The sequence below is a fragment of the Streptomyces sp. NPDC043854 genome (genome assembly GCF_056436005.1).
In genome coordinates, this window is the sequence record NZ_JBWKDK010000018.1 from 1 (window position 1) to 57215 (window position 57215).

The window sequence follows — 57215 nt, forward strand, 5'->3', positions numbered from 1 at the left end:
GGGAAAAGAAAGACCACACGGACGAGGGCCACGCCAGGAGGAGCAGGAACAGGACCCGGGGCCGGGGTGCCGCCTTTGGCGCGGGCCGGGTCCTGCCCGCCCCCCAGGACGGCGCGCCGCCGGTCCAGGAAGGCGGCGGCCCCGTCGGTGACGGACGCGTGGAGCACGGCGATGCTGGTGGCGGCATCGCGCAGCACGGCCACCTGACCGGCCATGAACATCCCCTCGGCGTACTGCCGTTCCTCGTCGACCGCGGCCAGGGCACCGGTTGCGGTGCGCTCGACGCCCTTGCTCGCCAGCCGCAGCCGGCCGACGTTCAGGCGCTCCAGCCGCTCCCAGGCCTCGCGGTCGGGAACGCCCTTCGCGCGCAGGCCGGCCGCCAGGTTCCGGAAGCCCTCGCTGAACGGGCTCGGCACGCACCGCGTGGCGTGCCCGGGAGCCGTCCGCAGCAGCGCGGTGCCCTCGGCGGCCAGCACCTGCCGCTGGAACAGGGGCCGTACGGCGCCGTGGGCGACGGCCTCCCGGGTGAACAGGTAGGCGGTGCCCATCAGCACGCCGACCGCACACCCGCGGGCGGTGAGCGGCGCGGCCAGGGCCGCGACCATGGCGGCGGAGCGGGCGTCGTGCACACCGCCCGCGAAGAACACCTCGATGTCCGGCGCGGCGCCGGGATCCTCCGTCAGGTGGTCGAGCAGGACGCCGGTCTGCGCCTCCCACAGCGGGAAGCTGTTGCGCGGGCCGACGTGCCCCCCGCACTCGGCGCCTTCGAAGACGAACCGGCGCGCGCCCTCGCCGAGGTACTGGCGCAGCAGTCCGGGAGAGGGCACGTGCAGGAAGGTCCGGATGCCGTCGGCCTCCAGGGCCCGGGCCTGCGAGGGCCGGCCCCCGGCGATGACGGCGTGGCTGGGCCGGTGCGCGCGCACCGCTTCGAGCTGTGCGGCACGGGTCTCCTCCGGCGCGAAGCCGAGGATCCCCACCCCCCAGGGGCGGCCCTCGAGCGCTGCGGCGGCCTCGGCGAGCAGGGCGCCCGCCTGTTCACGGCCGGCGAGCGCCAGGGCGAGGAAGGGCAGGGCTCCGCCGTCGGACACCGCGCGGGCGAAGTCCGCCCCGTCGCTGACCCGGGTCATCGGGCCCTGGGCGACGGGCAACGGGGTGCCGAGGGCCCGGCTCATGGGCGACCCGGCGCGCAGGCTGCGGGTGGCGGTGTCGTCCTCGGCCGCGGCCCGGACCGCTTCGGTGACGGCGCGGACTGCGCCGGCGGCGTCCCGGTGGCGGTCGGCGAATCGAGCGGCGAGGAAGGCGTCCTGCCCGACCGGGAGCAGCCGGGTGTCCGGGTCGCGCCCGCCGAGCAGATCGGCGACCCGGTCCGGGTCGTCGGGCAGTTCCGCGGCCGGTGGGGTGCCGGGCCCGCGGCGGTGCAGGAAGCGGTGGCCGCCCAGCACCGTGGTCTCGGTGCCGTCCATCGACCGCAGGAGGGTCGCGACGGACGCGGGGAGCGCCGATTCCGCGAGGAGGGCCAGCTGGGTGTCGAGCACCACTCCCGCGGCGCCGCCGACGACGGCGGCTGCGGCCGTACCCGGCGCCATGCCCCCGCAGGCCCACACCGGCGGCCCGTCGGGGCCGGCGGCGTCGAGGAGCTGTTGCAGCAGCACGAAGGTACCCAGTTCGCCGATCCGGCCGCCGCATTCGCCGCCCCGGGCGATCAGGCCGTGCACGCCGTCGTCCAGGGCGGTCCGGGCCTGCGCCAGGCCGGTGGCCTCGGCCAGCACCCGCACGCCGGACGGCAGGTCGCCGGACCGCACGGTCGACCCGACACCGAGGAGCACGGTACGGGGCCCGCCGGGCCCGCCGAGCAGTCCGGCCACGTCCCGGGGGCGTAACCGGCACTGCGGCCCGATCCGCACCCCGTACCGGCCGGGGAGCCATCGCCGCAGGTCGCCGAGGGCTTCGCGGGCGGCCCGATCACCGGATCCGAGATCAAGGACGCCGAGTCCGCCGCCGCGGGCGACCGCGGCCGCGAGGCGTGCGTCGGGTTCGCCGAAGGGGGTCAGTCCGATGACTCGCTCTACCGACGTCATGATTCTCCGAATGTGCGATGGCGTTGCCCGGTGGGGGAATTTCGGCCATGGCAAAGGCCGCGGGAAGGCACAAGGTCGCGCGGGCCCGGAACGGGAATTCGGGCCTTCGGTGAACGAGGCGAAACTAGCGCCAAGTTACCGAAGGGTCAACGCTACGTCGCTGATCCGAACCCGACGGCTCCGAACCGGCACGGGAACCTCGATCCCCGGCCGGCAGAACGGGCACCCACCGGGATGCACCCCTCCGGACCTCGCGTTCCGCCGCTTCCACGGCCTCAGCACCGCCTGGGCACCGGCAGCAGCAAGGACCGCTTCCGCGGCAGCCACACGGGGGCGCAGCTGACGGAACGGCAACCCCGGCCGGAGTTCTTCGCGGGCCGGGCGGCCCGGCTTCACGTGCTGTTCAACGGCTGTTGCGGCGCCGCCGCCGTGCGCGCCGCCGGATTCCGTACGGGCGGGCACGGACGGCCCAGCCGGTCCACCTGGGCGCAATGCCGGTGTTGCGATGAGTACGGGCTTCGCCATCGGTCTACCCTGCAGACCCATCGTCCCGGAGGGAACGGCAGATGACCGATACGACGACCCTCGACCTCCGACCACAAGCCCGGATCGTGGCCCGACTCGCGGTGAGCGTCTCGGACGACCGGCTCGCCGACCCGACGCCCTGCCCCGAGTACGCGGTCAGCGACTTGCTGAGCCACCTCGCGGGCCTCGCCGTCGCCTTCCGCGACGCCGCCCGCAAGAACCTGGGGCCCACGACCGACACGGCACCCGACGCAGCCGCCGTGCCCGCCCTGCCCGCTCTCTGGCGCGAGGAACTCCCCCGGGTCCTCGCCGAACTGGCCGAAGCCTGGCGGGACCCGGCCGCCTGGACCGGCACGACCCAAGCGGGCGGCGTGCTCCTGCCCGGCGACATCGCGGGTGCCGTGGCGGTCGACGAACTGGTGATCCACGGCTGGGATCTCGCCCGGGCCACCGGCCAGGAGTACGCACCCGATCAGGCCGCGCTGCGCGCCTCGCATGCCTTCCTGCAGGCGGCGGCCGCCGAGGACGAAGGCCGCGGCGACATCTTCGGACCCGTCGTGCCCGTACCCGACGACGCCCCGCTGCTGGACCGGGCAGTCGGATTGAGCGGACGGGATCCGGGCTGGACGCCGCCGACGTCCCCGTAATGCCGCCGGGGCCGGACGGGTTCGACTGATGAACCGTCAACACCTGCCCCGGACGCCGCCCGCTTCGCTACCATCCCAGCTCCCAACGGTTGGAGGCCGCAATGAGCGAACGGTTGGTCCACACGGTCGAAGTGCCTCTCGAAGACGGTGACGGCGGGGAGACGATCCGTGTGCAGATCCGCGAGGTGGACGAGGCCCTCGTGCGGGTCGGCCGCGGCGGCCGGTCCATAGCACGGGCCGAGCGGTCGTTCGGGCAGATGCTGGACACCGTGCGGCCCGTGGCGGAGAGCTTCGTGGGACGGTTCCGGGGCCTGGCCAACGCCCCCGACGAGATCACCCTGGAGTTCGGGGTGTCGCTGTCCGCCGAGGCGGACGTGGTCATAGCCAGCACCGCGACCGCGGCCAACTTCTCCGTGAGCCTGACCTGGAACAGGCCTGACCCGCAGCCCGCCCCCGCCGACAATGCGCAGCAGTCCGGATCGCAGGGCTGACAGGCAGGTCTCACCGGGGTGACGGGGGTGCGGTGATGGACAGGAAGACGCAGACGCGAACGAGCACGAAGACGAGCACGAGCACGGGCACGGGCACGAACACGGGCACAGGGCCGCAGTCGCGCAGTGCCGACGAGGCTCTCGCCTCGGCCGTCGTACGGATCAGCGGGCAGGACGGCACCGTCTGCGGCGCCGGCGCCCTCGTCGCACCGGACCTGGTGCTGACCTGCGCCCATGTCGTGTCGGACGCCCTCGGGCGCCCCCGGCACGAGGTGGTGGCCCCCGGATCCCGGGTCACCGTCGACTTCCCGCTGGCCGGGCAGCCGGCCGCCGGTGCCGGCCGTAGCCGCCCGGCCGAGGTGGAGCAGTGGATCCCGATCCGGCCCGACCGTACGGGGGACGTCGCCCTGCTGCGGCTGCGCGGCGCCGTCCCGGGGACGCGCCCGCTGCCGATGGCCGACCCCGACCGGGTATGGGAGCACGGGGCACGGGCGGTCGGGTTCACCGGCGGCGAGCCGACCGTCCTGTGGTTCCGGGGCCGGTTCAGCGGGGCGACGGAGGAGGGGTGGTTACAGCTCTCCCGCGCTGACGGGCAGGACGCGTACGTCAGGAAGGGCTTCAGCGGAAGTCCCGTCTGGGACAACGAGCTGGGTGCGGTGGTCGGCCTCGTGGTCGCCGCACAGCCCGAGCAGGAGACGCAGCAGGTCTTCGTGCTGAGTACCGGAACGCTCGTACGCGAGGTGCCCGCGCTCGCCGGCGTCCTGCTGCCCGCCGCGCCCTTCCGGGGGCTGGCCGCGCTCCAGGAGGACGACGCGGACGTGTTCTTCGGGCGGGACGACGACGTCGGCGAGGCCGTCGCGGCGCTGCGCGGCCACCACCCCGCCGTCACCGTGTACGGCCCCTCGGGCTGCGGGAAGTCCTCCCTCGCCCTCGCCGGCGTGGTGCCGAGGATGCGTCGTGACGGCCACGAGGTGCTGGTCGCCGACTTCGGGGGCACCGCCTCCCCGCGGGCGGTCCTCGCGACGGAGCTGTTCGAGGCGGCGCGGTCGGGACGCCACGGTCCGGCGGCGCGGGCGGAGAGCGCCGACCAGGTGGAACAGTGGCTGGACGGCCTGGGCCTCACCGGCGCCCTGCACCGGGCGACGGGGCGGCAGGGGACGCCGCTGCTGGTCGTGCTCGACCAGGCCGAGGCACTGCTGAACCGCCCCGAGCCGGAGATCGCGCAGGCCGTGGCGCTGCTGTTCCCCGACCGGCAGCCCGCCGGCCTGCGGGTCCTGGTCACGCTGCGGGCCGACTTCATGGACGCTGCGCTGAGCCACCCGCGGCTGGGCCCCGCCCTGAAGCGGGGAGTGACGCTCCCGCTCACCCCCATGACGCGGGACCAGCTGCACGTCGTGATCACCGAACCGCTCGGGGCGGTTCCGGCCGTCGCGTACGACCCCGGGCTCGACCGGCGCATCCTCGACGACGCCGGCGGCGAGCCGGGCATCCTTCCGCTGCTGGGTTTCGTCCTGGCGCAGTTGTGGGAGCGCAGGGCCGCCGGACGGCTGCGGGCCGCGGCGTACGAGGAGCTCGGCGGCGTGTCCGGTGCGCTGCGCCGCCATGCCGAGGAGGCGTGGCGGGCCTGCGTCAGACCGGGGGAGGAGGCGCAGGCGCGGCTGCTGCTGACGGGACTGGTACGGGTGCTGCCCGGCGGCGAGGCCCCGCTGAGGCGGGTCCTGACCCGGGAGGAGGCCGGGGAGGAGCGTTGGCGGCTGGTGCAGGCGCTGGCCGATCGGCGCCTGCTGGTCCTGTACGGCGGCGACGGCCGCCCCGAGAGCGCGGAACTGTCCCACGAGGCGCTGATCACGGCCTGGCCGGCGCTCGCCGAGGAGGTCCGGGCCAGCGCGGACTTCCTGGCGGGCCGCGCGGAGGTGCAGCACGACCTGGAGCGGTGGCGGAAGGCGGACGGCCCGGCCGACCTGCTGCCCGGCCCCCTCCAGCTCGCGGTCGTCGAAGCACGGCTGCGCGGGCGGGAGGCGGACCTGACCGCGGAGCAGCGGGAGTTCCTGGCACAGGCCCGCCGCCGCAGGCGGGTGCGGCGGGCACGCGCGCGGACGGGCTGGGCCGCGGGGGCCCTGGCCCTCGCACTGGTCGCTGCGCTGGGCACGTTCCTCGTACAGGAATCCAACGAGAGTGGGCGGCGGGCGGCCGAGGGGCGGTCCCGGGCGCTCGCCGTCCAGGCGGACGAGCTGGTGAAGACCAACCCCGGCCAGGCCGCGCTGGCCGCGCTGGCGGCGTACGAGATCGCACCGACGCAGGAGGCCCGCAGTGCGCTGATGCGTCGGTACGACACGCTGCGGAGCAGCGCCTGGATGCTGACGGGGGCCGAGGGGGCGAACAAGGCGGCGTCGATGAGCGCGGACGGCTCGGTGACGCTCGTGACGTCCGGCACCGGCCGGGCCACCCTGTTCGTCCGCTCGGCCGCGGGCGGGGTACGGCAGGAGCCGCTCCGCCTCGCCGACAACGTCGTCTCCCCGGTGGTCAGCCGGGACGGGCGGCGCATCGCGTACGTCCACGACAGCGACGGGGCAGTGGTCTGGCACGACGTGACCCCCTCGGGGAAGGGCCTGGTCGGGCCGCCGCACCGGCTCGAGGGGGCGCTCGGCAACCGCTCCATGGGCCTGGCCCTGGGAAACATGAAGATCATGGATTTCTCGCCGGACGCCCGCCGCCTGGTCGGGGTGTCCGCAGCCGCCGCGGCCCGGCCCGTGCAGGTCTGGGACCTGGACACGGGACGGCCGCAGGCGCTGCCGGAGCGGGTCGCCGGGCTCAGCGAGGTGTGGTTCGGGCCGGACGGGAACACGCTGGTCGCCAGGCACAGCCCGTTGGCGGCGGACACGTCCGCGCTGGTGGCGGTCGACATCGCCGCCGGCACCGTGCGCGAACTGGCGGCCGGCCTCGATCACGCGGGCGAGGCGGTGTCCGGCGACGGCAGTGTGGCGGTGGTGTGCCGGAGGGACAGGCCCGATCCGGACCAGATCGGGACGGCCCGCTACGAGGCCGTCCGCGTGTCCGACGGGCAGGTGCTGCGCCGCTTCGACCACGGGAAGGACAGCTCGTGCGCCGCCGTGTCCGTGTCCGCGAAGGGCGAGCGCTTCGCGGTGCGCGACACGGCCGGTTCCTGGAACGTCGTTGACACTGCGGCATCGGCATCGGCATCGGCATCGGCATCGGCATCGGCATCGGCATCGGCGCCGACGTCGGCGCCGGCGGACGGAGTGGCGAAGTTCTTCGGCCCCGCGTCCTCCCTGAAGATCAACCGGCTTCCTCTCCTGGGCACGGCGGCCAAGCCCGTCGTCGTGACGAAGGAGGACAACGCCGTCACCGGATGGGCACTGACCAGGCACGACGGCGCCAGCACCTTCAGCCCGGCGGAACTGCTCGGCGACGGAAGCAGGATGGTGGTCCGCGTCGGCCGCAAGGCCGACAGCCTGCGCGTGATGGAGACGGAGGGCGAGGAGCGCACCCTCGCCGAAGTACAGACCCCTGCCGACGTGCCCCCGGACGCCACGCAGCCGATCCGTGTCAACGGCTCCGGAACCCTGGTGGCGGACGTGTCGAACCACAACCGGATCACGGTCCGCGCCGTGCCCTCGCTGAGCCGGGTCGCCGAGTTCACCACGGCGCAACCACCCGTCGGGCCGGGCGGCAAGCCCGCCCTGCTGCAGTTCCACTTCCTCGACGACGACCGGCTGGTCACGATCGCCGGCTCGCACCTGGAACAGTGGGACGCCCACGACGGACGCCGTCTCACACCGCCGATCGACCTGCGCGACCTGAAGCTCACCCCGCAGGACCACCCGACCTTCCACGCGGGCCGCCATCCCGAGCCGGGGCACATCGCAGTCACCGTCCACGGCGAACCCGACGTCCACGCCCTGGACTTGGCCACCGGCAAGGAGACGGAGAAGCTGCGCATCCGGCTCGGCGCCGACCTCGTCGTGGCCGTGTTCCTGCGGGACCCGCACTACGTGACCGTGATGAACGTCGGCGGCATGGTGGAACTGTGGGCGGTGCGCCCCGGGAAGCCGTCCAGGAGGGTGGTGGGCCCGCTCGGACCGCTGAACCCGAACCGGTGGGCGGCGGGCCTGACCCCGGGCGCCGGGTTCTTCGTGGCCAACAACAGCTCCGTGCAGTTCCTCCGGGCGGACGACCCCGGGTACCGGGAGACGTACCAGTTCGAGGAGGTACAGGGCTTCGTCGCGGCGACCCGCGACGGCAAGGCGCTGCTGAGGTCGCCCGTGGACGGCGGCCCGCTGACACTGTTCCGCCTCGATCCCGCCCTGTGGAAGCGCCACGTCTGCGCCGTCCTCGGCCGCGGGCTCACCGCCGACGAGCGCGGCGGCCTCCCCTCCGGACTGCCCACTGACCTCTGCCCCGAGCCCCGATAGCCGGCGGCTGCATGGGCGCCTCGGGACCTGCTCTTCGCTAGTGCATCGTGAAGTGGCGTACATGTGTTGGTTGTTCGAAGAGTGTGATCGTTCCGAGGTGCTGACGAGGAGATTTCCTTGAGAAATCTTGTCGAACACCGCTGACGGCTCGGGCGGCCTTGAATCGCCTCTGCGAATCGGTCAGGGTTTCGAACCAGCCCCCGAAGATCCTTCGGCTCCAACGGGGTTGCGCGACAACGCTTTGATGCCCCACACGTCAAACACGAGGAGACCCCTCACCATGTCAACCCACAGGCATGCCCGCGCACGTTCACGCGGCCTCCGCATTCTGGCAGTGGCCACGGGAGTCACCACCGCCGCCGGCCTCTGCATGCTGTTATCGCCCGTCGCCGGCGCGACCGCACCCGCCGAGGGCACGGTGTACGGGCTCGGCGCCCCCGGAGCGCTCGCCGGCAGCTACATCGTCATTCTCGACCGGAACGCGGACAAACAGGCCCTCGCCAAGAAGTACGGCGGCGAACTCAAGCGCAGCTACGCGTCCGCTGTCAACGGCTTCTCCGCGTCCGGGCTCTCGGAGACCGGAGCCAAGCGCCTCGCCGCCGACCCGGCGGTGGCCAAGGTCGTCCAGAACAAGAAGTTCTCCATCAACACCACCCAGGACAACCCGCCCTCCTGGGGCCTCGACCGGATCGATCAGACGGAGACTGCGGCGGACAAGAAGTACACCTACCCCGACGCGGGTGGGGAGGGCGTCACGGCGTACGTCATCGACACCGGCGTCCGGATCACCCACAAGGACTTCGGCGGCCGGGCCGAGCACGGCTTCGACGCCGTGGACAACGACCAGAGCGCCGACGACGGCAACGGGCACGGCACGCACGTCGCCGGGACCGTGGCCGGCCGGTCGCACGGGGTGGCGAAGGCTGCGAAGATCGTCGCCGTCCGTGTGCTCGACGACAACGGGTCGGGCAGCACCGAGCAGGTCGTGGCCGGGATCGACTGGGTGACGCAGCACCACAGCGGCCCCTCGGTGGCGAACATGAGCCTCGGCGGCGGTGCCGACGAGGCGCTCGACGAGGCCGTGCGCCGTTCGATAGCGGCGGGCGTCACCTTCGCGGTCGCTGCGGGCAACGAATCGAGCGACGCCGGACAGGGCTCGCCCTCCCGCGTCCGGGAGGCGATCACCGTCGCCTCGAGCACCGCCGCCGACGCCCAGTCGTCCTTCTCCAACTTCGGCTCCGTCGTGGACCTCTACGCACCGGGCTCGGACATCACCTCCACCTGGAACGACAGCGACACGGGCACGAAGACGATCTCCGGTACGTCCATGGCGGCCCCGCACGTCGCGGGGGCGGCCGCGCTCTACCTGGCCGGCCACAAGGACGCCACCCCCGCACAGGTCGCCGAGGCGCTCACGGCGGGCGCGACCCAGGGGAAGATCACCAACCCGAACAGCGGTACGCCGAACAAGCTGCTGAAGGTGTCCGACCGGTAGCCGGATCAGGCCCGGGGCGCGATCCGCCTGCGGCCCGATCCGCCCGCACAAGCACCGAGGCCGCCGCACCCGAGGGGGGATGCGGCGGCCTCGGCCCTGCCTTGTGCGCCGCCGTCACCGCCCACACCGGACTCGCGGCACCGCCCGTCGGCCGCGCGCCCTGCAGAACCAGGGGCTCTACGGGCGTTCGAAGAGCTGGAGGATGCCGCCGGCGGAGAAGCAGAGGGCGCCGGTGAGGGTGCCCCAATTGGCGATGCCGACGTTGACCGGGCTGCCGGTGGCCGGCCGGGTGAACGCGGCGAGCGCCGAAACCATGAAGAGGACGGACCCGAGCTGGTTCACCGCGACGATCCACCAGCCGAGGCTGCGCGGGAGGAGGCGGAGCCGTCCGTGGCAGACCTCGATCAGGGCGAGGTGCCCGGAAGCCAGGAACAGCAGGCAGCCCACCACGTCGGGTACCCAGATCAGCCGGTTGACCTGCTGGACGCTCAGCCCCTGCAGGAACGAGTCCAGCAGGTTCACGCCGAACACCAGCGTGCCCGTGAACAAGAGGAAGGCGCTCAGCCAGTCCAGCCGCATCGGCTCGTAGCTCCACCACCGCCAGGGGCGGGTGACCAGCACGTGGTCGCCGACCGCGTGGCGGGGCGCGTTGACCGCTTGCAGGAGCGAGGCGTAGCCGCCGGTGTTGAAGAAGAGGCCGCCCGTGAAGTAGATCGCGGCGCTTTCCATGGCGTCACCGGATCCGAACTGGACGATGCCGGCGCCGGCCGCGAAGAGGGACCCGCCGATGACGAACGCGGTCGCGGCGATGGTGTTGAGCCTGCGCAGGCGGCTGATCGCGACCTCGTCGGCACGGGAGTGCCGGTCGTGGTCGGCACCCGGTGCACGGACGGCGAGGGTTCCCCGCCGCCGGGCGAGCCGCGACTCCCAGACTGCTGTCCCGCCGCCGGGCAGTTGCCAGGTGACCCGGGTGGTGAAGGGGCCGCGGCCTTCGACGCGCTGTTCGGGTTGCGCCACGGGCCGAGCTTAAACCCCGGGCGGACTGCCTCGTGGGCGCAACGCCCTGCCTGCCGCAGGAGAACACCGCTCCGTTGCCTATATGCTTTAGGTAATCTCTTAAAGGAGATAGGCAAGGTCGGGGAAGAGGAATGCCATGGCAGGACGTGTCGGGCTCACAGCGGATCGGCTGGTGCGTGCCGGGGCGGAGCTGGCGGATGAGATCGGCTTCGAACGCGTAACGCTCTCGGAACTCGCCCGGAGGTTCGACGTCAAGGTCGCGAGCCTGTACTCGCACCTGCGCAACTCCCACGACCTGAAAACCCGGATCGCACTGTCCTGCCTTGAGGAACTCGCCGACCGGGCCGCCGACGCCCTCGCCGGACGGTCCGGCAAGGACGCCCTCGGGGCGTACGCGGACGTCTTCCGCGACTACGCCCGACAGCACCCCGGCCGCTACACCGCGACCCAGTTCCCGCTGGACACCGACACCGCTCTGGCGAGCGCCGGAGTACGCCACGCGCGGATGACGCGGGCCATCCTGCGGGGCTACGACCTCGCGGAACCGGAACAGACCCACGCCGTCCGCATGCTCGGCAGCGTCTTCCACGGCTACGTCAGCCTGGAGAAGGCCGGCGGCTTCAGCCACAGCTCCCCCGACAGCCAGGAGAGCTGGGACCGCATCATCGACGCCCTCGACTCCCTGCTGCGGGCCTGGCCCGCACCGTGAGCGCCCACCCGCAGCCCTCTCCCGCACCACGTCACAGGAGCCCGCACATGCCCACAGAACCCTCCGAGCCCCTCGCGTCACACTGGATCACCACCCCGCTCACCGATTCCCTGGTACGCGGCGCCATCGAGCTGGAGCGCACCCCGCGCGGACTGGTGCCGCACCGGCTGCCCGCCCGGGCCCGGGCCCAGTGCGCCGACGGACAGCTCGCCATGGCCGAGGCCCAGCCGTCCGGCGTACGGCTCGCCTTCCGCACCCGGGCCACCGCGATCCGGCTCGACACCGTGCCCACCAAGCGTGTCTACGTGGGCGCCCCTCCCCGGCCGGACGGCGTGTACGACCTGCTGGTCGACGGCCGGCTCACCGCGCAGGCCGGCGCCGACGGCGGCAACACCCTCGTCATCGACATGACGGACTGGAGCACCGAGCACCGCCCCGGCCCGCCGGCCGCCGTCCGCTTCACCGGCCTGCCGTCCGGAGCGAAGGACGTCGAGATATGGCTGCCGCACGACGAGACCACCGAACTCGTCGCGCTGCGCACCGACGCCCCCGTGGAGCCGCTGCCCCACCGCGGCCGCCCCGTCTGGCTGCACCACGGCAGTTCGATCAGCCACGGCTCCAATGCTGCGAGCCCCAGCACCACCTGGCCCGCCATCGCCGCATCGCTCGGCGGCGCGGAACTGCTCAACCTGGGGTTCGGCGGCAGCGCGCTGCTCGACCCGTTCACGGCCCGCACGATCCGCGACACCCCCGCCGACCTGATCAGCGTCAAGCTCGGGATCAACGTGGTCAACCTCGACCTGATGAGGCTGCGGGCCTTCGGCCCGGCGGTGCACGGCTTCCTCGACACGATCCGCGAAGGCCACCCGACGGCACCGCTGCTCGTCGTCTCGCCGATCCTGTGCCCCGTGCACGAGGACACCCCAGGCCCCGGCGCGGTCGATCCGGACTCCCTGGTCACCGGGCAGCTGAAGTTCCGGGCCACGGGGGACCCCCGTGAGGTTGCCGGCGGAAAACTGACCCTCACCGTCATCCGGGACGAGCTGGCCCGCATCGTCCGCGAGCGTTCCGCCGACGACCCGAACCTGTACCACCTCGACGGACGCGAGCTGTACGGACCGTCGGACGAGGCCGCCGTGCCGCTGCCCGACAACCTCCACCCGGACGCCGCGACCCACCGCCTCATGGGCGAACGCTTCGCGCAGCACGCCTTCACCGACGGCGGGCCGTTCGCGGAGTTCGCCGGTCCGCGACTCGGGAGCACCGACACGGATACCGCTTAGCAGGCATCGACAGGCGTCGGGCCTTCGGTTGCGGCCACAGCTCACCGGGAGGCGGTTGTCCCGCCGCGGGCGCGTTCCTTCGGGTGCGTCAGGAAGCGGTTTGGACGGCGGGGCGGCGGGCGTGGAAGAGTCCCCAGCGCAGCAGCCGGCGGCGTGTGATGTCCGTCCACAGGGGCAGGTTCGCCAGCAGGCCGTCCAGGTAGGCCTGGCTGATGACGCCTTGCAGCTCGGGGGTGCGGCGGTGCACCTCCTCGTCGAGGCGTGCGTAGTGGGTGGCCAGGTCCCCGGTGTGATCCTCGAAGCCGGCCGTCAGACCGAGTCCGGCCAGGCGCTCCAGGTAGAACGACGGCGTTGCCAGCGTCTGCACACCCAGACGGGACAGCGCCGGCTGCACGTCCTCCGCCGGGGTGGTCTCGGCTGCGGTGATGTCCGAGAAGAGCAGCGCTCCGCCGGGTTTCAGCACACGCACCGCCTCGTTCAGTGCGCCGTCCCGGTCCGTCACGTGGCACAGGACCTCCAGGGACCACACCACATCGAAGTGTTCCGCTTCGAAGGGCAGGTGGTTGAGGGAGCCGGTGACGACCTCGATCAGGCCGTCCAGCTTCCGTCGGGCATTGGCTGCCCGGTGCCGCCGGTTGTGTTCCTCGCTGAGGTCCAGGGCCACCACCCGGCAGCCGAACCGTTCGGCGAGCGCGCGGGCGGAGCCGCCGTAGCCCGAGCCGAGGTCGAGGACCGTGGCGTCCGGACCGAGCAGGTCTGCGATCCTGTCCGCTGCGTGCTGCACCGTGCGGTGCGAGGCGTCCGCGATCGCCTCCTGCGGGCGGGCGTACATGCCGACGTGGATGTCCTCACCGCCCCAGACGGCGTCGTAGAAGGCGTCGACGTCGCTGGTTTCGTAGTAGCGGAGGGTCCAGGCCTCATGCTCCGCTGCACTGCTGTCATCCTTGGCGTGATCAACCATGCTGGGTCATTTCCCCACATCGACGGGTTTGACTCATCCCGTCCGTGATCACCGGCTGCTGCCGGCGTCGGGGAGTTCCCGGCCCCGTTCGCAACACCCTTGCCACCGTTGTGCGAGGAGCGCCGGGGACGGTGCGGCGAACGCACCTTCCACGGCGCAGCCCCAACCAAACCGGATCCCGCCTGCTACCCGGCGCTGCTCTGGAACGAGGCTACTTGATCCTGTACAAGCAGCCCTTGGGGTTCCTTCCGCCGTCGTTGTCGGCGACCTGCTTGCCGTCGACCTTGATGACGCAGGGGGCCTGCTGCAGCATCCCGTCTGCGCCCTGGATCGAGCCGGGGACGACCGTCACCAGACGGCCCACCTTCTGTTCCGCGCCGATGAGCTTGATGGTCTCCGTCTTCGTCCACGGCAGGGCCTGCTCCTCGAAGCCGCTCGTGTCCGCGTTGTACATGATCTTCGTCTTGCCCTGGCCGGCGACTTCCAAAGTCACTTCGTGGGTGGCGCTGTCAGCGCCCGTCCTGGCCTCCGGTGCCTTGGCCGTGGGCGAAGGGCCCTGGGACGCCGCACCCTTGGCGCCGGCGCCGTCCGTCTTGCCGCCACCCTCTTTCCCGCTGTCGCTTCCGCAGCCGGTCAGCAGTGCCACCGCAGCGAGCAGTGCCAGCCCGGTAACCGTCTTGCGCATGTTCCCCGTTCTCCGTTTCTCGGCTTCTTTGTTCGCGCGTTCTCCTTGGAGAAGGAGAACGACGTCCAAGATCCAATCACGCCCTGTGCCGGTGACATGCAACCGGGGGGTATCGAAGGGGGGTCAAGCGGGCATCTCGGCTGGCGGGGAGGTGAGTTTGCGTACCGTCAGCAACGACGAGGAGGCATCTGCGGCGCGTCCGGCTGCAACCCAGGGGCGGGGGAGTGGCCGCCGCGGCACAGTACTTCGGCCCCGTGGCACCGAGTTGCGGGGCGCGGGCGGGCCGAGGCCTCGATCCCGCTTGCGGTCGGTCTTTCAGACGGGTGCGATCTCGGCGATCAAGCCCTCGACCCGGCTCCTGATCTCGTCCCGGATCGGCCGGACGGCGCCGACGCCTTGGCCGGCCGGGTCGTCGAGCTTCCAGTCGAGGTAGCGCTTGCCGGGGAAGACCGGGCAGGTGTCCCCGCAGCCCATGGTGATGACGACGTCCGAGGCCCGGACCGCCTCGGTGGTGAGGATCTTCGGGGACTCGGCGGAGATGTCGATGCCCACCTCGTCCATCGCCTGCACGACGGCGGGGTTGACGGTGTCGGCGGGGGCGGAGCCGGCGGAGCGGACCTCGACGCGGTCGCCGGCGAGGTGGGTGAGGAACGCGGCGGCCATCTGGGAGCGGCCGGCGTTGTGGACGCAGACGAACAGTACGGACGGGCGCGGGGCGGGAGCGCTCATGGGGGGATTCCTTCTTCGGGAGCGGGGTGGATCAGGCCGAAGCGAGTTGGGGCTCTTCGTGCGGGGCGACGGCCTCGTCTGCGGCGGGAGCAGGGCGGCCGTAGACCACTGCGATGGCACCGAGGCCGAGCACGGTTCCGAGCAGCTGGGCCGTGACGAAGGGGGCGAGGGAGGCGGGGGCGATGCCGGCGAAGGTGTCGGTGAAGGCGCGGCCGATGGTCACCGCCGGGTTCGCGAAGGACGTGGAGGAGGTGAACCAGTAGGCGGCCCCGATGTAGGAGGCCACCGCAGCCGGGGCGAGCGAGGTGCGTCCGATCCGGTTGAGGCCGAGGACCAGCAGGACCAACCCGGCTGTGGCGACGAGCTCGCCGAGCCAGAGGTGACCGGCGGACCGGTCGTGGGTGGAGAACTTCACCAGTGGCCTGGCGAACATCGCGTCGGCCAGGACCGCCCCGCCGATCGCGCCCGCGATCTGGGCGGGCAGGTACGCGGCGACGTCCCGCAGGGTGAGCCCGCCCTCGGTGCGGCGGCCGGTGAACCAGGCGGCGAGCGTCACCGCGGGGTTGAAGTGCGCACCGGAGACCGGGCCGAGCAGCAGGATCAGCACACCCAGGCCGAAGACGGTGGCGAGGGAGTTGGCGAGAAGCTGCACGCCGACGTCGCGCGACAGCTCGGTGGCCTGGATGCCGGAGCCGACCACCACCGCCACCAGCAGCCCGGTCCCGATGGCCTCGGCGGCGACCCGCCGGCCGAGGGAGGCGTTCACGCGCCTGCTCCGGCGGGCTGCGGGGCGGTCAGGAACGCGGCGAGCCGGTCCAGGACGCCGGGCAGCACCCAGTAGTAGACCCAGGTCCCGCGGCGCTCGCAGTCGATCAGCCCGGCCTGCCGCAGCAGCTTGAGGTGGTGGGAGATGGTCGGCTGCGACAGGTCGAAGGCCGGGGTCAGCTCGCACACGCAGACCTCGCCGCCCTCCCCGCGCGAGGCGATCAACGACATCAGCCGCAGCCGGACCGGGTCGCCCAGCGCCTTGAACACCTTCGCCAGCTCCGCCGCCTGGTCCTCGTCCAGCGGAGCGGTGGACAGGCCCGGACAGCAGGCAGGGTCCTGGCCGATCACCTCAAGCTCTTGTTTCGACATGCCTCTATGTTGACGTTTTTCGATTCAAGGCGCAAGCTTGAATCAATGAACATCGATACAAGCTGCTCCGGGCGCTGCCTTGCCCGTCATTTAGGAGTGAAGCCATGAGTGACCAGTCCACCGACCTGCGTGAAACCGTCCGCGAACGGTACGCAGCGGCCGCCATGAAGGCCACCGAGGGCGGCACAGCCTGCTGCGGGCCCGAGCCGGTCGAGGCCGACGAGAACTTCGGCTCCACCCTCTATGCCGCAGACGAACGCGACGTCCTGCCCGCCGAGGCGGTGGCCGCCTCCCTCGGCTGCGGGAACCCCACCGCCGTCGCCGAACTCCGTGACGGCGAGCGCGTCCTCGACCTCGGCTCCGGCGGCGGCATCGACGTCCTGCTCTCCGCCCGCCGCGTCGGCCCCACCGGCAGGGCCTACGGCCTCGACATGACCGACGAGATGCTCGCCCTCGCCCTCGCCAATGCGCAGAAGGCGGGCGCGGCCAACGTGGAGTTCCTCAAGGGCACCATCGAGGCCGTCCCGCTTCCCGCGAACACCATCGACGTCGTGATCTCCAACTGCGTGATCAACCTGTCCACCGACAAGCCTGCCGTCTTCGCCGAGACCTTCCGCGTCCTCAGGCCCGGCGGCCGCATCGGCGTCTCCGACGTCGTCGCCGACGAACCCCTCACCCCCGACCAGCGGGCCGAACGCGGCGACTACGTCGGCTGCATCGCCGGTGCCCTCTCCTTCGCCGAGTACCGGGCTGGCCTGGAAGCCGCCGGATTCACGAACATCGAGATCACTGCGACCCACCCGGTCGCCGACGGCATGCACGCCGCCATCGTCCGCGCGGTCAAGCCGACCGGTGCCACCCGGACCAGCGGCCCGGTCACGGCCGGCGCATGCTGCGGCGTACCCACGCCCGCCCCCACCGGTCAGAGCGGGAACGACGCGACGTGATCGTGCCCGCATACGGAGACGCTCTTGGCCGGCGCCCCGGTGGGCCTTGAGGGCACCCCAACTGTCCGGCCCCGTCGACCGGTTGGAAAAAGGCTCACCGATGTGTGATGCCACATGGTCAGCTGGACGGGACGGTGACGGCCCTGGCGTTCCATCCAGAGATACGTACGTGGGGGGCGCGGTCCGGATCGACCGTTCGATGGGTGGCCTCCAGAATTACCGATTCGCCCGGCCACAGGCTGATCTGATTGTCGGTCCAGCGGACGGGCAGCGTGGGAGTCTTCCCGTCCGCGGAGACCAGGTCGACGTCGGTGAGCAGAGCGGGGGTCTTCGTGGTGCCCGGGTGGCGGAGGGTCACGGTCGTCGTCGATGTGCCGGCCCCGGTCGCCTTCGTTGTGGCTGTCACGTGCAAGGTGACCTGCGGCATCGAGTTCAGTCCGGTCAGGTCGGCGTAGGAGGTGGTGGGGGTGTGGTACCAGTCGGTGGCGGCGTGGTCGAGGCCGTCGTCGCGGGTGGAGAGCCAGTAGACGTTGCGGCTCAGTTCCTTGCCGGTGGTGTCGGTGAGCAGCAGCCGGGCCAGGTACGTTCTCGACAGGCCGGGGACAGCGGCCGGGAGGGTCAGTGAGGTGGTGGTCACGCCGCGCGCCTCGACGTCGACACCGGTCACCGTGCGGTCGTACTTCTGGGTCCCGTCGGTGTTGAAGAGCGTAACCCGGGCCTTCAACCCTGAGGCGGCGGTCGTGCGGTTGTTGACGATGCTCACCGCGCGGTTGTCGTAGCCGTACTGGATGTGGAGGGGTTCGTTGGCCTTCTTCGCGCCGAAGTAGGCCCCGTTCTGGTCGAGATAGCGGTCGATGAGCTGCCAGTGGAGGGAGGTCCAGCCGCTGTTGAGCATCCAGTAGATGACGCCGGTCGCGGGGGCGGTGGCGTCCTTGGCGTTGCGGGAGTACGCCTCGAACTGTGCCCGGACGTTCTCGTACTGGGCTAGCTGGGCCTTGCGCACGTAGTCGCCGAGATCGGTCGGGGGTCCGTAGCGGCCGGCGAGCGCGGCGTTGTACAGCTTGAGCGTCGAGAACGCGGGTGAGGGGGAGCGGTGGTACTGGGGAGCGTCGGGTTGCTTCCAGAGGGTCTCCAGCTCGGCCGGGGTCAGCATCCGCCGCAGCGTGTCGAGGGTGGGGATGCTCGGGCCGGCGCTGGTCTCGGAGTTGAAGCCGGTGGCTCCTCCCTCGCGTTTGTCGTACCAGTAGCCGGGCGGCACCCAGTCGTACGGGCCGGTCATCCGCATCCCGGAGCGGCCGGTGACGGGTGTCGACTTCCCGGAGGCGGAAGGGATCACGGGCACGTCCCAGTCGGCGGCCCGCAGCGCCTGGAGGTACTCCGACTCGATCTCGGCGTTGGGCGCCGCGTCGCTGCCGATCAGGAACGAGATCACGCTGGGGTGGTGGCGCAGCCGGGCCGCCTCGGCGGCCATCGACGCCTGGGCGACCGCGTGGTCGGCCGCGTCCCACTTCTCCCCGGACTCCGAGCGGTTGACCTCCCCCTCCCACTTGTCGCAGCACTCCCAGCCGGCGAGCGTGAGGATTCCGTACCGGTCCGCGAGATCGAAGAACTCGTCGGGCTCGAGGTGCCCCTCCAGACGCAGTGTGTTCAGGCCCAGGTCACGCACGTAACGCATGCGGTCCTCGGCGTAGGCGGGGTCCCAGCGCATGAACTCGTCGGGGGACCAGCCCGCCCCCTTGATCAGCAGCGGGCGGCCGTTGATCCGGTACTGGCGCGCGCCGTCGGCATTGATCGGCGCCTGCACGTCGCGGATCCCGAAGGAGGTGTGTGCAGAGTCGGAGGCGACCCCGTCGACCGCCACGGTCAGGTCGAGGTCGTACAGGGGCTGCCCGCCCATCCCAGCGGGCCACCACACGCGTGGCGAAGGCACGTGGAGTCCGGGGTGGTCGGCGGGGGAGTAGACCACGGTCCGGCTCTCCCCGGGCGCCAGCGTCACCTGTCGGCTGAGGGCTGCGGGCCCGGCCGTGCCGGAGAGGACTGCCGTGACGGTGTTGGGCGAGTCGTTGCGCAGGCGGGCCTTGACAGTCAGGTCGGCGGAGGCCAGCGACGGCACGGCCAGGTCGGTGACGACGTGCGCGTCACGCAGGACCACCGGGCCGCTGCGGCGGACGACGACGTCGCGGACGATGCCCATGTTCCGGTCCGGTGGCGGCTGCAGCCAGTCGAGCCAGCCGATGGTGAGGTGCTTGCGCGGGTCGTTGGGCTGGATCCGGAAGGCGACCGTGTTGGTGCCCGGCCTGACCAGAGCAGTGATGTCCAGCTCGTGTCGGGTGTAGGTCCCGGCGACCGTGCTCGCCGTCGAGACCTGACGGCCGTTGACGAAGACGTCGGCGGCAGAGGTCACCCCGCTGAAGTCGAGATGGGTACGAGCTCCCGGGCCGTCGACCGAGAAGTCGGACCGGTACCACCACGGAACCGTGAAGTCGGCGGCGGGGATCTGCTTCTGGTTGGTGGAGTGGAACGGGTCGGGGTGGACGCCGGCCGCCAGCAGGGCGGCGAGGACGGTGGAGCGGGGGCCGGCCTGGTACCAGCCCGTCGTCGGATAGCCGGGGCTGGACACCTCGGCCGCCGGGTCCGTCACCAGGGCGGTCGACTGGATCATGAACCCGGGCAGAGCCGTCGCGGAGTCATGGCCGACGGTGGCCGCGGCGGCGGCCGACGGACCGATCGCCACCCGGCCGGTGGAGCCGACCGGGGCGAGGGCGGGGGCCAGGAAGGCGAGCAGGCCGAGGAGGGCCGAGACGACGCACCGGCCGGATACCCGAGCCCGGCGGTGTGACGGGCCACGGGCCGGGACGGACGGGAACGGGGAACCGGGGCGGCACGGCGACACCCGGTCCTGCTGTCGAGGCATGCCACTCAGCATGGTGCCGAAGCCCTGGCAGACGACGCTCCACATGCCGCACGTCGCCCGATCGCAGCAACCGGGGAACGTGGGGAGGAGTACTGCCGGGGTCCTCCCAGGCGTTGCGCGCAGCCTTCGATGCCCTGCACGTCCCTCACCGCGGGGACGGTGTCATGAGGAGCCGCCGTCCCGCACAGGTCTCACATCGGGCGCGTGCCGGGGCTCCTCACTTGAGGCCGCTGAGCATCACGCCGCGGATGTAGTACTTCTGCAGCAGCAGGAAGAGGATCAGGACCGGCAGGATGCTCAGGACCAGACCGGCCATGACGATCGGCATCGTGCGGGTCGGGTCCACGTAGTCCTGCAGGAGCTGGATGCCGACGGGCAGGGTCATCACGTCCGGGTTGGCAGTCGAGATGAGCAGCGCCCAGATGTACTCGTTCCACGCGTGGACGAAGGTCAGCAGACCGAGCGTCAGCACGACCGGCCTGGTCTGCGGCACGACGATCCGCCACCACACGGCGAACTCGCCGGCACCGTCGATGCGCGCGGCCTCCAGGACCTCGTCCGGGATCGAGACCATGAACTGGCGCATCAGGAAGATTCCGAAGCCGTTGACGAGGAACGGCATGGCGAGCGCCGCGATGCTGACGGTCATGCCCGCGCCCCCGCGTCCGAACAGGTCGTTGCCGCCCGCCAGCGGCCAGTGGACCAGGATCAGGAAGTGCGGGATGAAGAAGAGGAACGGGGGGAACATCATCGTCGACAGCACGAGTCGGAAGATCAAGTTCCGGCCGGGGAAGCGGAGTTTGGCGAGCGCGTAGCCGGCGAGTGACGACGTGAGCAGCACCGATCCGGTGATCACGGCGGTTGCGATGACGCTGTTGCGGAAGAGCACCGGCAGATCGAGCTGGTCGATCGCGGCCCGGTAGTTCGACAGGTCGAACGCCTTGGGCAGGAACCGGTACGGCAGCGTGCCGGCCTCGCCGGCCCCCTTGAACGAGGTCATCACCATGTCGAGGAACGGCACCACCGTGAGCACGGCCCCGGTCACGACCACCAGATACGACGACCATGGGAAACGGCGGCGGATCATGCGTCCTCCCCCTTGCGCCGGAAGATCCACAACTGCACCAGGGTGACCACGAGGACCACCACGAACAGGACGAAGGCGGCGGCGCTCGCAGGGCCCCACTGGCCGTACGAGAAGGCCTGCCGGTACATCTCCAGGGCAGCCACGTTGGTCGCGTCACCCGGCCCGCCCTTGGTCATCACGATGATCAGCGCGAACGACTGCAGACCGCTGATGAGCTGGGTGATGCACACGAGCAGCAGGGACGGCCGCAGCAGCGGCAGTGTGATCTTCCGGAAGACGGTGACCGGCCCGGCGCCGTCGAGCGCTGCGGCCTCGTAGTACGACCCGGGAATGGACTTCAGCCCCGCGGTCAGGACGAGGATCGCCGAGCCGACCGAGGCCCACGCCTGCACGACCACGACCGAGGGCAGCGCGGTGTCCGGGTCCTGGAGGAAGGCCACCGAGCCGAGCCCGAGGGCGTTGAGGACGCCGTTGACGAGGCCGCCCGGCTCGTACATGTACTTCCACACGTTGCCGACGGCGACGACGGTCGTCACGATCGGCAGGAAGTACAGGGTGCGCCACAGACCCTGGAACCGCAGGTGGTCGATGCAGGTGGCGACCACCACGGAGCCGGCGAGCGCGAGGACCACGGTGCCCAGGGCGAACAGGAGCGTGTTGGTGAGGATCGGCGCCAGGAACGTCGATCCGTCCGCGAAGAGGCCCGTGAAGTTGTCCGTGCCGACCGGTTGGATGTCGCCGAGGTCGAACCCGGCCCAGCGGGACATCGACAGCAGCAGCGCGAAGCCGAGCGGCAGGATCAGGAAGACGGCGAAGAACAGCAGTGTCGGCGTCAGGAAGAGATAGGCGACGACGGCCTGGCGGCGGCGGGTCCGGGCGCGGCCGTCGACGGCGGGCCCGGCGGAGCGCGTGCCGGGCGCCGCCCGCTCGGTCGTCGCCGGGGTCAGCGTGTTCACCATGAGCGCGACACCTCTCGATCGACCTGGCGGCGGGTGGTGCGCAGTGCCTGGTCGACCGACTGCTGACCGGTCCACAGCGCCTCGATGTTCTTGCGCAGCAGCGACTTGGCCTGTTGTGCGCCGGGCACGTTCGGCTCCGGCACCGAGTACGCCAGCGCGTCCAGGAAGGGGCGCAGGTTGGCATCGCCGTGCGCGCCCAGGAGCGTCTGCATGTCGTCGGCGCGGCCGGTCAGGGAGCCCACCGACACCTGCAGGGAGCTCATCCGGGTCGCTGTCCCACCCTCCCCGGCACCCTTCACGTCCACTTTCTCGGTGTTGAGCCAGCGCAGGAACTCCCAGGACGCGCGCGGGTGCCTGCTGGCCGCGTTGACCCCCAGCATGAAGCCGGTGGAGAGCGTGGCGCGCTTGCCGTCCGCCTCGGGGAGGGGCAGCGGCGCGACGCCGACGTCGCGGTAGTCCTTGCCCATCAGGGTCTTCAGGCTCCCGGTCCACCAGCCGGCGCTGACCACCATGGCCACCTGCCCGGACCGGAACGCCTTGTAGACGTTGACACCGGGGGCGCTCGCACCTCTGACGACGAGGCGGTGCTCCAGGTCGAACACGGCCCGTCCGGCCGGCGAGTCGATGGCGGTGCTCCTGCCGTCCTTGGAGACGAACATTCCGCCGGCGGCGTTGAGCAGCGCGAGTGTCTGGCCGACGGTGGTGGAGTCGTCGGCGGTCGACAGCCCGAAGCCCTGGACCAGTGTGTTGCCGTACCGGTCGCGCCTGGCGGTGCGGTAGGCGGTCTCCTCCAGCTCCGCCCAGGTGCGCGGCGGGCCGTCGATGCCGGCTTCGCGCAGCAGCCGCTTGTTGTAGTAGAGGGCGTACGTCTGTACCTCGGTGGGGTAGCCGTAGACCCGGCCGCCCACCGATGCGGCGTCGACCGCAGCCTCGCCGTAGCCGCGCGTGATCTCCTCGGCGTGTTCGGACGGGGCGGGCCGCAGGACGCCGGCCTGGACCAGCTGCCCGTTCCACAAGCAGTACGGGTGGAGGATGTCGGCGCCCTGGCCCGCGGCTTGCCGCACCATGAACGTCGTCAGCAGGTCCGTGAACTCGACGGCCTCGGTCTGCACCTTGACCCGGTCGTGGGTGGCGTTCCACTCGTCGACCGGGCCCTGCAGGGCCTCCTTGGGCACCCCGCTCGCGTAGTGGGAGAGCAGGGTGAGGACGATCGGATCACCGGGCCGCCCGGTGCCCCGGTGCGGTGCGGAGCATCCGGAGGCGAGCAGCGCCGAGGGGAGCGCGAGCGCGAAGTGACGGCGGCTCAGGCCGCTGGTGCGGCGTGCCGGCGTCATCGAGCGGCCTCCCGGCGCATCACACGGAACACGCGGGTCGTGGTGAAGCCGGTCTTGCGGTACATGTGGCCTGCCGGGGACTGCGCGCCGGTCCACAGGAACCACGCCGAGTGCGCGCGGCGCGCCCGCATCCTCTCCAGCACCAGGTGCAGGAGGACCTCGCCGAGTCCGGTGCCGCGCATCTCCTCCAGCACGCCGATCGGGCCGAACCGCTCGTCCACCGCGTCGAACGCGCCGTGCATCGCCCAGCCGACCATGCGCTCCGCTGGGTCCCGGACGACGACGATCCGGTCGAGCGGCGTGCCCGCGGCCAGAGCCGCCCGGATCGTGCACGCCCAGTCCGGACCGAAGCGGCTCCCGGCGAGCGCGAAGAGATCCACCAGGTCGTCGTCGGACGGGGTGGCGAACCGGTAGCCCTGCGCCGTCAGTTCCGCCACGCGGCGCGCGACGTCCTCCGGGAAGCGGTAGCCCACCAGGCCGCGGTCCATCGCCGCCGCCTCGTACAGCGTGCGAAAGCCCAGGGACTCCAGGAGCCGGGCCGCTTCCGGGTACGCCTCGGCGTCCAGGCCGGGGAGGACGTAGTTCGGGGTGTACGAGGAGAAGTCCACCCGGGTGCGGCCGTGGCCGTGCAGCCAGTCGAGGGCGTCGGCCAGCAGCCGGCGGCCGAGGCCGCGCCCGCGGGCGGCCGGGTCGACGAAGAAGAACGGGATCCAGCCCTGCTCCGGCTCCAGGTCGGTGCCGGCCATCGGCGTCAGGCGGCGCACCGCGTAGGCCGCACCGACGACACGGCCGCCCTCGACAGCGACCCGAAGTCCCTCCGGGTCGAAGTTGGCGTCGAGCAGCACCAGGGAGCGGAAGCGGTCCGCAGTGATGGGGTCGGACGGCGCACTGCGCCGCCACACCTCCACCACCTGCGGTCCGTCGCCCGCGCGAAAGCCGCGGATGTGGGCCCGGGACGGCGTCGTGCGATCGGTCATCGGCGGGGTTGTCCTTCCATACGCAGGTCGGGGACGGCGCCGAACGTCGCCCGCAGAGCTGCTTCGGTCCGGGGTGGGGTGCGCTGGGGAACAGCAGCAGGTCGCACGGTGCGGCAGCAGGTCTCAGGGGTAGAGCAGCACCTCGTCGCCGACCCATCGGCCGGGCGGCGCCGGCGGATCGCACAGCGGCAGTGGGTCCTCGCCCGCGTCGACGGCACGCCGCAACCGGTCGGACCCCCACAGCAGGTCGATGAAGGGACGCCGGCCGCTCCCCTCCACACCGCTGTCGGCGGCGCGCCACGCGAAGTGTCCCGGGTACAGCCGCCGCAGCGTGCCGAGCATCGCCACGGCGGTACGTACGGGGGCGAAGACCGCGCGGTCGGTGACATGGAGCTGGACTCCGCGCAGCAGCCGCCCGGCGTGTTTGTGGAACGTCGGTACGAACCTCAGATCACGGAAGTGCACACCCGGCAGGTCGAGCTCGGCGAGCGAGGGCGCGAACCGCGCGTCGATATACGGGGCCCCGACGATCTCGAAGGGCTGCGTGGTGCCCCGGCCCTCCGAGAGGTTCGTGCCCTCGAACAGGCAGGTGCCGGGGTAGACGACGGCCGTGGCGGGCGTCGGGATGTTCGGCGAGGGCGCGACCCACGGCAGGGCGGTTGCCTCCGCGTCCATGGCGCGCTGCCAGCCGACGACCTCGATCACCGTCAAGTCGGCTGCACTGCCGGCCACTTGGGGAACGGCCGAGGCGTTGAGATGCCGGGCGAGCTCGCCGCAGGTGAGCCCGTGCCGGACGGGTACCGCGGCGCGCCCGACGAAGCTGGCCCACGCCGGGTCGAGCAGCGGGCCCTCGCTGACGAGTCCGCCGAGGGGATTGGGCCGGTCGGCGACCACGAACCGCAGGCCCGTACGGGCCGCCGAGACCATCAGGTCGAACATGGTCCACACGTAGGTGTAGAACCTGGCCCCGATGTCCTGCAGGTCGTACACCAGGGCGTCGACCCCGCTGTCGAGCAGCAGCTTGTCGAGGAGCTCGCCGCTGCACCGGTACGTGTCGTGGACCGGCAGACCGGTGGTGGGGTCCGCATGAGCGGCCTCGCTCTCGCCGGCCTGACCGGTCCCGTACAGCCCGTGCTCGGGGCCGAACAGGGCGACCAGCCGCGCGCCGGCCTCGAGCAGTGCGGGTGCGGCCGGGCGCAGGTCGGGCAGAACGCCGGTGTGGTTGGTCACCAGCCCGAGCCGGCCGGGCCCGGCCAGTCCGGGCGACGCGTGCAGTCGTGCGATCCCGGTCGTCACCGCGACGCGGTTGTCCGTGCTCATCCTCTGCCCCGTCTGCCGGTGACATCTCGAAGCCGCGGCAAGAAATTTACCGGTATGTCCGGCAATTCCGCAATTATTTACCAACAGGTCGTGCCGAAGGTGGCCTGGATCTTTCCGCGGCGGCCGGGCAGGGGTGCCTGGGTCAGGCAGCGCCCGACCGACGGAGTTCCAGGCGGAATCATTCGATGAGTTCTTAGCATCAGAGGGAAAGTATTCACTCCTCCGCCGTATGAACGGCTACAAAGAACTGGACCGAACCAGGCCCGGCGGCACGGATGAGGCGAACTGTCGTCGACCGGGTCATGTCGAAGGCGGTGGTTGTGCAGTGCGCCAGGGCAACAGGATCGAACCGGCTGCGGTGGAATGTCCTCCGGGGAGTCCGAGTTCTGAGCTCCTCCACGTGACGGATGCTGTCGTACTGAAGCCCGTGTCGTTTTCCGTGGAGGACGCTTCGGCGGCGGAGTACCGGCTCCTCGTCTCTGCCATCCGGTCCAGAGCAGCGGAGGCTCCGGGGTTTTCCGGGAAGGCGGGGTGCGGGGAGGGAAAGGTGCGTTACCTCCCCGTGAACATTCGGCTGAGAGGCTTGTCCATCGAACTCTACGTCGAGTTCCTCCCGCAGAACTCGGGCGTTCGCATCGTCGGATTCCGCAACACCTTCGAGAACGGGCAGGCCCCGCCGGAAGTGCACTTCCGTCACGTGCGGGACTCGGTCGCGCCGCCGGGAATCCGACGAGCGACAGCCCTGCCGTTCGGCGGAGGACGCCCTGCCCTCGAGGCAGCGGCCGATGCCCGGCGAATGGTCCTTCCCCTGGGGCGCCGCCCGATGATCAATGCGGTCATCTGGTTGCATCGCAACAGCGATCCGAAGTGCACCGCACGCGGGATTCTCGTGCTTTCGGAGATGCTCTGTGCGGCTGCCCGCTCCCCCCTGCTGGCAGACGAGGTGTCACGCATATGGATGACCGGTGCACCGGTGTCGACCGCGACACGGGCGGCTGCGTAACCAGACCCCTCCGGAAGATCAATCCACCCCGCACGATCTGCAATTCCCTCCCTGGGAATCCATGGAACAGGAGTGAATGTGATAGTCAAGCGCGCTGGTCGCCGTCTCGTGGTACTGGCCACCGTGCCCGCCGCCGTGTTCCTGGCGCTGGGCCTTTCAGGTCCGGCTCTCGCCGAGAGTGGGAAGGCGTATCAGATCGACCTGGCGCAGCTGAACGACTCCGGTTCCCGAGGCACTGTCATGCTCAGTCTCAAGGGCAACCAGCTGACCGTGCGCATAGAGTCCGAGGGCATGGTGCCCGGCCAGCCGTCGGCCCAGCATCTGCACGGCTCGACCAAGGGCCACGACTTCCACTGCCCGGATGCCAGTGACGACACCAACCGCGATGGAATCCTCAACAACACCGAGGCCACCAAGGACTACGGCGACATCAACATCTCGCTCACCACATCCGGGGACACCAAGGCGACCAGCGGCCTCGCCGTGGAGCGCATGCCCGTCGCCGACAAGAAGGGCAAGGTGTCCTACGAGCGGACGATCACCGTCGGCCAGGACGTGGTCGAGCACATCAAGGACCTGCACGTCGTACAGCACGGCATCGACCGCAACAAGAACGGCAAGTACGATTTCGACGGCGCCGGCAAGAGCGAGCTCGACCCGAAGCTGCCCCAGGAAGCCACGGCGCCGACCAACTGCGGTGAGGTCAAGGGCGCAGCCGTGGGGTCCATTCCGGTCGGCGCCATCGAGACCGGCGGCGGTGCCCCGGAGAGCCAGGCGCTGCCGATCGCCATCATGGCCGGGGCGGCAGCCGTCGTCTACGCGGCGACGGCGGGCGGGATCGCCGTCGCGCGGAAGCGGGCCGCCGGACTCCCCGGCCGTACGGAGACCCCGGGGGGCGCCGCGTGAAGCGCACCCGCGTCTCCGCACCTGCGGTGTCCGCCGCATGGCCTCGCCGCCGCCGGACCACGGGCCCCCTTGCCGCCGCCGCCCTGGCCGTGCTGCTCCTCGCGGGGTGCGCCGGCCAGGACCAGGCGTCGCCTCCCGCCCCTCAGGGGCAAGCCCCGCAGAGCGGGACACCGGCCGACGGCGGCGTCGGAAGCGCTCCTGCGGGGGAGGCGTCCGCCGGCGGCCACGGCACATCGTCCGGGGGTGGCGCGCAGAGCGGTACGGACCGGGTCGAGCCCGCCCTCGCCCGGTCGGAGCCCCAGAAGATCACGATTCCGTCCCTCGGCGTTTCCAGCTCCCTGGAGACGCTGCGGCAGAACCCCGACGGAACCATGGAGACCCCGAAGGACCCCGGTCTCGCAGGCTGGTACGAGCCGGGGCCGACCCCCGGCTCCCAGGGGCCGGCGGTGATCGCAGGCCATGTCACATGGAACGGCGCGTCGGCCGTGTTCGAGAAGCTGAAGACGATGAAGGCCGGTGACACCATCAAGGTGACCCGCCGGGACAACAAGACGGTCACGTTCACGGTGAACCGGGTCGCCGAATACCCGAAGGCCAAGTTCCCCACGCTCGAGGTCTACAAGAACCTCGACCACGCGGGCCTTCGCCTGGTCACCTGCGGCGGCGACTTCGACCCGAAGAGGCACTACTACGACAGCAACGTGGTCGTGTTCGCCCGCATGACGGGGACCGCGTAACCAGGACAGAAGACGGCGGGAAGGGCACCCGTCAGCCGCAGGACCGGACCGTACTGCGGCTGACGGCCATCCTCGCGGCGTGGTCAGGAGGGTGCGCCGGAGAGTACCTCCACCTTCCCCGTGTCGAGGGAGTAGTACGCGCCGACCACGGCGAGGGAGCCCTCCTTCACGAGCGGGGCGAGGTCCTGGTTGGAGCGCAGGTCGGCTGCGGTGATGGTGACCTGGGCGCGGGCCATGGTCTCGACCGGGTCGTCGCCGCCCTCTTCGACGGCCTGCTGGTATGCCGGCTCGAGGGCTTTGACGATGGCCTGGAGATTGCCGGGCAGCGGCTCGTCGTCGCGCAGGGACTCGTACGCGGCCTTGACCGCTCCGCAGCGTTGGTGGCCGAGGACCACGACGAGCGGGGTGCCGCTGGTCATGGGCCCGTACTCCACGGAACCGGTGACGACCGGGTCGATGGCCTCTCCTCCCGTGCGCATGACGTAGAGATCGCCCAGTCCGGTGTCGAAGAGGAGTTCGGGTGGCACGCGGGAGTCGATGCAGGCGAGGATCGACCCGAAGGGTTGTTGCTGCTGGGCCACGAGCTGACGTCGGTCCGGGTCCCGGTCGGGATGTTCGAGGTCTCCGCTCACCCAGCGTGCGTTGCCTGCCATGAGCCGTGCGAACGCCGCGGCCGGCGTGGCCGGGCGAGCGGTCGGCGACGCGCCGGCAGCGACCGGGGCGGTGCCGGAAGCCGAGCATGCCGTGAGGGCACCCGCCGCGCCGGCGAGGGCGAAGGCGAGTAGGGCTCTGCGGCCCGTACGTCCTGCTGGGTCCATCGGCTGTTCCCCTTGATGCCGCTCGGGCCTGCCCGATCCCATCGGTCGCAGCGATTGTCGGGCTGGAGAGGACGAGGCGGTGACAGGCGCACGCGGGCCGGGTACCACTTTGCCGCGAACGGCCCACAGAGGCTGACGGCAGCCGGACACGGCGGGTCCCTACCGTTCACGGACGGGCCTGGGCGCGGGACCGCCGGCCAGAAGGATCATCGTGCGTCGCGCAGCTCCAGAACGTACGCCGCAGTGAGCGCGACGGCACGGTCTTCGTCCTGAGACAGGTCGGCGAGCGCACGTGACGCCGTGCTGCCGGGGATGTCCGCGAGGGCCTGCGCCAGCCGCAGCCGGGTGGATGGCCCGACGGCCTTGTTGCCGAGGCGGTCGACGAGCCCGATGACGATGCGATCCGCCAGCGCGGGGTCACTCGCCAGCATGCTGAGCACGTCGGCTGCTTCGACGTCGTTCGCCTCGTCGGCGATCATCTCGGTGAGCGTCGGGACCGCGTCGGCCACCCCCCGTGCCCCGAGGGCCAGAGCCGCATACCGGCGGACCCCCAAGTCGCAGTCCGCGAGGGCGTCCTGCAGCAGCACGGTCGCCCCCCGGTCCGGGATCTCCGCGACGGCCTGCACAGCGCGTCTTCTCACTTCGGCCGCCGGCGACCCCAGCCCCTGCGCCAGCAGAGCCAGTGCGGCATCGCCCGATTGGGCCAGCGCCCAGCGGAGCGCTCCGGCGACATTCGGCTCCGTCTCTCTCAACGCGGCCTCCACCAAAGCCTCCACCGGCACCGCACCCCCCTCGGCCGCGGACAGTGCCGCGCGCTGCCGCTTCCCGGCGCTCTCCGACCCCAGGGCATGAAGGAGCGCGACGCTGCGCAGGACGTCCTCCCAGCCGGCGGGTTCCGCAGCACCGATCCGCTGCAGCCGCGTGAGCAGCTCCGTCTCGGCCGCGATGCGTTCTCGCGTCTGGCGAACCAGGGTCTCGATGAGCTCGGCAGGCGTGAAGCCGGGATCCTCCAACGCCCGTGCGACGTCGCGCAGCGACAGCCCCAGGGACCGCAGGCTCTCGATGTGGAAGATACGCCGGATGTCCTCACTCGAGTACTCCCGGTAGCCCGCCCCGGTACGCCCCGTCGGCCGCAGCAGGCCGAGCGATTCGTAGTGGCGGAGCATGCGGGCGCTGACCCCGGACCGTCGTGCCACATCACCGATCAACACCTCAGGTCACTCCTCCCGAGCGGTCGTGCCCAGGGCCACGATCCGCTTCGCCTCCTCGACGGCGAACCCGAATCCGGCATCGGGGTCACGCACCAGCCGTTCCGTGGCGATCGCGTGCCGACGCACCCGCGGGACCGGATCCGTCATCGCGGCGCGCAGGACCGGCACGACCGCCTCACCCAGCGCGACCAGCGCGCGGCTCAGGCTCAACTGCGTCTCGTGGCCACCGCGGCCGAGCTGCGTCGCCAGCACCTCGACCAAGTCGATCTTGCCATCCTCGGGTACCAGGACGACCGCTGCCCGCCAGGCGCTGCGCGCCACCTCCTCGTCGGCGTCGGTCAGCAGCGCCCGTGTGATCGCCGGCCACGCCTGCCGGTCCCCGACCTTCGACAACGTGTGCAGGGCCTGACTGCGTGCCTGCGCGCACTCCGAGCCAAGCGCGTCGACCAGCTTCGGGACCGTCACCGAGGACGGGTGGCGCGTCAGCGCCCACGTCAGCATGTCCCGCACGTGGAAGTCGGGCTCGACCGCGCACCGCTCGATCAGCGTGTCGACGGAGCGGGAGTCCGCCGCCGTACCGACCGCCAGGGCCGCCCGCAGCCGCACCGACGAACTGCTGCTCTCCAGCCCCTGGAGAGCGCGCATCGTGTTCACTTCCTCTGCCCGAATGATCACCGGGACCACCTCCTCCGCAGCAGTGAAGGCCTTGTCACAGTGTCAAGGTCAAGCCGGAAGCCACATCGCCGCGGCGCGTGGAGGGGCCAGGCCGGCGGCGCGCCCCCGGACGGCTTCGGCCTGCGGGGGGTGAATCCCCAACTCCCGGGTGGAGTAAGGAGATCCGCGCGCGTATGTTGGTCCGGCGCGGGGCGGTTGCCGGCACGGTGGCCGCCCTCCGCGCCGACTCCGCTGACGGCTCGTCACGGATCTTCACCAAGGGGGGCGATGAAGCAGCTCGGCGACGGGGACCCGCGATGGGTGGGCCCCTACGCGCTGGTCGGGAGGCTCGGCAGCGGCGGCATGGGCGCCGTCTACCTGGGGCGTTCCGTCGGCGGCCGGACCGTGGCCGTGAAGGTGGTGCGCACCGATCTCGCCCGCGACGAGGTCTTCCGCGGCCGCTTCCGCCGCGAGGTGGCGGCGGCGCGGCGGGTCTCCGGGGCGTTCACCGCGCCCGTCGTGGACGCGGACACCGAGGCGGACGTGCCGTGGATGGCGACTGCGTTCGTCGTGGGCGTCCCGCTGGACCGCGCGGTGACGGATCGGGGTCCCCTCCCGGCGGACACGCTGTGGACGCTGACCGCCGGCCTGGCGGAGGCCCTGGCCAGTGTGCACGGCGCCGACCTGATCCACCGCGACCTCAAGCCGGCGAACGTGCTCCTCGCCCTCGACGGGCCGCACGTCATCGACTTCGGCATCTCGCGTGCCGTCGACGGCACGGCCATGACGTCCACCGGCGCCATCATCGGCTCGGCCCCCTACATGTCGCCCGAGCAGGCCGTCGGCCAGGCCCTCACCCCCGCCAGCGACATGTTCTCCCTCGGCTCCACCATCGCCTTCGCCGCGAGCGGGGAGCACCTGTTCGGCGAGGGCGCCGCGGCGGGAGTCCTGTTCCGCATCGTGCACACCGAGCCGGACACCGGCATGCTCCCGCCCGGCCTGCGGGACCTGGTCCGGGCCTGCCTCGCCAAGGACCCCGCGGACCGCCCGACCCCGCGCCAGGTGTCCGAACAGGTCGAACGCGCCGGCCCGCCCGTCCCGTCGGGCGGATGGCTGCCGGAGGCCGTGGCCGGCGACGTCCTGCGCGCGCGGGCCGTCCTGACCTCCCTGCCGGCCGACACCTCCGAGCCGCCACATGCACCGCCCGTGACCGGCCCGGACGGCACGCTCGTCGACCACGCCCCGCCCGCCGCCGGTCAGCAGCCCGCAGGTCCGCCCGCCACCGCAAGCCGCCGGCGGATCCTCCTCGGCCTCGCCGGCGGGGCCGTCGCCGCCACCGGAGCCACGGCGGCCTGGATCCTCGGCGCACCGGGAGGGGCCGCCCCGGCCGGCGGGAGCCGCGGCGCCTCCCGCGTGCCGCGCCCCACCGGGGACGACGTACGGGAGGCGCGGCTGGCGTGGAAGGTGCAGCAGACCTCCCCGAGCGCCCAGGTCATCCCCGCGTACGGGCTGGTCATGTGCGTCACCCTCCAGGACGTCCAGGCCCTCGACGACAGCGGCCGCCCCAAGTGGACGGTCAGCGGCGCGGACAACGGGATCGCCTTCTCGGCGCAGGGCACGACTCCCAACACCGTCGCCGCAGTACACGACGGACGGCTGTACGTGACCGGCATGACCGTCACACCCCCGGCCATGCGGACCGCCGTGACGGCGATCGACACGGCCTCCGGAAAGGCCGAGTGGACGGCGTCCCTGGACCAGCCGCACACCCAGGGCGGCCTGTTCATGACGGGAGTGCGGGCGGGCAGGGCGTACGTCACCGGGATCGGCGACGGACAGGACCACGGCCCGCTGCCCCGGGGCGTACACGTCTGGTGCCTCGACCTGAAGTCCCGGCGGACCGCCTGGTGGTACGGCGACGGCACCGCGCTGTACTTCTCCGCCCTGCCCGCCACCGGCGACAAGGCGCTCTTCGCGACCACCAGCGCACTGGTCTCACTGGACGCGGCGGGCAAGGCCGCCTGGACGAAGACCTTCACGGCCGCGGCGTTCGAGGCCTCCGCCGGCCACTACCTCGTCGTCGACGGCGACGGCCGCCTGTCCGCACTCGACCCGAACACCGGCGCCGAGGCCTGGAACGCCCCGGGCGTCGTCGGAATGAGCGTGCGCGGCGGAGCCGTCGCCCCCGCCCCGGACGGCGCGCTGCTGTACGTCCTGCTGAAGGACGACGACGGGGAGTTCTCCCTCGGGGCCCTGGACGCCGCGACGGGCCGGACCGCCTGGCGCAAGCCGATGCCCGCTGCGTCGGCGAGCCCGTCCGGCTCGGCGGGCTCGGCGTCGTTCGGCGCCCGGCTGCTGTGCGCGGACGGGAACGTCTACCGGATGGGGGCGGACGGCGTCGTCTGGGCCGCCGACCCGGCCGACGGCAGGCTGCGCTGGAAGTACACCGGCATGAAGGGCAGCGACCCCACCCGCCTGGGCTGGGCCGCCGGCGACGGCCGCCTGTGCATCACGGATCCCGGCGCCGCGACGGTCGCCGTCCTGCGCGCGAACGGAGAGTGAGACGACATGGGCGTTCGGCCGCTGACCCCCGCCGACCCGGCCCGGGTGGGCCCGTACCTGCTGCTCGGCCGGCTCGGCGAGGGCGGCATGGGCTCCGTCTTCCTCGGCCGGTCGGCGGGCGGGCGTACCGTCGCGGTCAAACTCATCCGGGCGGAGCTGGCCGGCGATGCGGCGTTCCGGGCCCGGTTCCGGGCCGAGGTCGCCGCCGCCCGGGCCGCCTCCGGGGCCTTCACCACCCCCGTGGTCGACGCCGACGCCGACGCGGAGGCGCCCTGGCTCGCGACGGCCTTCGTCCCCGGGATCCCGCTGCACGAGGCGGTGGCGCTCGGCGGGCCGCTGGAGGAGCCGACGCTGTGGGCCGTGGCGGCCGGTGTCGCGGAAGCCCTGGTGAACATCCACGCCGCGGGGCTCATCCACCGCGACCTGAAGCCCTCGAACGTCCTGCTGGCCCTGGACGGCCCGTTCGTCATCGACTTCGGCATCGCCCGCGCCGCCGGCGGCCCCGCCCTCACCGCCACGGGCCTGGTCCTCGGCACACCGGCGTACATGTCGCCGGAGCAGAGCCTCGGCGACCCCCTGACGCCGGCGAGCGACATCTTCTCCCTCGGGTCGACGCTCGTCTTCGCCGCCCGTGGGACCGGCCCGTTCGGCGGCCCCGCCTCCGCCGTGGAACTCCAGCGCCGGATCACGCAGGACGAGCCCGACCTGTCGGCCGTGCCGGACGGGATACGGCTGCTGATCGCCGCCTGCATGGCGAAGAACCCCCTGGACCGCCCCGAGCCGCGACAGGTCGTCGAGGTGGTCGAGCGCATGGCCGGGGTCCCGAGGCGGGCCGGCGCATGGCTGCCGCCCCTACTGGTCGAGGCGATCGAGGAGGCGGCCGCGGTCCTCGCCCCGACCCTGCCGCACCGCCCCGGGCCTGCGGCGGGCGTCGGATCTGACCGAGTGCCCCCGTCCGGCGCGGAGGCGGAGCGGGAGGGATCCGGGCCGGGCGCGCAGCCGCCGTCGGCACAGGCGCCCTCGGGGCAGCCGCCGTCGGGGCAGGCGCGCCCCGGCCGGCGCAAGGTGCTGCTCGGGCTGGCCGGCGGGGGACTCGCGCTGGCCGTCGGCGGCGCAGTGGCCGCCCGGGCGCTGCGCGGCTCCTCCGGCGGCCGGGGCGCGGGCGGCACGTCGGCGTCCGCCCTGACCGACCCGGCGCGCTCCCTCGCCACCGACACCGTCGCCAAGCCGCTGTGGACGGCGGAGACGGGAGGACCGGTGGCCCAGGTGAGCGGCGAGGGGAACACGGTCGTCGCCGTCACCAGCACGCACGTCCGGGCCTTCGACCTCGCGGGCAAGCCGCTGTGGGAACCGGTGCCCAACATGTCGGACCCGGCAGGCACGTACCTCAGCGGCGATCCCGTCGCCGTCGGCGGCGGCCTGGTCTTCGCCGTCTCCCGGGCGGGCGGCGCCCACCAGGGACGGATCCTGCGCGCCCTGGACTTCGGCACCGGGAAGGAGGCGTGGCGCGTGGGCAAGCCGGACCTCTGGATCCGGTGGGCCTGGATCCCCGGCATGCTCGACGGCCTGGTCTACGTCACCGGCTCCACCCTGCCGTACGGGAGCCTCGACGCCGTGCTGAAGGGCGGCCCGGCGGACGCCACGGCGTCGAAGGCGTTCATCTGGGCCGTGGACCCCGCAGCACGCGCGATCCGCTGGGAGACGTCCGTCGACGACCGCTCCGTCGGGCAGAGCAAGCTCAAGGTGCCCTCGTCCGGCAGTCGCCTGCTGTGGACGATGGCCAACCCCGACGGAAGCGTCCCGCGGATGTCCGCGCTGGCCGCCGCGGACGGCGGGAGAACCCTGTGGGAGCAACCCGCCCCTGGCGGTGACCAGTCCACCGCCGCCATCGGCTTCGTCCCGCCCTGGCACGACGGGCCGCACACCTCCGCCGGCGACCGGTTCCTCCACCTGTCCGACCACCTGTACGCCGTTGACGCCGCCAACGGGCAGGTGGCGTGGACCTCGCCGGGGAAGACCGCCTTCCGCAGCGCGGTGGCGAGCCCCGACGGCCGCACCGTGTACGCCGTCGCCCCCGACCACGTGGGCGCCGTCGTCGTCCAGGCCTTCGAGGCCCGCAGCGGCGCGGTCCGCTGGGCGGGGACGCTGCCCATGCCCGGCCTGGGGTCCGTCGCGGTCCAGTGCGGGCAGGACACCGTGTACGTGTGGCTCCAGGGCAGGGTGTGGGCCTTGGCCGCGGACACCGGCCTGGCCCGCTGGAGCCACGAGTTCGGCGGCAGCGGAGCCTCGCCCGGCACCGGGATCGCCCTCTGGACGCACGGCGACCGCGTCTATGGCGCAACCCACCAGGGCATAACCGCCCTGGCCGCCACCGGCCACTGACCTGCCGCCACCCCGCCCCGTAAACCGGCCGCCAACGCCCCACGGTTGCCGGAGCCGCCTCAGGAACCTGCTCATCGCACACGTCCGGGCGGCGGACGGAGCCGGAGCCGACGAGGCCGGCGATGGTTGGCCTCGACCTTGACCTTGACCTTGGGTCAGGGCACACACTCATCGCATGGCCGCCTCGAAGGGCCGGTAGCCGCCGGGGCCGCCGTTGCGCCTTTGAGCTGCGCCGAACCGTACTGTCGCGAGACAAGGAATGACCACGGGCGAGTCTCCCCACACCGTCAAGAACAACAAGGCCCGGATACCGCTGGTCTCCCAGAGAGTGGCGGCCGCACCCGGGGTGGCCGCCGCGGACAGCCGGTCCGTGCCGAGGGCCGCTGCCGGGCAGGATCGCCCGGAACTGCAGGAGGCCGTCCAGGCGTTCGTTGACGCCGGTTTCGCCGGGATGCAGGTGCGCGTGCACGACGGGCGGGGCGAATGGGTCGGCAGCGCCGGGGTGCGCAAGTTGGGCGAGACGGCCAAGCCGCCGACGGACGGAGCGTTCCGGGTGGGCAGCTCCACCAAGACCTTCGTTGCGACCGTGGTGCTGCAACTGGTGAACGAGGGCAGGGTCGGGCTGGACGCCCCGGCGGCCGACTACCTGCCCCGCTTCGGGTTGGACCGGCGGATCACCGTGCGGATGCTGCTGCAGCACACCAGCGGGCTGTTCGACTTCGCCGGCGGGTACTACGACGACGGGACGCCCGTGCCCGGGATCCCCTGGCAGGGCAAGGAGTGGGTGGACAAGCGGTTCCACACCTACCCGCCGGAGGAGCTGGTACGGCTGGCATTGTCCAAGGGGGCGCGGTTCGAGCCGGGCACGGGCTGGAGCTACTCCAACGCCAACTACGTGCTGGCCGCGCTGCTGATCGAGAAGGTCACCGGCCGCTCGTACGGCGAGGAGATGCAGTGGCGGATCCTGCGGCCGCTCGGGCTGCGGGGCACCATGGTGCCGGGCACCCGGACCGAGATCCCCGGGCCGCACGCCCACGGCTACCACCGGTATCTGGACGCCGGCCAGTGGAAGACGCTCGACGTCACCCGCCAGAACCCCTCCTGGGTCTCCGCCGGCGGTGAGATGATCTCGACCACCGAGGACCTCAGCACGTTCGTGTCCGCGCTGATGGGCGGCAAGCTCCTGCCGGACCGGCTGCTGGCCGAGATGCGTACGCCGCACCCCAAGAGCGGCGACCACCACTACGGCCTGGGGCTGTTCGTGCAGGACGTGGGCTCGGACTGCGGCGGCACCATCTTCCACCACAACGGCGGCGTCAACGGCTACGCGGCGCTGATGTACAGCACCCCTGACGGCCGGAAGACCCTGGCCGCCTCGGTGACCGCCGGGGACGCCGCAAACGACCCGGCACAGCAGTTCCCGAAGCTGTTGGACAGGCTGGTCAAGGAGGTGTTCTGCGGCGGGCAGGCCGCGGGCTGACACCGTGCCGCCGTCCACCTCAACCCGGGCCCCCGGCCGCCCCGGCGACCAGGGTGATCAGCGGGAACAGATGCGCGCTACGCTCGGCCATGGCTCGCCAGGAACCCCGATACCGCAGGGTGAGCGCGAAGGCCGTCGGCGACACCACGGCCTGATCGTGCGCAAGTACTCGGCTTCCGGGCCGTCACCGACGCGGTTCGCGGGACCGCGGCCGCCCACGACCAGGAGGCTGGCTCAGCAGATGACGGGGAAGACGACCGGCGGCGTGACGATCGGCCAGGCGGCGGCGTTCGCCGGCGTGACGGTGAAGACCGTGCGGCACTACCACCAGCACGGGCTGATCGACGAACCACGACGCGACAGCTCCGGCTACCGGCGGTACGGATCGGCCGACCTGCTGCGGCTGGTCCAGGTCCGCACACTGGCCGCCGCCGGCGTGCCGCTGGCCGAGGTCGGGCCCCTGCTCGACGCCGACGCCGAGCAGTTCGCCACCGCGCTCGTCGACGTCGAGCAACGGCTCACCGACCGGATCGCCGAGTTGATCGTCCGGCGGGACACACTGCGACAGCTCGCCGACGGCGACCGGCTCCTGCTGCCCGCCCGCGCTCTCGCGATCCTGGACCGGTTCGCCGATCTCGGCTTCGACCCCGACTACGTGGACCTTCAGCGCGAGGGCCTGGTGCTGGCCAGGGCACTGGTGCCGGAGATGTTCGACGGCTTCCTGACCCAGCTCGAACGCCGGCTCGACGACCCCGCGTACGTCGACCTGACGAAGCGCTGCTGGGAGGCCGAGGCCTGGCAACCGGACGACCCGCGGATCGAGGAGCTGGCGTCCGGCCTGGCCGACAACCTGCTGGCCAACCGCGAGCTGCTGGCGATGCCGGCGGGCTTCCGGGCCCAGCCCGACGCCGCCGCCCGGTACGGGCTGGTCAACTCCCACGGGGAGGACCAATGGCCGGCTTCGGCCCGGTTGACCGCGCTGGTCGAGGAGAAGCTGCGCGCGGCCGGCGTCGGATTCCCGCATCAATGACGGCGGTCCCGGACGGCACCGTGCCGGGGCGCGCCGGAACGGGGCTGCTCGCCGCTCGTGCCAGCCCCCACGAAGGGCCTGCCGCAAGTTGACTCATTCGCACCACCCCCCTCTGACCTGTCCGGACAATTGCTGATCGCAAGAGGCGGTGATCGAACGTGCTGCCGGTGGCTCCTGAAACCGCCCCCGGACGGACGGCGGTCAACCGACCCCCCCAGCAAGGTGAGAGGTACCACGATGACGACACACCGCGTCAGGCGCCGCGCAGCCCGCGCACTGTCAATGACGGTGGCGGCCTGCGCAGTCGCGGCGGCAACCAGCCTTCCGGCGTCCGCCGCCGACCAGCCGACACGGCAGCAGCTCATGGCGGACTGCAGCTCGGGCGAAGGCAAGTGCACGTTCAACTCGCCCAAGCTCGGGGAGGCGTACCTGGGGGAGTTCCGTCAGGTGTCGAACTCGCTCTTCAACTGCAGCACGTCTGACGCCACCCAGACGATGACCTGGGACGACACGGTGGGATCCAGCGACTCGCTGGGCGTCTCCGTCACCGCCGGCGGCAAGATCGCAGGCATCGTGGACCTCAGCATAACGGCGAGTTACAGCCACAGTTGGTCGAGCAGCCACTCGGAGAGCAGCTCGCTCAACATGACGGTGAAACCCGGCGAGGTGGGCTGGATCTCGCGCGCCCAGGTGATGCAGAAGGTTTCCGGCACCTGGCAGACGCACTACGACAGCCCCAAGTGGGGTCACTACTACTGGTTCTTCCAGGACACCATCACCGGCCCGGCCAGGAACGGCACCGACGGCAAGAGCAATGCGGTGGTGGTGAAGACCCGGAAGATGACCGCCGCGGAGAAGCGTTCCTGCTCCGAGGGTTCCCACAACGGCCGTACGTTCGTCCAGGAACGCTGAGCAGCGGCCCGGCGTGTGACACCGGCCCTCTGTCCCGCCCCCGTGCAGGGGCAGGGGGCCGCAGCGGCGGCAGGCGGTCCGCAGAACCTGGAACGTCCGGGGACGAGGTCGTCAGGGAGCGAGCTGCCACCACTGGTCGTGGTACTCCTCGCCGCAGGACGTCTGTGCTGCGGGCAGGCCCGCCTCGAGTCCCTGCACCAGGAGGCACTTGGCGTTGCCGGTGCTGCGCAGCATGAAGTGCCCGGCGCGGCCGCCGGTTCCCCACAGCAGTTCCCAGCGCTGCCCGTCGTGCCTGGCGGTGCAGGCGAGTTGGCGGACGGGGGCGAAGTTCTCCGGGCCCGTCACGGCCACGCATCGGCCGCTGTGCCCGTTGCGCAGCGTGCGGGTGGCTCCGCCGTCCTGCCGGGGCAGCGTCCAGGTCCGGTCGGCGGTGCCGGTGCAGGAGTCCTGCACCGGTACGAGGCCGTCCTCGGTGCCGGCGACCCGGAGGCACAGCCCGCTGCCGTCGTTGACCAGCCGCCCGGTGAGCACCGACGGATCCGCCCCGGCTGTGCTCGGCGGCGCCGTCCCCGGTGCCGGTGCCGGGGACGGCGCCGTGGCAGTGTTCGTGGGCGGGCCGGCGGCCCCGGTGCCCGATGCGCCGCCCATCCGGACGGCGATCACGGTGGCCACGCACACCAGGGCGACCGCGCAGGCCGAGATGATGCCCGTACGGTGCTCGTGGAAGTTCATTTGGAGGTTCCCGCTGCCGCGCTGCATCCCGGCCGCGCCGTAGAATGCGTCCCCGCGGCGGCCGTCATCGCGCCGCCCGTCGCGCCCGTCGTGCCCGTCGTGCCTGGCGGGCTCGGTCCCGGTCACGGGCGGGAATCGAACCGGTTCACCTGGACGTTGCGGTCCCCGGACTGGACCGCCGCCGGTCCGAGGAACACGTTCCGCGCGACACCCCCGGCAGCCGGGCGTCCGGCTTCCGCGGCCTCGTCCAGCAGTGCGCGGAGCTCCGCCGCGACAGCGGCCCGCTCGTCGGGTTCCAGCTGCTCCAGCAGGTCCTCGGTACGGGTCTGCCAGGCCGCGATATGCCTGCTCCGCTCCTCGCCCCTGTCGCCCTCCGGCCCGTCGCCGTCCTGCGCGGCCGCCGCCAAGTCGGCTGCGGTCCGGTCCAGGCGCTCCAACTGGGCGGTCTCCTGCCGCCGGTTCCCACGGCCGAGCAACCGGGCGAGGCGGCTGCGGAACACCGGCCAGGCCTCCGTCCCGGCGGTCCGTACGACGCCCGAACCCGCCGACGCCGCCAGCGCGACCGTCGCCTCGTCCAGCATGACGCTCCCCCTTCGCCGTCCCCGCACAGTGCCGTCCCCACGCGGTGCCGCAACGGTAGCCCCGCCCACTGCGGCCGCGACAGCCGCAGGGGCGCCGGATCAGGCCGAGTTCGGGTCCGATTCGGCCACCGCGGTCAGGACCGCCTCAACGGCAGCGAGATCCCCCGGCCAGGCGGTTTCCGGCCTGGGCGCCAGGAAGGCGCACATGGCCGAACCGGCATCAGCCAGGTCGTCCTGGCCGACGACCTGGCCAAGAGCGGTTCGGCGGTGACCGGAGCACATCGAGATCATCGCAGTGGGATCTTCCACCACGGCGAGCCCGAGCGAGGCGCGGGGTGTTGGGGTGTTGGGGTGTGGTGGGGTGTGGAGGAGCAGACTTGAGTCTCCCGCAGGGGGAGACCCGAAGGTGGGGTCATGAACGGCGGCACCCTTTACTCGATCGGCGAACTGGCCAGGCTCACCGGACTGACGGTCAAGACGATCCGGTTCTACTCCGACCGCGGCATCGTGACGCCGGCCGATCGCACACCCGCCGGCTACCGTCGCTACGGCCCGGAAGCCGTCGCTCGCCTGGCTTTCGTGCGGACGCTGCGCGCGCTGGGCCTCGGCCTCGATGCGATCCGGCGTGTCACGGATCAGGAGCTCACGCTCGGCCAGATTGCCGCAGAGCATGCCGCCGCCCTGGACGCACAGATCGGCATCCTGCGTCTGCGACGAGCAGTGCTGACCACCGCGGCCAGACGAGAACCCACCTGCGAGGAGATGGAACGCATGCACCAGCTCGCCACACTGTCCGAAGCCGGGAGACGCCGCCTGATCGACGACTTCCTCGGCGGCGTCTTCGAAGGCCGTCATGGGGAGGCCGGCTGCGCCGCGGTCCGGCGCTCCATGACACCCGAGCTGCCCGACAATCCCACAGAGGATCAGGTCGCAGCATGGATGGAGCTGGCGGAACTGTCGCAGGAACCGGGATTTCGTGCCGGTGTGCGAAGCCTGGTCGAGGACCATGCGGCCGATCGGCCGGACAACGCCGGCAGTCCACCACGCCCGGACGTCGTGGCCGTCACCCGCGAACTCGTGCGAGTGGCCGTGACATCCGGCATCAGCCCCGAATCGCGGCAGGCAGATCCCATCGTTGCGACACTCACCGCAGGGTGTGCGCTCGCCGTGGGCCGCCCCGACAACCCCGAACTGCATCGATGGCTGCTGCACCGACTGCAAACCGCGAACGATCCACGCCGGGACCGGTACTTCCGTCTGCTCGCCGTGATCAACGGCTGGCCCGCCCCGGAACCCGTGGCACCCGCCATCGACTGGTCCGTCAAGGCCCTGAGGATGCGGACGACCCGATGAAGCAGCAGCCGAACGGACGTGGAGTCCAAGCAGACGCGGATGCAGATGCGCCACCGATCACTGGATGGATCGAGGTGGCCGCCACGCAGTCGGCCCCCGCTCTCCTTCTGCGTCCGTGGACCTTGGCGGACGCCGCTGACCTGGTCGAGCTGTATCGCGACGGCGCCCTGCGCCGCCGGACGAGTGCAGCCGTGGACGACGAGGCGAGTGCGGCACGGTGGGTTCGGGACCAGCAACGCGGATGGGAAGCCGCTGATCGTTTCGCCTTCGCCGTCGTGGCGCCCCGAGCCGGTGGGGACGATGGGCAGCCACTGGGTCACGTGGTCCTCAAAGGCGTTGCCCGTGACACCGGGTCCGCCGAGGTCGGCTACTGGACCGCGGCGCATGCGCGCGGCCAGGGAGTGGCTCCGCGCGCCTTGCAGACGCTGACCGACTGGGCCTTCACTTCCTTCGCCGGTGACGGATTGACGCGCCTTGAACTCCTGCATCAGGTCGACAACCCGGCGTCATGCCGTGTCGCGCAGAAGTGCCGGTACGAACTGGCCAAGCTCTTGCCGCCGGCACCACCGGCGTATCCCGTCAACGGCCACCTGCACGTACGGGTGCACGGCCGCCTCTGACGCACCCTCGGCCGACCACCTCCCGAGCCCCTGCGGCTCATCGCCGATCGCCGACACCGACGAGGTGCTGGCGACCCCCCACTTGCACTTAGTTCAAGTGGGGGGCTATGGTTCTCCGTGTGCGGACTTGAACTAAGTGAAAGTCCCTGGAATCGGGAGGTCCCCCATGAACTCGCTCGCCATCACCGCCGCTGTCGCCCAGCTCCTCGTCGCCACCGCTTTCCTGAGCATCCCGCTCCTGCGCCACCGCTTCGGCTCGGTCGCGAAGGCCGCGGCCGTCACCGAGCTGCGGCGCCAGGGCGTCCGCCCCGAGGTCCTGGAAGAGAACAAGCTCCGCTTCGACGCCGGCGGTCACGAGTGGTGGGCGCCCGGCTCCTTCGCCGCCGTGAACATCGCGGCTGCCGCGCTCAACCTGGCCGGCAGCCCCTGGGGCACCACCCTGACCTGGGTCTTCTCCTCGATCGCATTCCTGGCGAACATCGCGATCCTGCAGAGTCAGCTGGGCGCCGTGAAGTCCGTCCGGGCCGCCTTCCGCCGCAAGGGCGACGCGGAGCTGCTGCGGGTCGACGTCCCCGCCTTCCTCAAGGCCGCCGAGGGCGCCTTCCCGGCCTGGACCCGCGTCCTGCAGAACGTCCGCCACACGGTCGTCTTCGCCGGCTCGGCCCTCGCACTGACTGCCGCCGCCCTGATCTGACCCACTGCCAGGACCCCTCCCATCGCATACACACGATCAAGAGCCCAAAGGCCGCCATCCCACAGCAGGGATGGCGGCCGCTTTGCGTGCCCGAATGTCCAGGTTGCCCCTCGGCCCGGCCACGGGGTCCGGTGGCCTCCCAGGCCATCCCCGCGGCCGCCGTTGACGGAGGTCGCCGACCAGGCGCTGCTGGCATGCGTCCCCACGGGTGGTGGTGCAGTGAGTGCTTGCACGCCAGGGGCCGCTGACCGGGGCGTAGATGTCGGAGGCGGTCTTGACCGACTCCACGACGCCCACGGTGTCCCCGGCCTCGACGGTCTTGCCCACCTGCGGCAGGTCAAGGAAGACGATGTCCCCGAGGGCCTTCTGGGCGTGGCCGGCGAGGCCGACGGTCACCGCCCCGTCGGCTTCGGTGCGCACCCACTCGTGCTCGTCGGTGTCCTGGAGATCGCGAGGGACGTTCGACGTGGCAAGGCTCCCTGGGGCGGCGTATGGTGATCGGCCGATGACACATTGCCGTGTCGGGTGGGTTCGCGTGATGACCTTTGGGGGAGCGGGCATGGAGGCCGGCCATGAGGGTCGGCGGCCGCGAGGTGGCCGCAAGGTGACCGGAGGGACTCAAGCACTCACTGAGGCGCGGCGGGCGGCTGCCGTTCCGCCAGCTGCTCCTGGGCCCATTCGGCCCACGCGCGCTGGGTGGCGCTCAACCGCAGGCCCCACTCCATGACGATCCGGCCGTAGGTCGACAGCGGGTCTTCCCCCTGAGCCACGGTCTTGCCGAGCGCGGTGAGCCGGTCGTGCCGTTCCGCGGCGAGTTCGGCCTGCCGGCGCAGGTAGGTGAGGGCTTCGTCGCGTTCGAGCTGGTCGAGGAAGAACACGCGCAGGAGCATGTCGCTGCGGCGCACCTGGGTGGGCTCGACCTCGGTCAGCCAGTGGTGCAGCTCATCGCGCCCCGCCTGCGTGATCGCGTACTCCTTGCGGCCGCGAGGTCCTTCGGCGGCGACGGACACCAGCCCGGACTTCTCCAGCTTGCCCAGTTCCCCGTAGAGCTGGCTCTGCGTGGCGGGCCACACGTTGGCGAGTGAGACGTCGAAGGTGCGCAGCAGGTCGTAGCCGCTGGCCGGTCCACCGGCGAGCAGGCCGAGTACGGCGTGGCGAAGGCTCATGACCTCACATTACACCTTTGACATGTCTGCATAGGACCCTCTAACTTCGACATGTCAATAATGGAATGTCATCCCCGAGAGGGTGGGCCTCGTGCTCGGTTATCTCCGTTCGTTCCTGCCGTGGATCTCCTTCGCCGTCCTCAGCACCAATGGCCAGTACCGGTACGGCGCCCTGGCCGGCTTCCTCCTGGCGGCAGGCCTGATGGCGGTGGACCGCCGAGCCGGCCGCCCCTGGGACGCGCAGATCATCGAGATCAGCTCCGCCGTCTTCTTCGGGGGACTTGCGGTGGCGGCCTTCGCGTTCACATCCGCACCGCTGGGCGCGTACGGGCCCGCCGCCTCGGTGGGTTGGCTCGCCCTCACCGCGTGGGGGTCCCTCGCGATACGGCGGCCCTTCACGCTCGGCATCGCCAGGACCATGGCCCCGCCGGAGGCCCACGGAACCAGGATGTTCCACCGGGCCAACGTGGTCGTCACCGCCGTATGGGCAGTGGCCTTCACGCTGAACGCGGCCGTGTTGGCCCTCCTCCTCCACTTCGCCCCGCACGCCACTGCCGCACTGGTCGCCATGAAGGTCTGCGGCTTCGCGGTCCCGGCGGTCATCACGGCCCGCTACACGCAGGCCACCGCGCAGCAGGCCGAGGCGGCGGCACGGACGGCGGCACGGGCAGGGGCGTGATGCGCGTGGAGGCCGGTACCGCGAGGGCCGGTTCGACGACGACGGACATGCTGGCCGCGGGGGCGCGGACCGACGGGACTCGCCGCTCGTCCTCCGTGATCGCAGAGACGGAGGCGGGCTTGGCGCGGCGGCTCTGCAACGAACCCAAAGGGGTCGGCGCGGGGAACCCCGGTGACGGCCGGCACCGTTACGACCTCACTCAGGCCGCCGCCCGGCCGTCGACCGGGATGCCCAGCCGGTCGGCCACGGTCGTGAGGGCCGTCCCCAGGGGCGCCGCGACCCGGGTGACGGCATGCCGGTCGCCCCGGGTCGGGTCCCGGTTGACGATCAGCACCGGCTTCCCGGCCTGGGCTGCCTGACGAACGAACCGGAGCCCGGACATCACCGTCAGCGAGGAGCCCAGGACCAGTAGCGAGGCCGCCTCACGGACCAGCCGGCGGCAGTGCTCGACCCGACCCGGCGGAACGGCTTCGCCGAAGAACACCACATCGGGTTTGAGGATGCCGCCGCAGATCGAGCAGGGCACCGCGCGGAAGTCCCCGACCTGTTCCTCGGTGAGGTCGGCGTCACCGTCCGGGTTGATCCCGGCGGCCACCGGCTCGAAGCCGGCATTGGCCTCCTCCAGCCGCCCGGCCAGTTCTCGGCGCGGGCTGAAGGCTCCGCAGGAGAGGCAGACGACCCGGTCCAGGCTTCCGTGGAGCTCCACGACGCCCTCGCTGCCGGCGGCCTGGTGCAGGCCGTCGACGTTCTGGGTGATCACACCCGAAAGCAAGCTGTGGCGTCCGAACGCCGCCACGGCCCGGTGCCCGGCGTTGGGGCGGGCGCGGCCGAAGGTGCGCCAGCCGAGGTGGCTGCGCGCCCAGTACCGATTCCGGGCACGGGCGCTGGCGGTGAAGTCCTGGTAGGTCATCGGGGTGTGCCGGCTCAGGCTCCCGCCCTCGCCCCGGTAGGCGGGGATGCCCGACTCCGTGGAGATGCCCGCCCCGCTGAGCACCAGCACGCCGCCGGCGCCCAGCGCATCGGCAACCGGATCCAGATCCGTGGTGCTCGGCGGCAGGTCTTCGGTAGGGGTCCAGTGCAGAGTGGGGCGCATGCGCATGCCGCCAGGGTACGTAACAGGCTCCGCCACCCGCCTCCGCCGCGGATGGCGCCGTTGGCCGAGGACATCGCGGGGCACGACATCCGGCGGGGGAGCGGTCCCCCCGGTTCAGGCTGCGGGGCTGCGGTGCCTTCTGCGCCCGCGGCCGGCGCCGGACACCACCGGCCTCGGCGGCCGGGCCCGGTACTCCGGCGAGGTGCACGGGCTGCGCCTGCCTCGGCCGGACATGGACGGCCGGCTGGAGCGGGCCACCGTCCTGCGGGCGGCGGCACTCCGGCTGACCGGGAGAGCAGGCAGGTTCGGCCCAGCGCGTTCACCCCCCGCTACCCGGAAGCCATCGCCGATCTGGGAGTCCGGGGAGTCAACCCGAATGCGATGTCTGCGGCCCCTGCGGCCCTGCGGCCCCTGGCCCGGTCCTGCCGCGACATCGCGCCGTGGAAGTTCGGCGGCGGGGACTGGCGGCGCCCCGGGGTAAGATGATCTTGAGCACCTTTCGTGGTGTTCGCGACCATTGTTCTATCGCCCGACAGGGCATTTACGGGGAAGACCACCTTGAAGCTCACCGTGCTGCGCCGTGCCGCAGTGGCCACCGCAACCGCATCGTTCCTCGTCGGCGGCCTGGCCGCGGCCTCGCCTGCCTCCGCCGCCGGCGGCAACTACAGCTGCACCAACTGGAAGTCGAAGGTCAACAAGTGGACGGCGACCTGCACCGTCAGGAGCGGCCAGGCCCGCGCCGTCACCGATTGCAGCAACGGCAAGACGATCTACGGCGCGTGGGTGGGCCGCGGACGCTGGGCGTTCGGAGGCGACTGCGGTGTCTACTTCATCGTCGCCCAGGACACTCAGGGGCGTAACTGACACCCGCACCACGGGGACCGAGGGGGACAACCATCCGCCAACACCGGCGCCGGGGAACGGCTCAGCCGGCCGGGCCCATGTCGAGTCCGGACCGGCCGCAGAGGGCCGGCCGGCTCCGCGCCCAGAAGGCCGGCGTCGACATGGCGGAGCTCCTGCCCCGGCGTGTTCAAGTGGCCTCCACCGTCTACAGCACGGTGGAGGCCAACGCCGGCCGCATCAGCGCGGGAGGGTACACAGACTGCCCCGCGGACCAGCGCCGCCCCAGGCTGCCGCGGGCTGAAACGGCACGCTTCAGATGTGGCGCCGTGCCGTTGTGACGAAGGAGTCGATCAGCTCGCGCGTGGCATCACGCCTGGGCAGCAGGCCGTCGCGGTCGGCAGGCCGGTCCAGCTTGCCGATCTCCGTGAACGCTGCGTCCGCCGCGGCCAGTACGTCGGTTTCCGCGGCGACCAGGCGGAGCCGGAACAGCGCGTTCTGGGTGGCCGAGCGCAGCTCGAATGGAGCGTGCCCGCAAGGCCACCTCGTCCTCCGCGTCGCGTCCCTCGTGAACGCAGAACCAGTGGTGCAGCATCGCTTGGCGGAATTCCACGAGCAGCCCGGCGAACGAGCCGTACGTGTCCAGCCGCTCCTGTCGCAGCCGTTCCGCCCGGGCATCGTCCTCCGTCCGCCGCGCGGCGCGCTGCTGGAACACGTGGGTCATGGTCGAGCCCAGCAACGTGCTGAGGACCGCGATCTGGCCTTCGTCGACCGCAGGGCCGCCGGTGAGGTCATCCCCGGAGTACGTTCTTGAGTGCCGGCGCTGTCGCGCGGGGGAACGCGGTGTTGCCGTTCTGCCCGCCCGGGAACCGGACCAGCTCTGTGCCCAGTCGCGCGGCCAGTGCCAGCGCGCAGCGGTAGGTGTGCACCGTCGGCCAGGCGGTCCGGCCCGTCGCCGGGATGATCCGTGCTTGCGCGCCCGGGTGGCGGGTCGCGGTCTGCAGACCGATGGCCGGTCGGACCGGCGGGCCCGGCTGCCAGGGCGTCAGATCATGAGCAGGAGCCGCGTGTGCGGTACGAGCTTCCGGTTCACGCTGGTGCTCTGCACGAAGATCGTGAAGTCGTCGTTGTGGTCGGGCTTGACGCGGACTTCCGTGTCCGGCAGGCCGAGCAGGGCACGGGCCTCCGGCCCCGTGTACACCCGGTCCGTTTTCTTCTCCAGCACCGCAATCTGCTTCCGCGCCTGGACCTTCTCCGACTTGCTCAGCTGGTAAAACGCGCTCCCATTCCGGAAAGTGTGCCCGCATTCGATGACCCAGTCCCGGATCGCCGCTTCGCGTGCCACCGGAATCAGCTCGTACTCCGACGGATTCACCGGGGTGAGGCCGGCTGCCTTGATGGTGTCCTTGTTGACCGCGTCCGCACCCGTGGAGAACACCGCCCGTGATCCCCGGATGCCCTTGGTGCGGCCCACCATGAACTTCTCGGTGGCCTCCCGGATGACCTGTCCGGCCTCCTCCAGACCCCGTGTGCTGGTGGCGTCCCAGATGGCTATGTTGTCCTTGGGAAAACCGCACTGCATGGCCTCCCGCTTGCCCATCTGGTCCGGCACGAGGACGGCCAGCGTCCAGTTGTCCTCCTGCGTCTCGATCATCGTGGCCACGGCCTGTACCAGCTCACGCGGGTCCCTGGCAGGCGCATCCGGGCAGCGATGACTGGCGTTCTCCTGCCCGTCGGTCAGCACGAACGTCAGGAAGCTGTGGTCGCCGTACAGCTGAGCGGTCTGTGCCAGCTCCCGCTGCGACTTCAGCGTGGCCGCCAGCAGAGCCGTCATTCCACCGACCCGGTACAGCTGCTTCAGGGACGGCATTCGCAGCACGTCCTTGTCGTAGATGACGCATTCCACCTTGTCCGCGAAGACGTACACCGTGACGCGGGTTTCCTGGTCCAGTTCCTCCGACCGGCGGGCCAGATATGCAATTTGCTGGTCGGCGACTTCGACGACCTTGTGGCTCAGCTGTGACATGGACGAACTGGCATCCAACACAAGAGCAACGTGATTGATGTAGTTCTGGTTTCCGGACATGGCCGCTCCCCCTTTTCCGACTCGATGCTCCGATCCTCTCACCCACCACTGACAATCGATCGTGGCCGGGATCTCCCACCACGCAGGACCCGGGCCCGAGACCGGGTCCTGCGTGGTGAGGCGGGAGAGTCGTCGCCTGGGGCGCTGGAGCAGCAGATGGCGGCGGCGAGACCGAGGAAGGCCGGGTGATTGCCGCCGGCGGGACAAGGCCCACCTGGTCGCCCACCTTGGGCGCCGTTCCGTCCGGGATGTCCGGGACTGATGACCACCGCCGGCACCGCTGCCGTCCCAGGGGCGGCGCCCCGCCCCGAAAGTTCCGTGTCAGAACGTCTGATTATCGACCCCTTCGGGGGAACACAGCGTGTCCTGCTGTCAGTTCACCGGAGGGAACCGGGGCGAGCCCGCACGACTCGTCCTCGACCGGCAGAAACCACTGGCAAGGAGAAACCGTGCGCATACTCTTCACCGGACCGGCTTCGGCCGGTCACCTCTTCCCGATGATCCCGACCGCGCAGGCCCTGCGCGCCGCCGGCCACGAGGTGCTGTTCGCGGGCTCGCAGCCGCTGGACCGGCTCCGCGAGGCCGGTTTCCCGATCGTCGAGATCGGCGACGGCCGCACCGTCCGGGAGGTGTTCGAGCAGTCCACCAACGAGGAGGTGCGCTACGTCGCCCCCGACATGACCACGGACCAGATCCTCGACAGGGCGGCCCACGGCTTCGCGCTCGTCTCCCGCCCCACCGTGGACGGCCTGCTGGAGGTCGCCGACAGCTGGGGCGCCGACCTGCTGGTCTACGACTCCTTCCAGGCCTCCGCCCCGCTGGTCGCGGCCAAGCTCAAGATCCCGTCGGTGATCCAGAACTTCGGCGTCACCTCCGGCCTCGACATGGTCGGCCGGATCGCCGCCAACTTCACCGAAGCGTATGAGACGTACGGGGTGGCCGGCCCCGCCCAGCCCACCCCGCTGAACATCGTCCCCGCCTCGCTCGGCGGTGACCCGGGCGGCCTGCGGATGCGCTACCTCCCCTACAACGGCGGCGGCACCATCCCCGCCGAGCTGCTCCGCCGGGGCACCCGCCCGCGCGTCGCCGTCACCCTGGGCACCGTGCTCACCGAGATGGACGGCGTCCGCGCCATCGTCCGCCTGATCGAGGCCGCCGCCTCCGTGGACGCCGAGTTCCTGCTCGCCGTCGGCGACGCCGACCTCACCCCGCTCGGCGCTCTCCCGGACAACGTCCGCCCGCTGCCCTGGATCCCGCTCGCCGAGCTGCTGACCGCCTCCGACGCGCTGATCCACCACGGCGGCTCCGGCACCCTGCTCACCGCCCTGCACGCCGGCCTGCCCCAGCTCCTGCTCCCCCAGGGAGCCGACCACTTCACCAACGCCGACGCCCTCACCGCGACCGGCGCCGCCCTGCGCTCCGCCTCCGACGACGTCGACGCCCCGCTCCTCACCCGCCTCGTCACCGACCCGGCCCTCCGCGAGGCCGCCACCCGCCTCCGGGCGGAGAACGCCGCCCTGCCGACCCCGGCCGAAACGGTCCCCGCCCTGGAGGCCCTGGCCACCTCCTAGTACTGCAACCGCTTGTGGTGTGACGGTCGGCGAGTTTGTTCGTCCCCCGGACTGCGCCTGGCTCAACGGCGGCCCCGGCACGCGCGAGGGCGTTGAGGCGTACTTCCGGCACTGCCGGGAACAGTGGGACGCGGCCGGGCCGCTCCGCGCCTTCGGCATCCGGGTGGACGCGTCGAGGCGCTCGCGGGGACGATCGACGTGCGGTTCGCAGGAGAGGGCTTGGCCCCCGGTCAGGTGAACGTCGCCTACGGCCTCTATCCGTCCTGGAGGGGCCGTGGGCTGGCGACCCGGGCGGTCCTCCTGGCGTCCCAGTACGCGGCCACGGAGGGCGGAGAAGAGGCGGTGATCCAGGTCGATCCGGAGAATCCCGCATCCGCTGCCGTCGCACGGCGGGCAGGGTTCATCCCCGGCAAACCGCCGCACAGCAGCCACGACACGAGGTTCAACTGGTACATCCGGGACTTGCACGACGCCTCGCACTGACGAAGGCCCAGACGAGGACGTCGTCGGCGTAGTACGGCGCCAACTGCCCGAAGGCGGGCGGGTGGTGCGCACTTGCTTCGAGCCCCAGCGCCGTGAACTCGACCGCCAAAGCGTCACCGGCTCCGGGTCATCCAGGCTGCGGCGGTCTCCCGCCGCCGCCAGCCCAAGTACCCTGTGCCGGGCTGCACTTGTACGGACTACTGACCAGCTGGCGTTGCGGGGGAAGACGCATGTGGGGACGGGGCACGGTCCTGGGTGACCGGTACACGCTGACCGAGCGGATCGGCGGCGGCGGAATGGGCGAGGTGTGGCGCGCCGATGACGCCGTGCTGCGGCGGCAGGTCGCCGTCAAGGTCCTGCTTCCGGCGCTGCTCGACGATCCGGCGTTCGCGGCACGGTTCCGGCGGGAGGCCACGGTCCTGGCCTCGCTCAGCCACCCCGGCATCGTGAATGTGCACGACTACGGGGAGAGCCCGATCGACTCGGGTGAGCAGATCGCCTACATCGTGATGGAGCTGATCGAGGGACGGCCCCTGAACGAGGTCCGCACCCGGTCCGGCCCCCTGCCCCCCGAGCAGGCGCTCGACATCGCCGCGCAGGCTCTGGACGCGCTGCACGTGGCACATCTGCAGGGTGTCACGCACCGCGACATCAAGCCGTCGAACCTGATGCTGGGGAGCGATGGCCGGGTGACCGTCACCGATTTCGGCATCGCCCGCTCCAGCGCGGCCAGTACCGCCATCACCGACTCCCACGCGGTGCTCGGTACGGCCCTCTACATGGCTCCGGAGCAGGCCGAGGGCCTCGGCGCGGTCGCGGCCTCCGACCTCTACTCCCTGGGCGTGGTCGTCTACGAGCTGCTGACCGGGGAGCCGCCGTTCACCGGCGCCTCGGTGGTCGAGATCGCGCTCAAACACGTCCGCGAGCCGGCGCCCGCCCTGCCGGATGCACTGCCCGAGCCGGTGCGTGCGTTCGTTGCCCGAGCGCTGCGCAAGATGCCCGAGGAGCGGTATGCCGACGCTTCCGTGATGGCTGCGGCGGCGCGCCGTGCGGCGGCCGGGCGGCCGCTCGGCGAGCTCGACGCGCCGGCGGGTCCGGTCGTGGCCCGGCCGGCCGAGACGCCCGCGGCGGACGGCGCCGGCGGGAAGAAGTGGTGGCGGCGGCTGGGTCTGCCCGACGGGGTGGTCGTACCGGTCGCCGTCTCGGTGACGGTGACGGCGACGGTGGCCGTCACCGTCTTCCAGATCGCTCCGTGGGGCCGGGACGCCGGCGCGGGGGACACCGCGGGCGGGCAGCCGTCCACCTCGGTGTCCGCGCCGTCCGCTTCCGGCAACGCGGGCCAGGGTCCCGGGGCTTCCGCTTCCCCGGGGGCCACCCCGCAAGGCGCCACACCCGGGGCGGTCCCAGGGCAGGATCCTGCTGCTGCGGCGCAGGGCGGCCCTGCGGGCGGGTCCGCCCCGGGCGGCGCCGGCGTCGGCGGCGGTGCGCAGCCGGGCAGCCCGCCGCAGAGCGGGCCGGGCGGCGGATCGCCCGGCGGAGGCGGCGGCAGCCCTTCCGGCGGCGGTCAGCAGCCGACCAGCGGCTCCAGCCCCGGCGGAGCCGGAGGCGCGGGCGGCGGATCCGGATCGGCTCCGGCTCCGGGGTGCGGCGGAGGCGTCTGGGGCGCCATCACCAACGTCGGGGACGGGCTCAAGGTGGGCCTGGCCTCCAGCAGCACCAGCGCGGGCACCAAGGTGGTCATGGGCGGGACCACGGCCCTGGGCTGGGTGTACGAGCGCAGCAACTACGAGTCGTTCCGGGCCTGCTCCCCGAGTGGCGCCTACCTGGCCCGGGCCCTGACGCAGTTCGGCGACACCGTACGCGTCGAACTCGACGGTGGGGGAGGGGGATGGTGGAACCTGGAGCGGATTCCGGGCAACGGCGCGTACTACATCAAGGACATCGCCTTCCAAGGGGGCTGCCTGACCGACAACGGCGCAGGCAAGCAGCTGACGGTGGTCCCCTGCGTTGCAGGAAACAAGGCCCAGCAGTGGCGGATCCCCTGAGCCAGGCGCAGCGAGCACCGGTCGGCCCGCCGATGAGTGCTCGGCCGGGGGCGGTGAGTGCGTACCGGACGGTGTTGTGATGCGGTCGGCTGGTGACAAGACCCGCCGAGCGCAGCACCTCACTGCCGGCTCAGCAGACGGCAGTGGCAGCTGACCGCGGCGTCTGGGTGATGCGAGCGAAGGCCTCCTTGACACAGCCGGGTCGGGGCTCGCGTAGATTGCCGGCTTGACCTTGCCCTTGGGGAAGAGCGGAGCGTTGTGGGCATGGAGGAAGACGCACTGCTGAGCATCGGCGCGTTCGCCCGTCGGGCACGGCTGTCGCAGAAGGCCCTGCGGCTGTACGACCGCCAGGGCCTGCTGCCGCCCGACCGTGTCGATCCCGTCACCGGCTACCGGTACTACCGGGAGAGCCGGCTCGCCGCCGCCCGGCTGATCGTGCGGCTGCGTGGGCTGGACATGCCGCTGGCTGAGATCAGCGCGGTTCTGGCCGCCCCGGTCCCGGAAGAGGCGGCCCGGCTGGTGGCCGCGTACTGGGACGGCGTCGAGCGCCGCCTCGCGGCCCAGCGCGAGCTGGCGGTGCACCTCCGTATCCAATTGCTCGGAGACGAAGGGATCCTGGACATGTACGAGATTCAGCAGCGCGAGGTGCCGGAACAGCTGGTCCTCACGGAGCAGCGGCACCTCACCCCGGAGGAAATTCCCGACTGGATCCTCGCGGCGCTGGGCCGGCTGGGCCCGGTGGCAGAGGCGCGCGGGGGCTTCTTCGGCCACCCCTTCGTCGTCTACCACGGAGAGGTCAACGAGGACAGCGACGGCCCCGTGGAGCTCTGCGTCCCGGTGGACCCGGCGCGCGCGGCCGAGTTCCCGGTGGCCACGCGCATTGAACCGGCCCATGCGGAGGCCTACACCCGCATCACGAAGTCGCAGGCGGACTACCCGCAGATCCTCTCCGCGTACGACGCGGTCTACGCCTGGGCGGAGGGTGAGGCCCTCACGGCGTCGGGGTCGCCCCGCGAGGTCTACTTCGCGGAGTGGTCCGAGCTCGCTCCGACTGACCCGGCCTGCGACATCGCGGTCCCGCTGGCCGGCTGAGCGTTCGGCCCCGGGGTGGGCTGCCCGGCGGGGTCACGGACAACAGCGGCGGGCGGCTGGTCAGGGCGGCCACAACCCTGAGGGCGGGGGCGACCGCGGGAAGTCTCGTGCCTGCCGCGGTGGTCGGCCCGACGGGTGAGTATGGGACTGCCTCGTTTCGAGGCAGTCCCGGGCGCCTGGTGTCACACGGACAGAGCCCTCGGTAGCCACTCAGCGGGAGACGAGCATGTATGTGTTGTCCAGCTCGTCCTGCAGGACGTGGGCCTCTCCATTGACCGTGCGAATGGCCAGGTCGTCCTCCGCGGTGCGGACTCGGTACCGCCAGCCCTGCGGCAGCTGCAGCCGTTCGCCGAGTGCGGCCAGGGAGTCCATCGTCAGGCTGTCGTCCACGAGGTGGGAGTACGTCTGCATGACGTAGGTCCGGTCGCCTGGAGCGAGCAGTTCGTGGACGGGTTTGCCGCTGTGCAGGACGTACTCCGTGTCCCGTTCCACCGTGACATCGGTGTAGAAGTTCTTGGATTGCGTGTCGGTGAGGCCGAGCTCCTGGGGGATGCGGAGTTCGGCCACCAAGCGGGCCTCCAGGCCGGCGAACGTTGCTGTGTCCCCCCACGCGAATGCCGTGATCTCGTCGACCACCCAGAAGCGCGGGCCGTTCAGATACACCATCGGTACCTGGAACTCTTCCGCCAGCGAACGCGGGTCGAGCGCCTCCCACCGCTCGAGCGGACAGTCGTTGAGACCGAGAGTGTTGTAGACCTCAGCCTTGAGGGCTCCACCCCCGTCCGGCGAGATGAGCAGAATCTCGCCATAGCGAGCGTTCCGCAGACCGCTCAGATGCCGGGGTTCCTTTGATGTGTACGGCATGACTCCTCCAGTCCGTGGCTTCGCCACTGCCCAGAGCAAGCTGGTGGGGCGTCAGCTCCTCAGCTGCTCGGCTTCTTCGAGCATGACTCGATGAGGGACCGCCGGACGTCAGGGGCCGACGGTGGGCGCGTCGCGGAGTCACGCCGGAGCGGTCGGCGGCGGCCCGGGGTCCTCTTGATGCCCCGGCGCGGGCACCTCGGGCGCCGAGGCCCTCGCCGGCGGCTCCTCCGGCGCGGCCGGTGCCGACCGACCACGCGATGCAGCCCGGACGCCGGCCCATCGCCGAGCCAGACGGGCTGGACCTCCCTATCGCTTCCTCGGACGCGAGCATCCGACCAGGTGGGAGCGGGGTCTCGAGGGTCAAGCGGGGCTCAGGGTGGACGGGTGGATGCCATGGGGCCACCCCCACTCGTCGTAGACCCTGGCGCGGGCCCGTGTGGAGGTGCGTGCGGACTCCGCGTGCCGAGCCCGCACCTGTGGAGTGATCTGCCTCACAGGCTGTCACAGCGGTCAGTCGTGCGGTGTCTTGAGGCCGAACCCCTTGAGACAGAGGAGACAGCATGACCGAGAAGGTCGAGGCGGTCGCGATCGGCAGCGGATACGAAGGTGTCAGTTCCCGTCGGCAATCGGGACGCCGTTCCACTCAACTCACCGGGAGCAAGCGAGCCGACAGGAGCAACTCATGAAGCACCGCATCGTCGTCCTCGGCGCCGGCTACGCCGGGGCCTACGTGGCCGGGACCCTGGCCCGCCGGCTGTCCCCGGCGGACACCGAGATCACCGTGGTCAACGCCGAGCCGGACTTCGTCCAGCGGCTGCGGCTGCACCAGCTCGCGGCCGGCCAGGAGATCGAGGCTCCACAACTCGCCGACGTCTTCGCGGGCACGGGGGTACGGCTGCGCCTGGCCCGTGTCACCGCCGTCGACCCCGAGCGCCAGGTCGTCGCCGTGGCCGACGCCGACGCCGACGGCGGCAGCGAGCTCGGCTACGACACGCTGCTCTACGCGCTCGGCAGCCACGTCGCCGACCACGGCGTCCCCGGCGTGGCCGAGCACGCCTTCGACGTCACCGGCCGGCCCTCCGCGCTGCGCCTGCGCGACCGCCTGGACAGCCTGAGCAGGCGGGACGAAGGCGGGAGCGTGCTGGTCGTCGGCGACGGGTTGACCGGCATCGAGACCGCCACCGAGATCGCCGAATCCCGGCCCGGCCTGTCGGTGACGCTGGTCGCCCGCGGCGAGCTCGGCGCCCCGCTCTCCGCCGGAGCCCGCAGCCACCTGCGCCGGGCCTGCGACCGGCTGGGCATCACCGTCCTGGAGCACACCAGCGTCGAAGCCGTCGAAGCGAAGTGGGTACTGTGCACCGACGGCACCGCCCTGGCCTCCGACGCAACCGTGTGGACGGCCGGGTTCGCGGCCGGCCCCATCGCCGCCGCCGGCGGGCTGGCGGTCACCGAGAACGGTCGGATCGTCGTCGACCGCACCATGCGATCGGTCTCGCACCCGCACGTGTACGCCGCCGGCGACAGCGCATACGCCATCGGCGACAACGGCCGGCCGCTGCCGATGTCCTGCGCTTCGGCCGGCTACACCGGCATGCAGGCCACGGCCGCGATCGTGGGACGCCTGACCGGCCGCAAGATCCCGAACACCAAGCTGGCGTACCTGGGCAACCACATCAGCCTCGGGCGGCGGGACGGGATCCTGCAGATGGTCGACGAGGAAGCGCAGGCAAAGCCGAAGTACGTGGGCGGGCGGAAGGCCGCGCGGATCAAGGCGGGCATCCTCAAGATGTCGCTGTGGACCACCTCGCACCCGACCTTCGGCCTGCCCAAGCGCAAGCGCCGCCCATCGCGGTTGCCGCTGCGCCCCACTGCCAGGTCGTAGCCGCCGCCCGG

48 protein-coding genes are annotated in these 57215 nt (G+C 71.7%); 25 read left to right on the top strand and 23 right to left on the bottom strand.

Features of this window, described 5'->3' with window-relative positions; genetic code table 11:
• Window positions 1-2078: nitronate monooxygenase (locus AC068A_RS18085; RefSeq protein WP_478585987.1), on the bottom strand; the 2078-nt coding region annotated here is incomplete at its 3' end.
• A 566-nt stretch (window positions 2079-2644) separates the two neighbouring features.
• Between AC068A_RS18085 and AC068A_RS18090 the strand changes: the two genes are divergently transcribed.
• The 4 genes from AC068A_RS18090 to AC068A_RS18105 all read left to right on the top strand — a co-directional run bounded on the left by AC068A_RS18090 (window position 2645) and on the right by AC068A_RS18105 (window position 9669).
• Window positions 2645-3250, top strand: a complete 606-nt coding sequence (locus tag AC068A_RS18090; protein ID WP_478585988.1) for a TIGR03086 family metal-binding protein — start codon at window positions 2645-2647, stop codon at window positions 3248-3250.
• A gap of 101 nt (window positions 3251-3351) precedes the next feature.
• Window positions 3352-3741 (top strand): CU044_2847 family protein, encoded by a 390-nt coding sequence (locus tag AC068A_RS18095; RefSeq protein WP_478585990.1) that lies wholly within the window; start codon window positions 3352-3354, stop codon window positions 3739-3741.
• Between the two features lie 35 nt (window positions 3742-3776).
• Complete coding sequence (locus AC068A_RS18100; RefSeq protein ID WP_478585992.1) at window positions 3777-8174, top strand: nSTAND1 domain-containing NTPase; 4398 nt, start codon at window positions 3777-3779, stop codon at window positions 8172-8174.
• Window positions 8175-8454: 280 nt separating this feature from the next.
• On the top strand, window positions 8455-9669 hold the full coding sequence (locus AC068A_RS18105; RefSeq protein WP_478585993.1) for a S8 family peptidase: 1215 nt from the start codon (window positions 8455-8457) through the stop codon (window positions 9667-9669).
• Between the two features lie 177 nt (window positions 9670-9846).
• Here AC068A_RS18105 and AC068A_RS18110 read toward each other — a convergent pair whose 3' ends face one another.
• A complete protein-coding gene (locus tag AC068A_RS18110; RefSeq protein WP_478585995.1) occupies window positions 9847-10686 on the bottom strand; it encodes a hypothetical protein in 840 nt (279 codons plus the stop codon).
• A gap of 136 nt (window positions 10687-10822) precedes the next feature.
• Between AC068A_RS18110 and AC068A_RS18115 the strand changes: the two genes are divergently transcribed.
• Together AC068A_RS18115 and AC068A_RS18120 are read left to right on the top strand one after the other, a co-directional pair.
• Entirely contained in the window at window positions 10823-11395 is a 573-nt protein-coding gene (locus tag AC068A_RS18115; protein WP_478585997.1) for a TetR/AcrR family transcriptional regulator, read from the top strand.
• A gap of 47 nt (window positions 11396-11442) precedes the next feature.
• A complete protein-coding gene (locus AC068A_RS18120; protein ID WP_478585999.1) occupies window positions 11443-12678 on the top strand; it encodes a GDSL-type esterase/lipase family protein in 1236 nt (411 codons plus the stop codon).
• A gap of 88 nt (window positions 12679-12766) precedes the next feature.
• Here the strand turns inward: AC068A_RS18120 and AC068A_RS18125 are convergent, their stop codons facing one another.
• The 5 genes from AC068A_RS18125 to AC068A_RS18145 all read right to left on the bottom strand — a co-directional run bounded on the left by AC068A_RS18125 (window position 12767) and on the right by AC068A_RS18145 (window position 16190).
• A complete protein-coding gene (locus AC068A_RS18125; protein WP_478586001.1) occupies window positions 12767-13639 on the bottom strand; it encodes an SAM-dependent methyltransferase in 873 nt (290 codons plus the stop codon).
• Between the two features lie 211 nt (window positions 13640-13850).
• A complete protein-coding gene (locus AC068A_RS18130; RefSeq protein ID WP_478586003.1) occupies window positions 13851-14324 on the bottom strand; it encodes a hypothetical protein in 474 nt (157 codons plus the stop codon).
• Window positions 14325-14639: 315 nt separating this feature from the next.
• The gene (locus AC068A_RS18135) at window positions 14640-15053 is read right to left on the bottom strand and encodes an arsenate reductase ArsC (RefSeq protein WP_478586004.1); all 414 of its coding nucleotides are present in this window, start codon (window positions 15051-15053) and stop codon (window positions 14640-14642) included.
• Window positions 15054-15084: 31 nt separating this feature from the next.
• The gene (locus AC068A_RS18140) at window positions 15085-15819 is read right to left on the bottom strand and encodes an aquaporin (protein ID WP_478586006.1); all 735 of its coding nucleotides are present in this window, start codon (window positions 15817-15819) and stop codon (window positions 15085-15087) included.
• Complete coding sequence (locus tag AC068A_RS18145; RefSeq protein WP_478586007.1) at window positions 15816-16190, bottom strand: ArsR/SmtB family transcription factor; 375 nt, start codon at window positions 16188-16190, stop codon at window positions 15816-15818. The genes AC068A_RS18140 and AC068A_RS18145 overlap by 4 nt, the downstream gene beginning before the upstream one ends.
• Before the next feature lie 104 nt (window positions 16191-16294).
• Here AC068A_RS18145 and arsM point away from each other — a divergent pair, with 104 nt between their 5' ends.
• Window positions 16295-17137 carry an arsenite methyltransferase gene (arsM, locus tag AC068A_RS18150; protein WP_478586008.1) on the top strand — a complete coding sequence of 281 codons (843 nt, stop codon included), beginning with the start codon at window positions 16295-16297 and terminating at the stop codon, window positions 17135-17137.
• Window positions 17138-17255: 118 nt separating this feature from the next.
• Here the strand turns inward: arsM and AC068A_RS18155 are convergent, their stop codons facing one another.
• The 6 genes from AC068A_RS18155 to AC068A_RS18180 form a co-directional block, all read right to left on the bottom strand.
• Window positions 17256-20051 carry a glycoside hydrolase family 2 protein gene (locus AC068A_RS18155; RefSeq protein WP_478586010.1) on the bottom strand — a complete coding sequence of 932 codons (2796 nt, stop codon included), beginning with the start codon at window positions 20049-20051 and terminating at the stop codon, window positions 17256-17258.
• Between the two features lie 217 nt (window positions 20052-20268).
• Window positions 20269-21138: a carbohydrate ABC transporter permease gene (locus tag AC068A_RS18160; protein WP_478586012.1), complete on the bottom strand. Its 870-nt coding sequence runs from the start codon at window positions 21136-21138 to the stop codon at window positions 20269-20271.
• Entirely contained in the window at window positions 21135-22097 is a 963-nt protein-coding gene (locus AC068A_RS18165) for a carbohydrate ABC transporter permease (RefSeq protein WP_478586014.1), read from the bottom strand. Before AC068A_RS18165 ends, AC068A_RS18160 begins: the two co-directional genes overlap by 4 nt.
• Window positions 22091-23431, bottom strand: coding sequence for an ABC transporter substrate-binding protein (locus tag AC068A_RS18170; RefSeq protein WP_478586015.1), 1341 nt, complete (start codon window positions 23429-23431; stop codon window positions 22091-22093). Before AC068A_RS18170 ends, AC068A_RS18165 begins: the two co-directional genes overlap by 7 nt.
• Window positions 23428-24408: a GNAT family N-acetyltransferase gene (locus AC068A_RS18175; protein ID WP_478586016.1), complete on the bottom strand. Its 981-nt coding sequence runs from the start codon at window positions 24406-24408 to the stop codon at window positions 23428-23430. The genes AC068A_RS18170 and AC068A_RS18175 overlap by 4 nt, the downstream gene beginning before the upstream one ends.
• A gap of 123 nt (window positions 24409-24531) precedes the next feature.
• Window positions 24532-25728 (bottom strand): exo-beta-N-acetylmuramidase NamZ family protein, encoded by a 1197-nt coding sequence (locus tag AC068A_RS18180; RefSeq protein WP_478586018.1) that lies wholly within the window; start codon window positions 25726-25728, stop codon window positions 24532-24534.
• A 400-nt stretch (window positions 25729-26128) separates the two neighbouring features.
• On the opposite strand from AC068A_RS18180, the gene AC068A_RS18185 reads away from it, so the two are divergent.
• The 3 genes from AC068A_RS18185 to AC068A_RS18195 all read left to right on the top strand — a co-directional run bounded on the left by AC068A_RS18185 (window position 26129) and on the right by AC068A_RS18195 (window position 28374).
• The gene (locus AC068A_RS18185) at window positions 26129-26731 is read left to right on the top strand and encodes a ribosome-inactivating family protein (protein ID WP_478586020.1); all 603 of its coding nucleotides are present in this window, start codon (window positions 26129-26131) and stop codon (window positions 26729-26731) included.
• Window positions 26732-26812: 81 nt separating this feature from the next.
• On the top strand, window positions 26813-27637 hold the full coding sequence (locus tag AC068A_RS18190; RefSeq protein ID WP_478586209.1) for a hypothetical protein: 825 nt from the start codon (window positions 26813-26815) through the stop codon (window positions 27635-27637).
• Window positions 27634-28374, top strand: coding sequence for a class F sortase (locus tag AC068A_RS18195; protein WP_478586022.1), 741 nt, complete (start codon window positions 27634-27636; stop codon window positions 28372-28374). Before AC068A_RS18190 ends, AC068A_RS18195 begins: the two co-directional genes overlap by 4 nt.
• Before the next feature lie 83 nt (window positions 28375-28457).
• Here AC068A_RS18195 and AC068A_RS18200 read toward each other — a convergent pair whose 3' ends face one another.
• The 3 genes from AC068A_RS18200 to AC068A_RS18210 form a co-directional block, all read right to left on the bottom strand.
• Complete coding sequence (locus tag AC068A_RS18200) at window positions 28458-29027, bottom strand: carbonic anhydrase (RefSeq protein ID WP_478586024.1); 570 nt, start codon at window positions 29025-29027, stop codon at window positions 28458-28460.
• A 371-nt stretch (window positions 29028-29398) separates the two neighbouring features.
• Window positions 29399-30403 (bottom strand): HEAT repeat domain-containing protein, encoded by a 1005-nt coding sequence (locus AC068A_RS18205; RefSeq protein WP_478586026.1) that lies wholly within the window; start codon window positions 30401-30403, stop codon window positions 29399-29401.
• A gap of 6 nt (window positions 30404-30409) precedes the next feature.
• Window positions 30410-31048 (bottom strand): HEAT repeat domain-containing protein, encoded by a 639-nt coding sequence (locus tag AC068A_RS18210; protein WP_478586028.1) that lies wholly within the window; start codon window positions 31046-31048, stop codon window positions 30410-30412.
• A gap of 297 nt (window positions 31049-31345) precedes the next feature.
• Between AC068A_RS18210 and AC068A_RS18215 the strand changes: the two genes are divergently transcribed.
• From AC068A_RS18215 to AC068A_RS18235, 5 genes are all read left to right on the top strand, one after another.
• On the top strand, window positions 31346-33619 hold the full coding sequence (locus AC068A_RS18215; RefSeq protein ID WP_478586030.1) for a protein kinase domain-containing protein: 2274 nt from the start codon (window positions 31346-31348) through the stop codon (window positions 33617-33619).
• A 6-nt stretch (window positions 33620-33625) separates the two neighbouring features.
• Window positions 33626-36001 carry a protein kinase domain-containing protein gene (locus AC068A_RS18220; RefSeq protein ID WP_478586032.1) on the top strand — a complete coding sequence of 792 codons (2376 nt, stop codon included), beginning with the start codon at window positions 33626-33628 and terminating at the stop codon, window positions 35999-36001.
• A 259-nt stretch (window positions 36002-36260) separates the two neighbouring features.
• Window positions 36261-37481, top strand: coding sequence for a serine hydrolase domain-containing protein (locus AC068A_RS18225; RefSeq protein ID WP_478586034.1), 1221 nt, complete (start codon window positions 36261-36263; stop codon window positions 37479-37481).
• Window positions 37482-37722: 241 nt separating this feature from the next.
• Window positions 37723-38511 (top strand): MerR family transcriptional regulator, encoded by a 789-nt coding sequence (locus AC068A_RS18230; RefSeq protein ID WP_478586036.1) that lies wholly within the window; start codon window positions 37723-37725, stop codon window positions 38509-38511.
• 237 nt (window positions 38512-38748) lie between these two features.
• A complete protein-coding gene (locus tag AC068A_RS18235) occupies window positions 38749-39423 on the top strand; it encodes a hypothetical protein (RefSeq protein WP_478586038.1) in 675 nt (224 codons plus the stop codon).
• Window positions 39424-39534: 111 nt separating this feature from the next.
• Here the strand turns inward: AC068A_RS18235 and AC068A_RS18240 are convergent, their stop codons facing one another.
• Window positions 39535-40281, bottom strand: a complete 747-nt coding sequence (locus AC068A_RS18240) for an RICIN domain-containing protein (protein WP_478586040.1) — start codon at window positions 40279-40281, stop codon at window positions 39535-39537.
• Window positions 40278-40736, bottom strand: a complete 459-nt coding sequence (locus tag AC068A_RS18245) for a hypothetical protein (RefSeq protein ID WP_478586041.1) — start codon at window positions 40734-40736, stop codon at window positions 40278-40280. The genes AC068A_RS18240 and AC068A_RS18245 overlap by 4 nt, the downstream gene beginning before the upstream one ends.
• Window positions 40737-41150: 414 nt before the next feature.
• Here AC068A_RS18245 and AC068A_RS18250 point away from each other — a divergent pair, with 414 nt between their 5' ends.
• The 3 genes from AC068A_RS18250 (at window position 41151) to AC068A_RS18260 (ending at window position 43403) form a co-directional block, all read left to right on the top strand.
• Window positions 41151-42089, top strand: a complete 939-nt coding sequence (locus tag AC068A_RS18250; RefSeq protein ID WP_478586043.1) for a MerR family transcriptional regulator — start codon at window positions 41151-41153, stop codon at window positions 42087-42089.
• Window positions 42086-42709, top strand: a complete 624-nt coding sequence (locus tag AC068A_RS18255) for a GNAT family N-acetyltransferase (protein WP_478586045.1) — start codon at window positions 42086-42088, stop codon at window positions 42707-42709. Before AC068A_RS18250 ends, AC068A_RS18255 begins: the two co-directional genes overlap by 4 nt.
• A gap of 166 nt (window positions 42710-42875) precedes the next feature.
• The gene (locus tag AC068A_RS18260; RefSeq protein ID WP_478586047.1) at window positions 42876-43403 is read left to right on the top strand and encodes a hypothetical protein; all 528 of its coding nucleotides are present in this window, start codon (window positions 42876-42878) and stop codon (window positions 43401-43403) included.
• A 36-nt stretch (window positions 43404-43439) separates the two neighbouring features.
• On the opposite strand, the gene AC068A_RS18265 is transcribed toward AC068A_RS18260, so the two are convergent.
• Window positions 43440-43964, bottom strand: coding sequence for a glycine cleavage system protein H (locus tag AC068A_RS18265; RefSeq protein WP_478586049.1), 525 nt, complete (start codon window positions 43962-43964; stop codon window positions 43440-43442).
• A 65-nt stretch (window positions 43965-44029) separates the two neighbouring features.
• Window positions 44030-44569, bottom strand: coding sequence for a PadR family transcriptional regulator (locus AC068A_RS18270; RefSeq protein ID WP_478586051.1), 540 nt, complete (start codon window positions 44567-44569; stop codon window positions 44030-44032).
• A gap of 91 nt (window positions 44570-44660) precedes the next feature.
• Here AC068A_RS18270 and AC068A_RS18275 point away from each other — a divergent pair, with 91 nt between their 5' ends.
• Window positions 44661-45248, top strand: a complete 588-nt coding sequence (locus AC068A_RS18275; protein WP_478586053.1) for a hypothetical protein — start codon at window positions 44661-44663, stop codon at window positions 45246-45248.
• A gap of 199 nt (window positions 45249-45447) precedes the next feature.
• Here the strand turns inward: AC068A_RS18275 and AC068A_RS18280 are convergent, their stop codons facing one another.
• Window positions 45448-46347, bottom strand: a complete 900-nt coding sequence (locus tag AC068A_RS18280; protein ID WP_478586055.1) for an NAD-dependent protein deacetylase — start codon at window positions 46345-46347, stop codon at window positions 45448-45450.
• A 552-nt stretch (window positions 46348-46899) separates the two neighbouring features.
• Here AC068A_RS18280 and AC068A_RS18285 point away from each other — a divergent pair.
• Window positions 46900-47205 carry a hypothetical protein gene (locus AC068A_RS18285; protein ID WP_478586057.1) on the top strand — a complete coding sequence of 102 codons (306 nt, stop codon included), beginning with the start codon at window positions 46900-46902 and terminating at the stop codon, window positions 47203-47205.
• A 1021-nt stretch (window positions 47206-48226) separates the two neighbouring features.
• Here the strand turns inward: AC068A_RS18285 and AC068A_RS18290 are convergent.
• On the bottom strand, window positions 48227-49267 hold the full coding sequence (locus AC068A_RS18290) for a vWA domain-containing protein (RefSeq protein WP_478586059.1): 1041 nt from the start codon (window positions 49265-49267) through the stop codon (window positions 48227-48229).
• Window positions 49268-49716: 449 nt separating this feature from the next.
• On the opposite strand from AC068A_RS18290, the gene AC068A_RS18295 reads away from it, so the two are divergent.
• The 4 genes from AC068A_RS18295 (at window position 49717) to AC068A_RS18310 (ending at window position 54458) form a co-directional block, all read left to right on the top strand.
• Complete coding sequence (locus AC068A_RS18295) at window positions 49717-50838, top strand: nucleotide disphospho-sugar-binding domain-containing protein (RefSeq protein ID WP_478586060.1); 1122 nt, start codon at window positions 49717-49719, stop codon at window positions 50836-50838.
• A gap of 219 nt (window positions 50839-51057) precedes the next feature.
• On the top strand, window positions 51058-51321 hold the full coding sequence (locus AC068A_RS18300) for a GNAT family N-acetyltransferase (RefSeq protein WP_478586062.1): 264 nt from the start codon (window positions 51058-51060) through the stop codon (window positions 51319-51321).
• A 230-nt stretch (window positions 51322-51551) separates the two neighbouring features.
• On the top strand, window positions 51552-53366 hold the full coding sequence (locus tag AC068A_RS18305) for a serine/threonine protein kinase (protein ID WP_478586064.1): 1815 nt from the start codon (window positions 51552-51554) through the stop codon (window positions 53364-53366).
• A gap of 264 nt (window positions 53367-53630) precedes the next feature.
• A complete protein-coding gene (locus tag AC068A_RS18310) occupies window positions 53631-54458 on the top strand; it encodes a MerR family transcriptional regulator (RefSeq protein WP_478586066.1) in 828 nt (275 codons plus the stop codon).
• Window positions 54459-54668: 210 nt separating this feature from the next.
• Here the strand turns inward: AC068A_RS18310 and AC068A_RS18315 are convergent, their stop codons facing one another.
• Complete coding sequence (locus AC068A_RS18315) at window positions 54669-55322, bottom strand: hypothetical protein (RefSeq protein ID WP_478586068.1); 654 nt, start codon at window positions 55320-55322, stop codon at window positions 54669-54671.
• A 682-nt stretch (window positions 55323-56004) separates the two neighbouring features.
• Here AC068A_RS18315 and AC068A_RS18320 point away from each other — a divergent pair.
• Entirely contained in the window at window positions 56005-57204 is a 1200-nt protein-coding gene (locus AC068A_RS18320) for an NAD(P)/FAD-dependent oxidoreductase (protein WP_478586069.1), read from the top strand.
• Window positions 57205-57215 lie beyond the last annotated feature (11 nt).

What these genes read in the sequence shown, in the direction of transcription:
- AC068A_RS18255 (WP_478586045.1), top strand. Translation starts at nt 42,086, where the DNA reads ATGAAGCAGCAGCCGAACGGACGTGGAGTCCAAGCAGACGCGGATGCA.
- AC068A_RS18210 (WP_478586028.1), bottom strand. Translation starts at nt 31,048, where the DNA reads ATGCGCGCTCTCCAGGGGCTGGAGAGCAGCAGTTCGTCGGTGCGGCTG.
- AC068A_RS18165 (WP_478586014.1), bottom strand. Translation starts at nt 22,097, where the DNA reads ATGGTGAACACGCTGACCCCGGCGACGACCGAGCGGGCGGCGCCCGGC.
- AC068A_RS18200 (WP_478586024.1), bottom strand. Translation starts at nt 29,027, where the DNA reads ATGGCAGGCAACGCACGCTGGGTGAGCGGAGACCTCGAACATCCCGAC.
- AC068A_RS18315 (WP_478586068.1), bottom strand. Translation starts at nt 55,322, where the DNA reads ATGCCGTACACATCAAAGGAACCCCGGCATCTGAGCGGTCTGCGGAAC.
- AC068A_RS18135 (WP_478586004.1), bottom strand. Translation starts at nt 15,053, where the DNA reads ATGAGCGCTCCCGCCCCGCGCCCGTCCGTACTGTTCGTCTGCGTCCAC.
- AC068A_RS18100 (WP_478585992.1), top strand. Translation starts at nt 3,777, where the DNA reads ATGGACAGGAAGACGCAGACGCGAACGAGCACGAAGACGAGCACGAGC.
- AC068A_RS18290 (WP_478586059.1), bottom strand. Translation starts at nt 49,267, where the DNA reads ATGTCCGGAAACCAGAACTACATCAATCACGTTGCTCTTGTGTTGGAT.
- AC068A_RS18320 (WP_478586069.1), top strand. Translation starts at nt 56,005, where the DNA reads ATGAAGCACCGCATCGTCGTCCTCGGCGCCGGCTACGCCGGGGCCTAC.
- AC068A_RS18175 (WP_478586016.1), bottom strand. Translation starts at nt 24,408, where the DNA reads ATGACCGATCGCACGACGCCGTCCCGGGCCCACATCCGCGGCTTTCGC.
- AC068A_RS18230 (WP_478586036.1), top strand. Translation starts at nt 37,723, where the DNA reads ATGACGGGGAAGACGACCGGCGGCGTGACGATCGGCCAGGCGGCGGCG.
- AC068A_RS18090 (WP_478585988.1), top strand. Translation starts at nt 2,645, where the DNA reads ATGACCGATACGACGACCCTCGACCTCCGACCACAAGCCCGGATCGTG.
- AC068A_RS18155 (WP_478586010.1), bottom strand. Translation starts at nt 20,051, where the DNA reads ATGCCTCGACAGCAGGACCGGGTGTCGCCGTGCCGCCCCGGTTCCCCG.
- AC068A_RS18095 (WP_478585990.1), top strand. Translation starts at nt 3,352, where the DNA reads ATGAGCGAACGGTTGGTCCACACGGTCGAAGTGCCTCTCGAAGACGGT.
- AC068A_RS18280 (WP_478586055.1), bottom strand. Translation starts at nt 46,347, where the DNA reads ATGCGCATGCGCCCCACTCTGCACTGGACCCCTACCGAAGACCTGCCG.
- AC068A_RS18180 (WP_478586018.1), bottom strand. Translation starts at nt 25,728, where the DNA reads ATGAGCACGGACAACCGCGTCGCGGTGACGACCGGGATCGCACGACTG.
- AC068A_RS18225 (WP_478586034.1), top strand. Translation starts at nt 36,261, where the DNA reads ATGACCACGGGCGAGTCTCCCCACACCGTCAAGAACAACAAGGCCCGG.
- AC068A_RS18245 (WP_478586041.1), bottom strand. Translation starts at nt 40,736, where the DNA reads ATGCTGGACGAGGCGACGGTCGCGCTGGCGGCGTCGGCGGGTTCGGGC.
- AC068A_RS18310 (WP_478586066.1), top strand. Translation starts at nt 53,631, where the DNA reads ATGGAGGAAGACGCACTGCTGAGCATCGGCGCGTTCGCCCGTCGGGCA.
- AC068A_RS18115 (WP_478585997.1), top strand. Translation starts at nt 10,823, where the DNA reads ATGGCAGGACGTGTCGGGCTCACAGCGGATCGGCTGGTGCGTGCCGGG.
- AC068A_RS18235 (WP_478586038.1), top strand. Translation starts at nt 38,749, where the DNA reads ATGACGACACACCGCGTCAGGCGCCGCGCAGCCCGCGCACTGTCAATG.
- AC068A_RS18145 (WP_478586007.1), bottom strand. Translation starts at nt 16,190, where the DNA reads ATGTCGAAACAAGAGCTTGAGGTGATCGGCCAGGACCCTGCCTGCTGT.
- AC068A_RS18125 (WP_478586001.1), bottom strand. Translation starts at nt 13,639, where the DNA reads ATGGTTGATCACGCCAAGGATGACAGCAGTGCAGCGGAGCATGAGGCC.
- AC068A_RS18160 (WP_478586012.1), bottom strand. Translation starts at nt 21,138, where the DNA reads ATGATCCGCCGCCGTTTCCCATGGTCGTCGTATCTGGTGGTCGTGACC.
- AC068A_RS18260 (WP_478586047.1), top strand. Translation starts at nt 42,876, where the DNA reads ATGAACTCGCTCGCCATCACCGCCGCTGTCGCCCAGCTCCTCGTCGCC.
- AC068A_RS18305 (WP_478586064.1), top strand. Translation starts at nt 51,552, where the DNA reads ATGTGGGGACGGGGCACGGTCCTGGGTGACCGGTACACGCTGACCGAG.
- AC068A_RS18220 (WP_478586032.1), top strand. Translation starts at nt 33,626, where the DNA reads ATGGGCGTTCGGCCGCTGACCCCCGCCGACCCGGCCCGGGTGGGCCCG.
- AC068A_RS18265 (WP_478586049.1), bottom strand. Translation starts at nt 43,964, where the DNA reads ATGCCCGCTCCCCCAAAGGTCATCACGCGAACCCACCCGACACGGCAA.
- AC068A_RS18170 (WP_478586015.1), bottom strand. Translation starts at nt 23,431, where the DNA reads ATGACGCCGGCACGCCGCACCAGCGGCCTGAGCCGCCGTCACTTCGCG.
- AC068A_RS18130 (WP_478586003.1), bottom strand. Translation starts at nt 14,324, where the DNA reads ATGCGCAAGACGGTTACCGGGCTGGCACTGCTCGCTGCGGTGGCACTG.
- AC068A_RS18270 (WP_478586051.1), bottom strand. Translation starts at nt 44,569, where the DNA reads ATGAGCCTTCGCCACGCCGTACTCGGCCTGCTCGCCGGTGGACCGGCC.
- AC068A_RS18120 (WP_478585999.1), top strand. Translation starts at nt 11,443, where the DNA reads ATGCCCACAGAACCCTCCGAGCCCCTCGCGTCACACTGGATCACCACC.
- AC068A_RS18215 (WP_478586030.1), top strand. Translation starts at nt 31,346, where the DNA reads ATGAAGCAGCTCGGCGACGGGGACCCGCGATGGGTGGGCCCCTACGCG.
- AC068A_RS18250 (WP_478586043.1), top strand. Translation starts at nt 41,151, where the DNA reads ATGAACGGCGGCACCCTTTACTCGATCGGCGAACTGGCCAGGCTCACC.
- AC068A_RS18105 (WP_478585993.1), top strand. Translation starts at nt 8,455, where the DNA reads ATGTCAACCCACAGGCATGCCCGCGCACGTTCACGCGGCCTCCGCATT.
- arsM (WP_478586008.1), top strand. Translation starts at nt 16,295, where the DNA reads ATGAGTGACCAGTCCACCGACCTGCGTGAAACCGTCCGCGAACGGTAC.